The organism is Pseudomonas sp. LS-2, from assembly GCF_003605735.1.
Classification (GTDB): domain Bacteria; phylum Pseudomonadota; class Gammaproteobacteria; order Pseudomonadales; family Pseudomonadaceae; genus Aquipseudomonas.
Genome location: NZ_QXTJ01000046.1, coordinates 1 through 57671, shown reverse-complemented (window position 1 = coordinate 57671; position 57671 = coordinate 1). Strand labels below are relative to the sequence as shown.

The following is a 57671-nucleotide window of genomic DNA, read 5'->3' as shown; positions in this document are numbered from 1 at the left end:
CGATTGCTGAAGTATCGCAATCCGCACCCTGGCTATCGATTACTTTTGCTTTTTGGATCCCGACCGCCATTTCATATGCTTGGGTTTTGTCTTTTGCACAATGCATAGCACGGACGATTTCAGAACTTTCAGCACCCAACGCCGATAGCTCTACGATTTTGAACGTATAGCCGTTCACCTTCTTCATATCCGCAAGAAGTGAGGCACATGACGGGCATTGCGGGTCCGTAAATACAATGATCTGCTTGTCACCCTTTCCAAAGGTAAATGGGCTTAAATCATCGACTTTAAATTTGATTTTCTTGATATCGATGTACTTGAACGCGTGCTTAGCGTCCTCAAGAGATGAAATCTCTTTTTGGCTCCACGTGTCGTATAGAGACCCACGAAATACAAAACGGCCGTTGTCGCTGACAAATGCTAGTTTTTCATTTTTGACTGCTGCGACCATTCCGTTGATCGGAAGGGGCTCGAGATTATCGAGTGTTTGTGGCGCAGCGACACAGGTAACGCTAGCGGTCGCAGCCAGGAAAGCTGCGCAAAAGATTCTTCGAAGCATGAGGACACCTCTTTTACGATGCCATCAGGCTATCCAATCGCAGGGGTCTTCAGCTTTGAATCTGACCCTTTGAAAGGGTCAAAAGAAAAGGCGCCCTAGGGGCGCCCTTTCTTTACCAAACAACCGGTTCTGAGTCCTCACCTGAGTCGTCAGTCGCATAAAGCACGATGTGAGGCGGATCTGGATAGGTTCGTTTCGATATCGTAATCATTGATCCTCCTAGCCCCTGAAGCTTGTCGTTGACATACCAGTTATGCCTTGCCAGCCGACCGTCGGGATCAACACATTTCGCTGTCGCGGTCCAGGCGGATCCTCCTTCCTTCACCTGCAACTCGCACACTGGCTTCTGGTTCTTCTTGACATCAATCGCGACTGTCCCTTCAGCCTCCTTGCTCATCTGAGTTTGTACCTCCATCGCAACCTGGTACTGACCCTCATTCGGCAGAGTCGCTCGTGCATAACGTGAGCCCCCTGTATCTATCTCACTTCCATTCAAGGTGTACTTCATCGAAAGCACTCGGTCTTTCGGATGCCCCCCACTGATCTCAGGACGAACCATAATCCCGAGTGGAGCCCGTGAAGCGTTGTTGTCGCCAGTCCACTTCAACGTAATCGTCCAAGGCGGCGGCTCCTTAAACTCCATGTCTTTTTCTACTAGGGTGTAGTTGCCGCGAGCATCGTATATATGCACCTTGAAGGGAAACACCCCCGGCTTGTCGATCGAAAGGACTCGAAGAGCTTCATTGTCTGCCTTGACAACTGAGTAGCCAGGCATTGTTGGCAGCTCCCAATCGTAGTAGACGCCTTCCACAGCTTTGAACTCACCAATGTTTCGTACCCTTAGCGTCAGGTCCGCTGGCGCGTATTCTGCAGACATGGTGGGGGTTATAGCCCATGACGGCCAGTCATAAACCCAAAACGTAATTCGTTTCTGAGTGATGCCTTCCCCGCCTTTATCCCGGTACCCATTGATCCACGCTCGGTACCCCATGTAGGTGCGATCATCCGTTACATCAGAGTCTTGCGGTGTGTACTTCGCCTCTTGGCCAGGTACGATTGCTGAGCTGTTTGGCATGATGAATTCTCCGTCCATGGTCNCTTTCCCTACTTCAGGTCGAGTAGGGCCAACGATTTGTACCCTAGGTGGCCTCACCTTCCTGAAGGCGACACCAGAGCGGAGGGTTTTCCACGCGCGCAGGTCGTCTTTTGGAGAGTCTTTATAGCGCATGCGCATATAAACGTAGACTCGCGCTTCGGCACTACGTGTTAGCACCACCGAATCGGTGCCTGGCGTCCATGTTGCGCCTCGATCGTAGCTCCACTCGACATCAATGTTTGGTAGGTCGATTGGCTTGGCATCCGTTTGAAGAACCTTGAATGTCGCGTCTGCATCGAGGAACGTGTTTCCTGGTCCCTTTAAAACCCCCTTAGGAATGTTATAGGCCTGGATTTCAATCTCATCCGTCATCGACTTAGCGCCAGAGTTCTTGTTGGTAAGCTCTGCCCTGATTTTGTACTTGCCCTTTGCAAGGGTCATCGCAATCCTTTGTGGTGTACGGCTTGAATTTGGGAGCTCTGTCCATGGGCCTCCGGATGTAGAAAGCTCCCAGCGGACGTTTCCAAGATCCCTTGTCCATGCACGGTTGGTAACATCTGCGAATAGAGTCAACCGCAGGGGGGCCTCCCCTGTTAGCCGAAGAGCCCGGATCGAACCATCAAGTGCGGCGCCATTCAAGATGGCCACAGAAAGAGGTTGTGGAGAGGTCCTCGTAACGCTGTATTCGGGCACCGGAGAAATCACTCTTGCCTCAGCAAACACCCGAAGATTTTTACCTGCGAGCGATGCAATGTCGACAGCGAAAGCTGCCTTACCAGCCCCATCAGCTCTGACCCAAGGTGCGACCTCTTCCACGGTATTCCACGTAGGCTTTTGTACCAGTCTGATCTCCCATCCACCCATCGTGGATGCCGAGTACGCCTTACTCGTATCGTAGGCGTCACCCATTCCGACGTTCACTTCAAACGCCTCGGTTGAAAGAACCTTTCCGTTCTCGTTATCGATGATTGGAACAACGCTTTCGTCAGGAACGGAAAGGACATCAATGGTCGAATGTGTCAAAACGTCGGGCAACAGTGCGTAGCTTGCATCCATGTACAAGCCCCGTTTTTGCCATAGCCCAGAAAACGCTGCGGTGTAAATCCGGCGGCTAACAGACATAGTGTCGCCATATGCCGCTGCTACGACTTCCGTTTGATCTTTCCCAAGGTTCACGTTGTTCTTGAGTTGCAACCTAGCGCTGACAGACGATACGACTGCATCGCCAATGTAGGCGCCAGCGATCGGCGAGACCAATAGGTTGTCGTTCACTTTAGTCGATGACGTGTAAGAAACAGTTGGCAGAGATGGCTCGACTACGGAGAAGCTGAAAGCATCAGTGCCGAGGTCCAACTTTTTGCCTGAAGGCGTATACGCCGAAACTCTCCAACGAATGGCATTATCACCAAGCATCTGAGCGTTCCCCAATAGGTAGGGTTTCTCCCAGTTCGCGCGTGTGACCAAGCCTGGTGGAATCTCTTCCCACTCTACAAGGCACAACGGCCTCGATGTGTAGGATGACGCTGCAGTAATCGCGCGTCGTTCAACAATCGTGAGATCACACGCCACCCCGGATTTCTGCGTGAACTCGACATCTAAATCCTCGACCTTCAGGTAGGCTTTATCGAACGGGTATTTCGGACCTATTCTCACTGCTCCTACAGGTGATACGAACGTGACGTTTTTGACGTAAGTCCCCAGCAGGTATTTCTGACCATCAGCCCCTACGATGTACGAGGAAGCCTCAATCGGGTACGTACCGGCTTCGGATGCTGTACCGATAATGGCAAGTGTAGAGTCGCTGGATAGATCTTTGTATTCCGGGAACGGCTTACTGAACTCCAGCAAGCAAACAGGATTGTCATAAGGATTCGCTATTTGTGCTGATTGGGCTCTCACCGTGTTGATGCAAACGCTATTTCCGGCCTCGAATTGGGCTCGGATTGTCTGTAGCCCCAATGGAGCACTGTCTGCTGATGTTTTAACGCCGCCAATTAGCTTCCATACCTCAAATGGCAAGGCGTATGCAGATCCTGTGAGGTCAGCCCGCACCAGCAAAATGCGACCATTACCTGCTTCGCCTGCTTTGATGGCTGAGACCGCCGCACCGATTGAGGTATTCGTTACACGATCAATCGACATACGAACCGCCTGACCAGGCTCCAGCGCTTTCCGACCGACGTTCAACCCCACGTCAGAATTTTTCTCGACGAAAGCAATAACGTCGGTCCCGAGGGCGGCAACGGCTTGCTGCTCAGTCACCATGAGGCCTGGGCGCCCGTCAGTGTGGTTGAAATCTTTCGTAACTGCTGGCGTTGAAACTTTGTCTGTGAGCAGTTCGGTGACAGGCAGTTGGCCGATCGCCGAGTCAATATTCTTAGGCAATAGCTTCACAGTGACATTGACCGAAAGCCCGTCTTGGTCAATGACCTTGATCTGAACAGAGGTCGCAGTGCGCCCGTCTGTTTTGTAGTTCATTTCATCATTGCCGTTGAACCAGACATAGCCGTGTTCAGGCTGAGCGACAACCTCAAAGGTATGAGATCCCCAAAGATTTGGATCAATCGCGGTTAAGCGCTGCTTTCCACCAACACCCTCGTAAAAATAGACAGTAGAAGGCGTTAGGCCGGTGGGGGCTTCGTTGTTGCGCAAAACCGCAACCTGCGCTACAGACTCAATGTACTCGCCCCCAGCATCAACCACACGAAACTCAAATGTATCGTTACCCACGTAACCCTTTTCTGGTGTGTAGGAATACCCACCGGCACCAACCAACACGGACCCGTGTGAAGGTTGGGAAACAACCTCATACGTAAAGGTGTCCCAAGCATTTGGGTCACTTACAACCGGAGTTTTCGCAGGCGATTTCTGGTTTTCGCTAGTAGTGATCGAAAGCGAAGCAGTTTCGGGGCTTAGATTATTTTTAAGGACGTGGATGGATACTGATCCGTCAACTTTGAGCCCACCTAGGTCGGTTGCCTCAACAACAACCATGTCGTCTCCCACGAAATCTTTATTCGGAGTGAATACCAGGAGGTTGTTTACGACAAAGACTGATCCACCTGACGGTTGCGTGACAACTTTCAGAGCGTGCTTACCAATATCGTAGAGGTTCTTATCCTTGATAACCGGATAGTAGGGTGCCGCGGCAGTATTTTCCAGCGCGTTGATTTCCCCGGATAGCTCACTAGGCGCTACGTTGTTTGCAAGTACCGTAACAGTTACGGTGCCAGTTACTGTCAGGCCGCCGGCGTCCGTTGCGCTGATATTAAAGCTGTCAGTACCAATCCACCCATCACCAGGCAAATAGGTGATTTTTCCATTTGCAATAGTCGCAGTTCCGCCTATTGGCGTGGTCAACATCTGGTAGGTAAAACTGTCGGACGGGTTAGGATCCGTGACGATTGGTACACCGGTCACCGCAGTGGCCTCGGTTGTGTCCATCACCAAGCTGACAGATGTCGGTGCATAATTTTTCGCTGATACGGTGACGTTTGCCGTACCTACCACCTCAGCACCCGCAATATCTCGTGCAATGAACTTAAACGCCGTTTTGCCTTGAAACCCATAAGGAGCGTTATAGACAAGCTGATTGTTAACCACTTCAGCAACGCCAGTCATTGATTGAACCGGGACACTGAAGGTATGTCTTCCTGCGTCATACAGGTTTTTGTCAGTAACGGTTGGCGTTACGGGTGTGGACGCACCGCCTTCAAAAGTGAAAAGCTCTGCTGTAGCTGCGGTAGGTGCATAGTTTGTTTTTTCTGCAACGATTTGACCGTCTTTTACTGCAGACTCCAGTCCCCCCTCGTCTCGAACCTTGTATTTGAAGGATGCCGATCCAAAGTAGCCATCTACTGGCACAAATTTTACATTCATACCGGTGACGGTCAGAGTACCTACAGTTGTAGGAGGCTGCTGGACAATCACGATCGTATGGGTATCCGGCACGTCCGGGTCATACGCGATTACCTGGTCATCCTGGACGGTAAAGGTGATGGCTTGAGGGGCTGAAGTAGCACCAGAAGGGTCCGTTGCAGTCACCTTTGCAGTAGCAGTCCCTTTAAATCCGGCAACTGGCGTGAAGGTGAGTACATTCTTATCCAGCTGAAGTGAGCCCGACGATGCTGGTACCGTCTCAACTACTGAAAATGAAAGTGGAGAATCATGATTCGTATCAGTCGCTGTCAGCTCGACAGAGACAGGCGTTTCAATGGATGTAACAGCGGTTTGAGCATCAACAACCGGTGCAATATTGACCGGTAAAACTTTTACCGTGATGAAACCAGGCTCAGATCCCAACCCAAAGGAATCTGTTGCTGAGTATTGGATCACCCTGCTCCCGACGAAAGCCGGATCAAGGCTCACATTTAACGTGCTCCCGGAAAATGAAAACACACCAAACGATGCGTCTTGAGCAGTAGAGCTCGCCAACGTAAAGGTATCGTTTATGTCCGGGTCTGAGACAGCAATTGTTACTGCTGTGCTCGCACCCTGGTTCAGGGTAATTGTTCTGGATTCAACGACCGGCTTGTCAGGTACAGCATTTACGGTGATTGTTACCAGTGCATCGTTTGATGCCGCTCCCCCGTTGTCAATCACACTCACTCGGCAGGACGTTGTGCCGTTCCAATCTTTTGAAGGTGTGAATACCACGCTATCACCATCGATACCACAACCTCCGATGGTCGAGCTCGGCTGCCCATTGATCACATAACGATACGGCCCAGCCCCGTCAGGATCAGTAAAAAGAACTTTAGCCCTACCAGGAACATCCTCATCTGTGACGATAACAACCGGACTGACAACTGGCGGGTTGTTAACTGGCTGAATCAGCACAGGGATTTTGACAATTTCACTTTTTGCGCCAGCTGCATCAACCGCGGAAATCTGCAAAACGTCCGAGCCTGACCAATTATGCGACGCAGTTATGCTGAGTACGTGGCCGTCCTCGCTGACGGAAGCGAATACATTCTGGCCCTGCGCTTCGACCACCAAATGATAGAAGTCAACGCTGTCGATATCCTTCACTACTGGCTTGAAGGTGAAAGGTTCGTCTTCCACCCCAATCGCAGGATGGGCAATAATTTTTGGCGCATCGTTCATCAAACTAGTGACGATACGTACGCTAGCGACGTTTGAGTAATTGCCGTTTTGATCCTTACCACGGTAGGTGAAACCAGTGATTCCACTCCAACCAGGGAAGGGAGTAAAAGTTGCGATGGAGCCGTTCAGAGTGATCCTGCCGATATCGGAGGCTGGTAGATCATTGATCTCAAATGATTCGGCAACGACGCCGGCACCTGATAGAACCAGTGGGATCTCGAGCTTTTGATCCTCATCGTTTAGAACCTCCATGTCATTGGCTACAGGCTGAGCACGTTTAGGCTGCACTATTGCTTCTACCAAAGCGCCCCCTACAGCAACGACCAGTGGACCAGTGAAACCCGCGGGCAATGCTGCTGCTCCAGAGCAGGTAAAAGAATCTTTGGTTCGGACTCCTTCACATTTTCCTATTTGCACACCCTTAGAATTGCCGACGTTGATGGGTAGACTGTAGGAGCCAGTAGTGGAGCATTCACTACGCTGGACCGAGTAAGAGACCGATACGGAATCGCCTTCGTACGAAGCGATTGGGGTGATTGAAAGCGACTCTGCGCTCTCAACGCACTGTCCAGCGGCATAACCTTGCATCGACCACATCAAGGCCACTGCTGACAGAACGAGAACTCCCTTTAATTTCATCCCGATCACATTCAAACTCCGATCCCGTTAAAGAAGCCCAAAAGCCGGCAAGTAGCCGGCTTTGGTTGTAGCTGTGAAACTAGATTTGGTTGGCCAGTGGAACCGCGGTCGTGGCCAGGGAATGTGCTGCCGGCAGGGTGGCAGTCATGATCGATTCGATGATGGTCGGGGTGTTGTACAGGCCGACACCGCCACCCACGCCGGTCGCGAAGCTCATGATCGACTGACGAACAATCCCGGATACGATGCCCACGAGAACCATCGAGCCAGCTACAACGCGGCCGAGGGTCCCTTGCATCCAGTCAGTCAGCGTGACCCAGATCGAGTCGAAGCTGTCACCGCCTGTACCGGCCATGGCTTGAGAAGCGGCGAGTGTTACGATCAACGCAACGCCGAATTTCATTACGTCTTTAGTACGTCGTTTTTGGTCTGTGCTCATGCTGATCTGCATGGGTGTTTCTCCTGCATATTGCTGGTTGGGGGGGTGTTAGGTGCCAGGGTTAGCTGCTTTGCGCGACTCAAGTGGTCGAATAGTTGCGCTTGGCTTCGGTGCGGGAGTGCCGATCTCCCAGCGACGTGGTTCGGTCTCGGTGTACATGTAACCGGGGACGTTCAGGTCACCTTTATCGGATTCCCAAGGTGCAACCCAGATACGCATTACGGTTGCCTGCGAACGAATAGGAATCGGATCACGCGCGGGTTTGGGAACGACATATCGCTCACCTGCGGCGATGTGTGGAGTGACCTTTGGCATTACTTCCTCCATGGTCTTGCCCTCCTTAATTGCCTCTGCTTTAGCGTCCTGCCGCTCCTCTACCACCTGGCGGAAGTTTTCATTTTCGGTCAGTTGATAAACATCACGAGCAGACATGCAGGTGACGCCGTCAGGCATCCCTTTACACGAATAATCGGACTGACCGATTTGCAAGAATGAGCAACCGCTCAGTGCAGAAACGAAACCTGCACAGACCACGAGGCGAGCGAAGCTAAACCGTGATTTGATTTTCATGGTTTGAGTATCCGTATTTGAATTTGAGGTCAGGGGCTAATCCGCCCCTGAGTAGGGTCTGCGAAGTTAGCGTTTAGTCTGCAGCTTCAACTGCACGCCCTTCTTCACTACGAAATCGACTTCACGAGCAGCGTCAACCTCAATTACTGGATAGAGGTTCTCAGCCATCTCCAGATAGAAATCGGCAATGCGCTCCAGTGCTTTGCCGGTGCCACCGATAGTGGCCCCCTGCAACGCCTGTGAGTTGAAGGCCTGCTCGTAAACAGGGCTAACTACCCTATTTGAGCTGCTCCCGCTTCCGCTGCCAGTGCCGGTCACGTTGATACTTGGGACCTGACGGACGCTAAAGGCCTCACTGACGCCTTGCAGGAATCCAGCCATGAGCGATCGAGCGAGGATAGCGCCTTGCTTCGAAATTAAACGACCTCTCACGCCAGCCTTGCCATCCTCACCGGCCGCATAAGCGTCCAAGCCCGTCTCGATAACACCACCATCATCACGAACGCACGAGATCGTCTCAGCGCGCATGTAAGCCCGCTCCGAGGACATGTCACCGAATGCGCTGGCAATCAGGAAGCATTCACGTACGTCGGCTCGAAAACGGTTAGGCAGAACTGCTTCTTTTTTCACGCGAAGTAGTACTGGAAAAGGATCTTTTCTAGCAGTGCTACCTGTCGGTGCATCAATACCGGTGATGATCGCCCCTGAAAGGATTGAGCCCGCCGGAAGGTACACGTCCTCTTCTTTGGATTTGTCCTTGTTGGCCTCAGGCGCAGCTGCACCGATGGATGTGATTTTGAGGCGATCCTCTTTCTTCGCGTTCTGACCAGGCTTTACCGGATCGACAGCCGGCGCAGGCGCATTGGCAAAGAAGGCTCCAATATTCTTGTTCGGGTCGACGCCTGCCTGCTGGTAGCGTTGTTGTGCAGCCTGATCCCGTACACGCTGGGCTTCCTTTTGCTGACTTTCAGCTTCCTTTTCAGGTGGTGGTGCCTTGGCCTGATTCTCTTTGATTTCATCTCGCAACTGCTGATTTTCAGCTTTCAGCTGCTCAGCAGTTTGCTTGGTGCTGTCCAATTGACCCGCAACGTCATTAACCTGGGCTTTGAGGTCCTTCAGCCCTTCTTTTAGGTCTTGTTGCTGGGTCTGGCTGTCCATCAACGTTTTCAGATTACGAGTAATATCAGTCAGAGACTTTTGCTGCTGCCGCTGTGTGGCGTTGATAGCATCAAGCCCGACAGCTCGAGGATCACTGTCAGTAAGAACGTTACCGATCGTTTGCTTACCGCCCGATTTGCGCTTCTCGTTGCCACCAATCGTGCTCAGGGCTGTGACGAGAGCTAAAACGCCTCCTATCACTACTGCGATTACAACCATTCGCTTCCTGGTCGGGCTCATGCGAGCCCAGTATGACTTCAGCATGGCTCTTCCTTAGTTCAACAAACTTGGGCGTGTAGATTCATCGGATGGCGCTTCACTTACGCGCGTGACGACATAGATCTCCGTTTTGTCCCCAGGCTCAAGCATGTTACGCGGCCAAGCTGCGGAGGCCGCCAGTAGCGGATGGGTGCAGGAAGTTTCGTCGAACATTACTGGCACTTTAAGCGTGTTACGCGCGACACCAACAAGCACTTTGAAATTGTGCCCCATCATCAGTTGTGATTTGGAAAAGTCGAACTGGATGCCCTCTTGATAGCAAGCGGGGAGCGTATCAGTACTGGACAATTTTCCCATCGAGTAACCCTTGGGGATGCCGCCGAGTGCCAATGCGCGCATGATTCCCTTGATTGACTCCATGTATGGTTGGCCCTCTTCCCATTTTTTGGCCTGCCCCGAATACCGATATCCACCAGCACCAGGAGTTGCGGAGCCTTTGCCGCTAAAGCCTGGCGCTTGACCGAGAATCAAATTTGCTTGAATCGGGGGTACTTTCTTTGGAGCGAGCGTCAAGCTGATGGCAATTGACTCGTCGTCCTTGGGCGTGATGTACATAGTGATCGGACTAGGATCATTCGCCGTAACGTAGACAACATTGTCTTTTACGGTGATGTCCTCCTTTGCAGCTGTCGTTTGGACGATTGGATTTTCAAACGGCGTTACGATCCGATTTAGATGGCCCAAGGCAGCTGGAATGATGGTGTTTACGCCTGGCTGCACGACCACTTCCTCAAGGGAGGAAACCATTTCAACCGGCTCAGCCTGAGATCCACCAGTTTGAGCTACCGATGCTGGAACTGACTGCAGATCGGCCGAACGTCCCCCACCAGTCACTTGAATCTGATCGTTCGCACCCTTTTGAGATGCGATTGTTTGCTTGATTGCCGCGGCCGAGGATGGCTTAGCATTGGCGCTTGGTGCAGGAGAAGTGCTTGGCTGTTTTGCCTGTGCTTCCTGCAATGCAGTCCTTGCCGCGCTTTCGTCAGCCTGTTCCATACCATATTCTGCAGGATCGACCTGCTTAGGTACTGACTGCACAACTTGCTCCTGGCCGACGGCAGTAGGGAGCTGTGGTTGCTGTGGTATTTTAAGCTCGCGGGCGCCTGCAAGCTGAGCAGCGGCTAGAGCGGCGATGACGACGGCGAGTTTCAGTTGTTTAATTTTCATTGCTATTCCGCTCCATACGCTTACGGGCTTCAGCTGTCTTTTCTTCGCGACGAATAACATCGTCGGTACGAGGTGAACCTTCATAAACGTCAATGAAGTGAAGAACTGGTTGATAGTTCTTGACGAGAATTTCAAGCTCGATCGTTTTGTTTTCTCGAACAGGTTGCCCTGCCGGACCCTGCATCATGGATCGTCCAACGACGTAGAACTTGTTAGGATTATTCTTATCTGCCTGAACATCTTTTGGCTCAAACGAAAGCGCAACCCGATCCTGCCTAATTTGCTGGACTTGAGTTTCGATTTTGTTAATTACATCCTGATAGATCTCAGGAGCAAGAAGAGGCTCCAGAGTTGAACGGATCATCGAAGCAGTCTTCGGATTGACGTTTCCGATTCGGTCTGCGATATACAGCGCCCACCCTTTGACGTATTCAGCTGACGCACGATTTTCATCAACCCATGCGCGCTCAGCTAGGCCAGGTGGCTGCATATCAACAACCGTGCTTTTGTTTAGCCAGCCTATGACAGAGACGAGATTTGTCACCAGCAAGGCGACGATAATCGCCCTGTGAAACTTACTTTCATCTATAAGCTTGCGATAAGTCTTCTTGAGATTTTCGGTATTCATGTTCGCCTCAGTGAAACTCTCGAATAAACGAGTTAGGTACAGTCCTGGCTTTAGCGCCGGTTAGCCCTGTAAACCAATAAATCATGTGAACCATGAAACCATCAGGGTGATCATCACGATATTTTCTGTACCACCGGGTCAACAAAAAACCGCCGATGGTGCAAACAGCGGCATAACCCGTAAACATCCCGAAAACCAGTCCAATACCAATCGGCGCCACTTCATCAGCTTGCCAAAAAAGCAGGTGGGGTGGGTCGTCAACATACTGGGGAATATTAATCGGTTGCATTTATTGGGATGCTCCACTGCTTTTTACAAGATTACCCATGGCCTTAAGAATATCTTCAGGCGTCTTGGCGCCATTCAAAACAACTTGCTTATTCGTCGGGTTATACCTAACGACCGTAGTCGGTGTTTCCTTAACCCCTAGATCAATTGCCTCCTTAAAATCGGCTTTGATCTTGTTATAGAACCGCTCTTCATCCATACACTTGGTCAATTCTGTACCATCAAGCCCAATATTGTTGGCCACCACATTCAATGGCTGATTGGTACCGGTCCCATTACCTTGGGTTGAACTGAAGATAGCGCCGGCCATGCGGAAAAATGCATCATTCCCACCCTGTGCCGCAGCGCATTCAGCCGCGTAGGCCTCTTTTCTGGAGGCTTCGCCATGGATAGGCACGTGTTTGAAGACAACCGAGATGTTCCCACGAGACCCATCTGCTAGCGCCTTAGGAACGGGGAAGAATTGGCTGCAGAAAGGGCACTCGAAGTCAGAGTATTCGATCAAGGTGAACTGTGATTTTGGATCACCGTAACGACGATCAATCTCCGCTGGGTAACTGCGCGGCGCTGGCGACGGCTTGGAAGAAGATTCTTTTCCATCAATAACAGTCTGCAACCGATGCTCATCTAGCACGTCATCTAGCGCGTCTCTCTGAAGCGCCCAGGGCTTTACTTTCGCAAGCGCTCTGTTTGCTTGATCAGAGACTGCGATGGCAGTTTCCACTTTCTTGCCCATTAGATACAGGGCACCACCGCCGACGACAGTGACGGTCGCTAGGCAAATCGATAAAACAGCTATTGGATTGAGTTTCATAGTTACCTCACCTGATGACCAGATGGTGAGGCTAGAGGGGCCATAATTGGGGGTAATCTGACCCAGTCACAGGGTCAAAACGCAGGTCCCGAATGGACCTGCGCAGCTACGAGATAGGACCTAGAGCCGTTTTGGAAGATTGCCTATCAGCAAGCTGCAGGCTATGGGCATCAGGACAATGATCACCACTGGTATCACCATGGGAGGAATGGGGATCGGTGCAATGAAACTCACCAGCAGCGAAGCGAAAATGAATGAAATGATCTTGGAGCTGTAGGTGTTCAAAAAAGGTGAGGAATGCTGGAAGGTGTACCTCTTTATGTTCCAGGTCATATAGCCGCCAAGCACTGAAGGCGCTAGGATCACGAGCATATACGGCAACCAGATCACCAGTAACAGAAATCGATAGTAAACGTGATAAAGAACCTTCGTAAGTGCTTCTCCGCGATTCTCTATAAAATTGAACCAGAGCCGCCCCAAGCCTTCCCAGCCTTTTGACTTAGCCCGTTCCTCATCGGTTGGAACAAATAATTTGCCAACCCACTGATTGAATCCACTGTCAAGATGGATAGCCGTATAGAGATCATCCGTTCGTTTAATTAGTAGATCATGTTCATTTTTCCCCATCAGAACTTCGCCCCAATCCTGCTCCTTCAGAATCGCATCATCGATAAAATTATTAGGAACGATAATTACGATCAGCAGTATCTCGATGCATACAAACACCAGGATTGCCCAGAAGCTTTTGGGCATTTTCTCTTCGATATCAGCCATATTAAATGGCCTTTATGTCGCGCCATATTTGGCCTATTGACGAGTCTTCCGGCAGCAGCAAACATTCAATCTCGTTTCTGGCCACCACATTAGCATCACTTTTGACTGCACCGTCAAGTAATGATTTTATATCCTGCACCGCCGCGGTAACAGTCGGTTCAGATAGAAGCAGCTCAGTGAGCCCGGCGAGAAAGGGCTCTAGAAACGCTTCCAATCGATCCCTATCTTGCATCCCCAAAGAGCGCTGGTATGACCCAAGTGACGCCTTTAACAAAGACACACATTCAGGAGACGCCGACTCACGACTGACCATCTTTATTGCTGCTGGAATAATTTGAACCGCAGTTGGCCAATCTGCATCCAAGATATTCAAGATGAGGCGAGCCTTGTCGTCTTTTTCCAATAGCCGGGTGACACTTTCATTACGGGTTCGCACAGTTATGCCGCCTCTTTTACAAGCAGCCGTGCTTTAGCGACTGCCTTATCAAAATCCTTAGGTTTGGTTAGAACAGGAATTCTACCTTTTTCAATCTGTCCGCCAGCTAAAATCGCCACAAACTCCAGATTAGGAAGCTGACCAAAGAGTTGAGCCGGGAACAACTCACCCTCCTCGTCCATTAAGCGCTCACCCACGTTTAAGGAGTGCATGTGCGGATCGTCTTTTGTAGAGTTACCCTGCGTTCGCATAACATACTTGTAGTATGTCTTTGGTATTTTATCCGCGATATAGGTTTGGGTATCCTGATCAGTGATCCTAAGTGCAATGGTATGGTTAGTGTTACCAAGGACTTGCCGAGCTTTCGCAGGCGACCCCATTCGAGCCTCAAAGTCAGCGATAGTTTGAGTAGCAACATATAGACGCATACCCGCACCACGGCCTTTGTTTAACAGCTGAACCAATTGATCGTTTACCGTTTCAGCCGCTTCATNCTTCCGATGTACCAAAGTTGTACCTCTGACCCGCCACGGCTGCCAGATCAGCAAGGAAAATCGAACCGATCGCCGAGCCCACCATTGAGTCAGACAACGAGTCCAGGCCCATATATAGAACCTCACCTCCTTGAATAACCTTACTGGAGTCGGTGATCTCCCGCTCATCTTCTGGATCGTCCATATTCGGCGACAGTATTGAGCCCATGTGACCCGACGTAAGCATGTTCAAAATCGGCAAAAGCGAAGCAATCATTTTGCCAAAATGCGCCTTGNCTGAACTCGGTTGCATTGGGACGATCTCGTCTCGATAAAGCTTGAGAAGATTCTTGGCCTTCATCTCGTCCGTTACTGCCTTGGCCAGCGCTGCCCTGGCCAAAGCCTCATAATGCGGATGAACCTTAGACCCATAGGCATTAATTGAGCGGATTACAAGTGGCGCCAATCCGTTTTCAAGCGAGCGACGTAGCTCAACCAACGTCGGTAACACACCACAAAGCAGTAGCGCTTGAGTAACGTTGTTCAACGCCATCTGAGCGAACGCTTGGAACGGATCTCCCCCCTCGGATTTCATAAGTGCTGCAATCCGCGATGCCACCTCTGTTGCCCGACCGAAGTTTTTCGTGGGGGATATGCGGACGCTGACTTCTGGGAATGCAGGGTGAAAGTATTTAAATCGCTCTGGCCGGCCGGCCAATTCGCAAGCGCGCTTTGCATTCTCGGCCATTTCTTTATCCCCTTTCGGGTCTAAAATAATTACAGCTTCATTTCTGAGAACTGCCTGGCTTATAAGCAAATCGAATAAACGTGTCTTACCTGAGCCTGTGGTGCCGACAATTAGAGTATGAAGAGATGATAAGTCCTCCATGTAGCCAATCGGTCGATCCGGCTGCAGCGAGATGCCGTGAATCCATGGTGACCCCATAAATCCATCAGGAATTTTCGGCATTAATTTGGTGATGTCGCGCTTGAGCAACTCGAAGACTTGCTGGCCTTCCCTTTGAGTCCACTTGAAACCAGTACCGAGGAAAAGCTTCCCTCGATTTTCGAGCATCTGGTCTATGAGGTCGTCTTGCCCCATCAATACGGCATCGTGTGCGCGTAAACCCTGGCGGACTTTATAGAGGTGCAATGCAGCAGGCAGCCGGCGCAGCGCAAATCCACCCATCACAATCAGAGACAGATAAAAAGGCTGCGACGGAAGGTTGGTGCATAAATGCACAGCGCTTGTCGCCGTCATCCCTAGCACCCACCCCGCCGCCTCAAAGGCCTCAAAATTTGGCCTCCAAGGCATTTCATACGCCCACTCACTCATCACAATCAGTCCATCAATTCGATGACATGATTGTTCCTGACTATGAGGTATTGGTGAGTCGCTATTAGTGCCCTTTTGAGGGTCGTTTCATCAACCTGGAGAGCATTCGAAATCTCGCTCAGTTTGCGTGGTTGCAGGGTCACAACGCGGCGACCATTCATCTCGTGCTCTTTGCACATTGCGATCGCTGACCTGGCCACGTTCAGTAGAAACTGTGCTTCTTCTTGGCTTCGCGCGACCGCCATTGAGTGCTTGTATTTGCCGCGGGTCAGATACTCGAATACCGCCCCTAGATAGCTCGTTAAGAGAACGCCCTTTTGATTTTTCCTGGTCATCGTGCCCGTGAAGTCATCCCACAACCACCCTGCCCGTGCCAAAGCCGGGATGTCGTCAGCGACGAACCCTTTACCTTCGAACGAGAAAAATGGTTTGAAGCTGTTCATCGACACTGTCTTATCCAGATTCTCAGCGTACCAGCGTAGTGCACTCGAGAGATCAGGAGTGATAGACAGATAAGCTTCATACTCCGCCGCCTGTTCAGGGGAATAAGGCATCTCAACGCCGTCCACTGATGAGTCCGGAGCCGCTTGACTCCCCTGATTTTGAACTGGACTTATTGGAAGTGGTGCTTTCGGTTTACGGGGTTGCCCCACGCGAATTGCTGTATCAATCGAACCTTCCTGAACTGAGATGGCTGCTCGTAATCGATGTGGGTCAGTGGAGGCGAACGCAGAGTTAACAGAACTCTGATTCTCAACTGGACGCTGCTCACCATCAATTGGGGCGGTTTTTTCTTCCGAATGCCCTAGCTCCTCAGTGCTGGTAATTCTTCGCTTACTGTCTTGGAAAGACGACTCGTAGCTAGAATCAAAATCGGCCATGGGAGGGGGATCATCTTCATGCCATGAGGCATCTAAGCTGACATCAGCAGCTGTCCATAACGCCTCAGGTGCATCATCGTACAGAACGCCCTCACTCAGCAGGGGGAGATCAAATTCGTCTACTTGAGCTTCCTCAAAAGAATCTTTTGAGGATTTGGATTGTTGATTAACGTCGGCCAAGTCCGGTTGTTCACGTGCAAGCGACGGCAAGTCGTATGAATCGACACCAATTGACTTTTCAAAGCTCTCCGATTCTGTGAACCGTGCCATTTCTTTCGGCAATTTTACGGTAAGTGGGGATTCCGCAGGGATTTCTCCAATGTACTTACTTGCCAATTCTGCATCGAAATTGTCAAACCCAAATTCCTCAACCATTGCCAAATCTGGTGACACAACAATCGGCTGTGTCTTGCCTCGGCTTCTTTCATGGTGGACGTTTAACTCCGGCTCATCGAATTCCAGTTCAAGAATCTGAGGCGACAGCACGGGCTGGGAAATTTCCGCCAACTGGTTGGAATTCGTCTCTGCTGCCAAGTCAGGTTCTACCCGGTTTTTTGTCATCAGAGTTCGATCGGGAATCTCCATGCCGGCGAGTTTTAGAACCTCATCATCAATGTCACCAAAATGATCCGAGTACTCAACGTCATCAAGGCTTTCTGCCTCTAAAGACTCCGTTGAAAAGTCTTCCTTGGGGCTGACAGATTCCGAAGAGTCTGGTATCCGGATACTGCCTGCTTGCTCCTCCGACGCAGCCAATAAATGCTGATCTGTCTCGGGAGCAACCTCTAACGCTTGAGCATCGCTAGAAGGCTCACCTGGACCTCGCTTCTTCTTTTTCCCTTTCTTGTGTTGCGCTGCTGGCTGCCCTATTACCGCCTGTGCGCCGCCCACACGAATTCCGCCATTTACATCAGGGTTACCTACAGTGACCACTATCGACCCCGGCCTTACTGCAGGAACATCAGCGTTCGCACCAATCACTTTAATTTTTGGCGCTTCGGTCCCATCAACCGTGACTAACTGCACCGATCCTACATTCGACGTTTTGGGCCGATTAGGCTTGGTATCCAATGGCACCGAGCTAGGAGAAGCCTTGATCGGAGTGGGGATCACTGGTGCATTGACAGGTGAAGGATTGGTTACTGGCTTTTCGGACAGGGATGTTGCAGCCCGGCCGGGTACAGGCAAAGTGTTAAATGGGTCCTGCATACCCGTTGGGACGGAGAAATCAGGCACTGATACTGGCGCTGAAATAATCTCTGCCGGCACCGCGGCTCCGAAAGGATCATCTCCTGGTAGGGAAAACATTGGCGTGATGACTGAACCATTCCCATCTGTGGGAGGAGCCGAAGCCAAATCGCCGCCTACCTCTTCTAGCGCAGACCGTGGTTGTCCATCTGATGAACCACCTATTACGAACCGCAACTGGTGCTCATCTTCCCCTACCGTCCCAGTTGCGGTTGGGGGTAGCGGTTCGAACGGGAAAAGCAGTGTATGACTAGCAAGCTTGACACACTTCAGCTTGATAGCCTTGGATCGACCAGCGTTTAGGAGGTCAGGGCTGACACTCCAGTAGATCGAACCATCAGGCGATCGCTCAATAATATTATGGTCCAGAAGCATCTCGCCAAGGGCGTCAGCGCTGCGTGGTACCGCCTTGATACCTTTCTCTTGAAGTGATTCAGTTATGTCGCGGACGCCTTGAGCCCAGACTACATAAACGCCATCACCGAAAACCCAAACCCGTTGACCAGTTTCGTTGACCTTCCATGTCCCGACACTTCGTAGCAAACGCATCGCATCCACAACAATTGAGGCCACGGGGACACCAATCCCCATAGCTGACTGACCGGACGCATCGCCGCCGTACTTACGAAGATCTGTCTCCACCGAACTTGAGTCGGCCTTAATAACAAGCCCCGTCAGCAGCCGTTTTTCATCCTCACAGGCAATCGCGCTGATCATCTCGAAATAGAGATCTTGTCCAGCCTCCATGATCCAAAGGCGCAGGTCTTTGTGCAGCAAGCGCTCGACCATCGTTGTGGATAGGTGCTTGTGAATCTCGTGACGATTTGGATTCCAGTGGATGAAATAGCGCTCAACGCGCTGCTCCGCCGCCCACTCAGGAATCGTGTTGGCCACGGGCTGCCATACCTTTTCGGCAGAATCATCTGTAACACGCAGATCGTATAGCGGCTTGCCTACGTCATGCAGTAGTGCTGCCAATACTGCAGCGACGTTCCACCGGTCTCTGCGCTTGATCCGCTCTGCTGGATACCGATCATGGTCAAAGCTAGTGACCTGGCAGGCGTTCAATGCGTATACAGCCACTTCCAGTGAATGGGCCAACAGGCCACCCGGCCCCCTATGGTGGTGAGCCTGCGACGCCGGCAGCATGTGCGCGAAATCAGCGAATGCGTCGAGCACCGGCAGAATCAATCGATTGAACTCAGTCGGTGGCAAGCCAATCCCACTCGCGATTTGGCGCACCTTGGATGCTTGGGCATCAAGCAGCACCCTACCAGGAACAGTTGCGAGCCAACCCTTCTGGAACGGAGGGTATCGAAGCGAGGCCTCGTCGCCAGTTTTCAGGTACTTCTGAATTTCAGGAGAATGTAGATCCAGTACCTGGATCTGGTTATCGGTAAGGCTACCTTGCCTTTCACGAGGCTGCGCTGGCGTCGTGGCAAAGCCAAATAGCTTTTTTAGAAAATGCATGGAGGTCTCCTATTGCCCTCCATTCTCGCGAGCGCTAAGAAACTCTGAAGACCAATCCGAACCCCGAAGGGGTTCGGACTCGAATCTTGATACCCCCTGATCGAAATATGATCTTGTTAAATCAATCGGGGGCAACCATGCTCAAAACTAAGCTGATGATCCTTACCGCGGCAGTTCTACTTGCTGCGTGCTCGACAAAAGAAAACCCCTACCAAGAAGAGACTGCCTCATCTACGACTTATGTTCCCGTACGTCTGGCACATGAGTTCTACAGCAGTTGGGGGCACGATGGCCGCGGTGGCGCAGCTTTACGTAAGCCTTCCTACCAGCACGTTATGGGCAGTGAAGAGTCGATCATGACCACTCACGGCAGCTACGCAGATTTGCGTGCTGGCAACGATACCGCTGCCGGGGAAAGCGTTGTTGTGACAGCTCTTAATAATGGTGTCGGTACCGCCATCGATAAGGCGTTGACCGTAGCCCCAGAAAAACCGGTGATTTACGCTCAGGCGACTCCACAGCCACTGCAGGCTGACGAAAATGATTACCTAGTCGCATATCGCAAGTTTTGCAAAGGTGCAGGCTCGACAATGTCGGAAAAGGAATGGGAGCTCGTCGCTCGGGGAGGGCCTAAGGGAATCCCTCCCTCTCTGCGCGGTAAATGCATGCAGATGAAGTAGTGCCTGTCCGCTATAAAAAACCCCGCCGAGGCGGGGTTTTTCACAGACCTAACAAATTCAGCGTGGCCAAGTAGATTCCGCCTCCGTAGGTCAAATACCCTACGATGGGGCCAATAGCAAGACCAATGGTGGCCGACGCTAACAGGCATACCTTCAAATTTGGTTGCCACGTCCAATGATCAACGTCCTGATCAATATCGTTCTCAATTGGCAGTAGGCTGTATTTCTCTTCCTCGACTGATCGACTAGGCCCGTTTAAAGCCTTCGCTTCCAGCAGTCGGGCTACCTCTGCAAGAATCGCTGATAGGCTGTCAATCGCCCTCACTGCGCTTCGAATGCTCCGTACGGGCTGTTGCTTACGCCCAAAGATCAAAAATCTTCTTCTCGCCTGCACACTGCTCATCGTGGGTCCTCACCAGGTGGGTATGCATAGACGTTAAACACAATCAATACCTAGAAGCCGTCAATTGGCCACCATTGCTGGGTTCGATGGGCGGCTTGCATCTTCACAGAAGTGGGTAAGGTACTGGCGATAGAAAACGCTTAGCCCCAATGCCGTGATGAGCAAATCAGTGTCACAAAAAGCTTGGAAAGCGGACTGCCTGCGCCGGTACGTTGCACCTTCTGCCGCCGGCTCACCACCACCTGCGAAGAACACGACGATGACTGACTACGACCATTTCCCAGACGGCGAACTCATGGAGAACGACTCTCCCCAGATTAACGATCTCCAAAGCTTTGCTGAGCTTGCCGCTGCTGAAGATAAAAGCTTGGTAGGTGAGTCACAAATGACCTGGCTTTCGCCTCAGCTAATTGAGGAGGAAGACGGCTTCAATGAACGCGACTACGATGAGCCTAAAACTGCTGCCCACATCGAGAAGCTGGCACAGGCTTGGGCTAAAAATGCTCAGATCAAACCTATCGAAGTGAAAGTCGTTAACGGGCATTGCTATGTCCGGGACGGCCACTGCCGACTGAGAGGGGCAAGGCTTGCAATCTCTCGGGGCGCCATGATTAAACGAATTCCCGTCATCGAGCTTAAGGGGAACAATCAGCTTGATACCGTAAGGATTCTGACGTCGAACGACCAGCTTAGCCTGACAATTATGCAGCGAGCGCGGCTGTACCAACGCCTTCGCAGCTGGAACTGGGATGATAATCACGTCGCCGACCATATCGGCAAAACCGCTACGCACGTTCGCGAAACAGTCCGTTTGTTGACACTCCCTGATGAAATTCAAGATCTACTTGTTAAAGAGGTCATCAAGCCCCACCTGGCGCTGGATCTTTTCCGAAAATACGGGAAGGAGAGCGTGCAGATCATCATGAGCTCCTATGAAAAGCGTAAAGCAGAGCAAGAGCTTTTTTACCCCGAGCTAGGGTCCGGTCTCACCGAACCACAGAACGTAGCGTCACCTGATAGCGAAGCGAAAGCGAGCAACGCGACGTCTGGACCTGAGCAAAACTCTTCTGAGAAAGAAGCTCCAACTGGCCCACCACCGATCCGTCTGACGAGCCGGAACATCGCTGTACCAACCAGACGGATCGGTAAGAAGCTGGTCACCACGATGGCTACATCAATGACCGGGATTTCGCAGGTGATGCGTAGCTCAGCAGTAATCGATGCAAAAACCGGAACCGTCGCAATCTCCATTCCGGTTGATATCTATGAAAAGTTTCTTGCCATCTCCGATGAGGCCGGACGCCATCGGGATGATGACGCGAAGAATCAACAGGAAAGTAAGGAAGCTTAGGAGAATCTTAATCTGGTCGACTGACGCAACCTTGCGCACATAGCAAAGAAAAAAGCCCCGGATTTCCGGGGCTTGTTCGTTGTGGTAGATGCCGTTCCTAGCAGCTACGTCCTGTGCTTCGCTTCTACTCACTAACGTAAGACGTTACTCATCATCGTCAAAGTTGTAGCTACCCGGCGCCAGGTTCTCAAAACGGGTGTATTTGCCGATGAACGCCAACCGCACGAATCCGATCGGGCCGTTACGCTGTTTACCGATAATGATTTCCGCCACACCCTTGTGCTCGGTTTCCGGGTGGTAGACCTCATCGCGGTACACGAACATGATTACGTCGGCGTCCTGCTCGATCGCTCCGGACTCACGCAAGTCGGAGTTCACCGGGCGTTTGTTCGGTCGCTGCTCCAGAGAGCGGTTTAGCTGGGACAGGGCCACCACAGGACAGTTGAATTCCTTGGCCAGCGCCTTGAGGGACCGAGAAATTTCGGAAATTTCGTTGGTCCGGTTGTCACCGCTGGAGCCCGGAATCTGCATCAGCTGCAGGTAGTCGATCATGATCAGGCCAATGTCGCCATGCTCACGTACCAATCGTCGTGTGCGTGCGCGCATTTCCGAAGGGCTTATACCGGCGGTGTCGTCGATGAACAACTTACGGTTGTTAAGAAGGTTGACCGCCGAGGTCAGGCGTGGCCAATCGTCGTCTTCCAGCTGGCCTGAACGGACCTTGGTCTGGTCAATGCGGCCCAACGAGGACAGCATACGCATGATCAGCGATTCACCCGGCATCTCGAGGGAGAATACCAACACCGCCTTTTCACTGCGAAGCACTGCGTTTTCAACCAGGTTCATCGCAAAGGTGGTTTTACCCATCGACGGACGGCCAGCGACAATGATCAGGTCCGCGGGCTGCAAGCCGCTGGTTTTCTCGTCCAGATCGGTGTAGCCGGTGGACAGACCGGTGATGCCCTCACCCATGTTGAACAGGGTGTCGATTCGGTCGATAGCCTTGGTCAGCAGGTCGTTCACGCCCACCGGGCCACCAGACTTGGGCCGCGCTTCGGCGATTTGGAAGATCTGCCGTTCGGCTTCGTCGAGAATCTCTTCAGCGGTACGGCCTTCAGGGTTGAACGCACTGTCGGCGATTTCGGTACTGATACCGATCAGCTGGCGCAGCGTGGCGCGCTGACGAACGATCTGGGCGTACGCCTTGATGTTCGCGACCGAGGGGATGTTCTTGGCCAGCTCCGACAGGTAACCCAGGCCGCCGACCTGCGAAGTCTGACCTTCCTTGTCCAGTTGCTCGGCCAGGGTGACGACGTCGATGGGCAGGTTCTGGTCGGCCAGCTTGGCAATGGCCCGAAAGATCAGGCGGTGGTCATGACGATAGAAATCGCCGTCCGAGACCTGATCCAACACACGCTCCCAGGCGTTGTTGTCTAGCATCAGACCACCAAGCACTGCTTGCTCAGCCTCGATTGAGTGAGGCGGCACCTTCAATGCAGATGTCTGAAGGTCATACTGTTGTTCTGATATCTCATTCATCGAAAGACCATATTCTCACTTCGACTGGGTCTAAAATTGGAGGGGGTGTTCGCCTCCACTCAAGATGGGCGCCGGCGACCTGCATTTTTTCTACCCGCTCGCCTCTCTTTCTGTTCTTTAACTGCATTTGCAACAGCATGAGCAGATACTCGGCCTACCCGTGGATTGCGTACGACCTTTGGTACTCCCATCTCATCGTTGGTGAAGTCGTGCGAGCCATCGGCCATGGTCAGAAATCGTGTGTGTGGGCCATCGAAACGAAGACGGACAAAACCAGTAGGCCCTTCTCGCTGCTTGCCGATAATGATTTCAGCGGTTCCCTTGAATCTGCTTTCAGGGTTGTACACTTCGTCCTTGTAGACGAATAGGATCACATCAGCATCCTGCTCAATTGCCCCTGACTCGCGCAGATCAGAGTTCACAGGACGTTTGTCCTTCCGCTGCTCAACGCTGCGGTTAAGCTGAGACAAGGCGACAACCGGACAATTGAACTCTTTGGCCATCGCTTTAAGCGAACGAGAAATCTCTGATATCTCGTTGGTCCGATTCATACCACCAGCGCCAGGAACCTTCATCAACTGCAAATAATCGACCATGATCAAGCCAATTTCACCGTACATTTTGCGAAGGCGTCTAGTCCTGGATCTCATCTCAAAAGGACTGAGCGATTGAGTGTCATCGATAAACACGCGGTTCGGCTGATCGATGATTTCGGCAGCGGTGACCAGTTTCGGCCAGTCCAGACTTTCAAGTTGTCCAGATCGTATTCTTGAAAGGTCAATTCCTCCCACTGAAGCCAGCATACGGCTTACAAGAGATTCGCCTGGCATTTCCAGGGAGTAGACCACGACCACCTTCTCAGAACGCTGAATAGCGCTCTCGACGATGTTCATCCCGAAACTTGTTTTCCCCATTGAAGGCCTTCCGGCGACGATCACAAGGTCAGCCGGCCGGAGGTAGTTCAAGCGGCTATCTAGGTCTTCAAAGCCTGTGGACAGCCCCACCGCCTCCGCACCAGACTCATTCAAGGTCTTGATCGTATCAACGGCTTTAGACAGCAATTGATCCAAACCAACAGGTCCCCCTTCCTTTGGCCGCGTACCGGCAATCGCCAGCATTTGTTGTTCTGCTTGATCTATAAGCTCATCTGCAGATCTGCCAGCAGGGTGGCGGGCGCTGTCCTCTATGTCCGCACAGACCTCAACAATTGTGCGCAGCCTCGCTCGCTCACTTATCACCCGAGCATAGGAAACGATATTCGCTGTCGACGATGTGTTGTCGTAGAGGTCAGACAAATATCCCCCACCACCAGCTGCCTCTAAGCTTCCGCCAGATGCCAAAGCGGCTTGCACCGTTACAACGTCGAATGCGGAGCTATCTTCAGCTAGGTCTGCAATTGCACGGAAGATTAAGCGATGGTCACCACGATAAAAATCTTCAGCACAGACAAACCCCGAAACCCGATGCCAAGACTGGTTTTCACGCATCAAGCCACCAAGCACCGCCTGTTCCGCTTCAAGAGAGTGTGGAGGCTCCCGAGTGGTTGATCCCGAAATGTTGGGATTTGGTGAGAGGAGATCGTTCAAGCGGTTTGCCTTGGATATGGTCAGGGGTCAGTTGAAGGTCAAGGATTCAGGTAGGGCAGAAGGTTATCATGACAGCACTGAAGACCGTCCCTCCATGCAGCTCTCGGAGGGACAATGCACGTCAGCGCAGCTAGCGAATTCTGCGTCCTATTGGACAGTTGCCTCGCTTGGGGCATCCAGCACAAACCATTTCAGTAGGATGTGTTGGCCGAGCTCTCAGCCCCTCTGCACGGAGATACCAGTACCTATTCCATAGGCTGATCACTTGGCTGCTATTGAGCAACTGGACAGGCCGATATTCGGTTCCATGAGGCGTCACCAATCGAATGAACCCCTTAGATGCGACAGGGTAGTTGCTCCCAAAAAGCGCAGTCGTCTGTCGAGCCAAGATGAATGCATAGACACTCAGCTGAATGACATCCTTTGCGTAGACTTTCCCCGCTTTGCGTCGTTTGGTGTCTACAACCACAAGCCATTTTTGTGCGAGGAATACCTGGTCTGCCCTTCCATGCAGCGGTACCGGGATTTCAGTGTACAAATCTCGTTCCGACAGGACTACCTGAGCGCCGCGAAGCACGTCGGGCAATTGCTCCCTCCAGGTCCCGATTCCACCGCTCATCCCGATTACTCGATAGTTGATAACGAGACCACCGTATCAAGCTTTTCGCATATGCAACCCCATAGTCTCCGCTGGAAGCGTCTCACTAGCACCTAGCTTCGTATGGGGCGTTTCTGAACGGCGATTTGCATACTTGCAATCTCATGAGAGCCTTCAGATGAAAATCAGAGAGGTGGGGTGTTGAATGACTAGACAAAATGGCCGGCGGCATCCGCGATCGGTGTCGGCGACCGACCTGGCAAAAATGGGACAATGCGAGCTAATGATCGCTTTGAATATTCAGGATGATCGAAATTCTGCTATGCAAGATTCCTCCCGCCATGGGCAGGCTGAACACGATCGTTACCACCTCCGTGCTGTTTTGAATGCGGGCACAGAGGAAGAAGCCGCCCGGCTCGGCCGGTAACGCTTTTAGGGCCGAACTGGCGCCTAACTGCCCATCTCCTTTGACATGGTGACCTCAAACAATTTGAGGACCTCCACTGTGTTTGATCTGGTAGTAGTCGAATCGCCCAAGAAAGCGAAAACAATCGCGAAATTTCTTGGGGAAAATTTCAAAGTCATTGCCTCAGCTGGTCATATCCGTGACCTTCCCGCAAATGAAATGGGAGTTCATGCACCTAATTTTCGACCCGAATATCAAGTTTACGAGGAGAAAAAAAAGCTGGCCTCAACACTCCGAAGCCTCAGCAAAGAAGCGCGAATGGTTTACCTCGCAACCGACTTGGATCGCGAGGGTGAGGCGATAGCGTGGCACCTTCTTGAGGTGATGAAACCTAAGACCCACAAGCGGATGGTTTTTAACGAAATCACCCAAAAGGCACTTCTAAAAGCGGTAGAGAACGCTGGTCAAATAGACATGGCCATGGTTGCGGCTCAGGAGGCACGACGAGTCAACGATCGTATCGTGGGTTACACGGTTTCACCGCTGCTTACAGAGATCACAAAGGCGCCTTCCCATCTATCAGCTGGCCGTGTCCAGAGCACCGCGCTCCTGATTGTTGTTGATCGAGAGCTTGCAATCAGGGCATTCAAATCCACTGACCATTACAAGCTAATCGCCAGCTTTCCGTTTCCTGGCAAAAACGAACATTGGAGCGCGGAATGGCTGCACAAACCATTTCAGCAGTCGACCCAACGGCCGTTGTCCGACATTTTTACTGACCTATCGGTGATTACTGAGCTGGATAAGGCTATCCGTCAACAGCCAGCGTTCATGGTCTACAAGATTGAATCTAAAGTGGCGCTCAGAAACGCCCCGCCGCCGTTCACCACATCAACTCTACAGCAGGCGGCAAGCAACAGCTTAGGTATGGAGGTAGATGACACCATGAAGAGGGCCCAGACGCTGTTTGAGGCCGGTCTGATCAGCTACCACCGCACGGACAGTCTCAACCTTTCAGCGGAAGCGACTGACTCCATTCGTTCCTGGTTGGCTTCGAACAATCACCCGATCCCTGACTCGCCAAATACCTGGTCGTCCAAAGCGGACGCACAGGAGGCTCACGAGGCGATTCGACCATCCGACACGTCGATCACTCAGCCTTCAGATTTTCCGCCGGACAGTCCCGAGGGCAAACTGTACGAGCTCATTTGGAAGAGAACTGTCGCTAGCCAGATGCTTCCAGCCAGATACAACGCTAAAAAGATTCTTTTGCTCTCAGCCGTGAAGGTGGCTGATCAACACCTTCAATTCCAAGCGTCGGGACGAACGCTCTTCTTTCCTGGGTGGTTGGCGCTCACACCTGAGGATGCGGTAGCGGATGCTGACGAGGTCGACGAGGGTGGCGTGACTGCCGGGCTGCTGCCGGATCTGGTGGAAAGCTCTAGAATTCAATGCAAAACCTTGGAGCTAAAAACCTCTGTCACAAAACCTCCACCGCGCTATACATCCGCCTCCTTAGTGAAAGCACTTGAATCGCATGGCATTGGCCGACCCTCTACGTACGCATCAATCATGGCAACGCTATTCAAGCGATCCTATGTGCTCAAAGACGGCCGCAAGCTGTCGGCTTCGGAGTTAGGCATTGGCATCATCACTCTGATGAGGGGACGGTTCAGTTTTGTGGCCCTCGACTTCACACGCATGATGGAAGCGGCCCTAGACCTAATTGCTCAAGGTCAGGCCTCCTACATCGGCGTCGTCACTTACCAGTACAACCTGTTACTCAAGGAAGTAGCCGAAATCAGGAGTGATCCGACCGCCATCGAAATGGCCAACGACAGGCGTATTTTGATGTTTGGAGAACAGGTTTTGTGCCCCATCTGTAAGACAGGTGAACTCCGCCGCAGAGGTTCGGCAGGCAGTGGGTTCTGGGGTTGTTCTAGATACCCGGAGTGCTCCGTAACCTGCAGTGATAAGAAGGTACGCGGAGGGGCACCAGTCCCTGATTTAGAAACCATACGGCTAAAGAGTTCGAACACTGACGGAGCACCAAAGGCTGAGATCGTTAAATCGTAACCGTCCGGCGAAGTCACCTACCCGATCCCTGCGATAAGGGCGATGTTCTCCACTTAAAAATACGTGGACACCATCGCCCTTATTGTCAGGATTGCCATGCGCCAACGAACCTCTTATCCCAAACCCTTTAAAGCTCAAGTCGTCCAGGAATGCCTGCAACCTGGCGTGTCGATGGCCAGCGTAGCGTTGCGCCACGGTATCAACGCTAACCTGGTTAGAAAGTGGATACCTGCTTATCGTGATCGTCAGGCGCCAGCGTTGCCGGCTTTCGTTCCGGTGAAACTGGAGCCCCGAACTCAGTCTGATCAGCAAACGTCTGTCAGCATTGAGGTGCCTTTCGGACAGCAAATAATTACCGTGAAGTGGCCATCCTCAGATCCTGATGGGTGCGCCCGGTTTATCCGTGAGTTGGCCCAGTGATCCGCATCGATGCAATCTGGCTCGCCACCGAGCCCATGGATATGCGCGCCGGTACCGAGACTGCGTTGGCCAGAGTGATCGCGGTATTCGGTGCGGCGAAGCCGCACTGTGCTTATCTCTTCGCCAACCGCCGCGCCAACCGAATGAAAGTTCTCGTGCATGACGGTGTAGGTATCTGGCTTGCAGCCCGACGATTAAACCAAGGTAAATTTCACTGGCCCGGCATCCATCGAGGATCGGAAATCGAACTCGATAGCGAGCAACTTCAGGCCTTGGTACTGGGACTGCCTTGGCAGCGGGTCGGCGCAGGCGGCTCGATCACAGTGCTCTAACACCTGCCATTAGCCCATCGGTTTATCGCCGCTGGCCGCCTGCTCTGGCACAATCGGCGGCATGACTTCCTCGCCCAACCTCGATCAAATGACACCGGAACAGCTACGCGCCTTGGCCGAACAGGCCTTGCAGTTGCTGTCCCAGGTCGACTCGATGGGCCAGAAAATCCACCGCCTTGAAACGGTCAACGAGCAACTCGCTCATGAGATCGCCATCCTCAAGCGGCACAAGTTCGCCAAACGTAGCGAGCAGCTAAGTCCTGACCAAGGCAGCTTGCTCGATGACCTGCTCGACACTGATATCGCAGCTATCGAAGCCGAGTTGAAGGCGGTCAATCCGCCAACTGCACCGACCGAGCCACGCCAGAAGCCCAAGCGTGCGCCGCTGCCATCGCAGTTTCCACGCACCGTTATCCATCACGAGCCGGAAAATACCCAGTGCGCCTGCGGCTGCCAACTTCAGCGCATCGGCGAAGACGTCAGCGAGAAGCTCGATTACACCCCCGGAGTGTTCACCGTCGAGCAGCATGTACGTGGGAAATGGGCCTGCCGTCAGTGCGAAACACTGATCCAGGCACCGGTACCGGCCCAAGTGATCGACAAAGGCATCCCGACCGCAGGCCTGCTGGCTCATGTGATGGTGGCGAAGTTCGCTGACCACTTGCCGCTGTATCGGCAGGAGAAAATTTTTGGCCGCGCCGGCATGATGATCGCCCGCTCGACACTGGCGCAATGGGTTGGACAAACCGGTGTGCAGCTCCAGCCTCTGGTCGATGCGCTGCGCGAAGCGGTGTTGGCCGAGGGGGTGATCCACGCGGATGAGACCCCGGTTCAAATGCTTGCGCCAGGCGAAAAGAAAACCCACCGGGCGTATGTCTGGGCCTACAGCACCACGCCGTTTTCGGCACTCAAGGCTGTGGTTTACGACTTCAGCCCAAGCCGAGCGGGCGAGCATGCGCGTAACTTCCTCGGTTCCTGGAACGGCAAGCTGGTGTGCGACGATTTTGCTGGCTACAAGGCTGGCTTCGAGAAAGGTATGACCGAAATTGGTTGCATGGCTCATGCCCGCCGCAAGTTTTTCGATCTGCACGTGGCGAATAAAAGCCAGTTGGCCGAACAGGCACTGCACTCGATTGGTGGCTTGTACGAAGTTGAGCGGCAAGCGCGAGACATGAGCGATGAGGATCGCTGGAGAATACGACAGGAAAAAGCTGCTCCGATAATCGTAACGCTACATGACTGGATGTTGGCCCAGCGAGATCTAGTGCCCAACGGATCGGCAACGGCCAAGGCCCTGGATTACAGCCTAAAACGCTGGGTAGCGCTGACGCGCTACCTAGACGATGGGGCTGTGCCCATCGACAACAACCAAGTCGAAAACCAGATCCGACCGTGGGCACTTGGACGCTCGAATTGGTTGTTTGCCGGATCGCTGCGCAGTGGTAAACGGGCGGCAGCGATCATGAGTTTGATCCAGTCGGCACGCATGAATGGGCATGATCCGTATGCCTATCTGAAGGACGTTCTGACTCGTCTGCCGACGCAGCGGGCAAGTGAGATTACGGAGTTGCTGCCGCATAAGTGGGCGCCCGTTTAACCACGCAAGGTGTGTTCGGCGGACGCTTACGTTAAATCAGAAGCAAAATGCCCCAAATGCAAAAAAAATCATTTGGCTTTAAGAACCGGGAGCAATGGAGCATTTTGGAGTTGCATGGGGTATCCAAAATGCAAATTTTCGGCAAACGACGACGCCGGAAAGCCGTCCTTGAAAGCTAACGAATGAGGCAATCGGCCCCAAAGTCAGGGGCCGATGCAGCACGCTCCAATGTATCCGAAGGTCGATAATTCCGCCGTGAATGGAGCCTCGGAACACCCGATATGTGCATAGACGCTGCTGTAGCAATAGCCAGTTACTCCTCCGCGAACGGACAACTGCCTTTAGAGATTGGAATCGCGACAGGCAATAACGCGTTGAACATCGTCATGGGACGCGTGCCTGGCCACATCGAGATTTATCAGGAACATGAACCGTCAATCGGGTTGAGCGCCATCGAAATGGAGGCTATCGGCCTGCCGATGGAGAAGGCTTGCGACCTGATCAATGAATTTCTCGTGGGCGGTGTTGTGGGCTGCAGGGATTCACGCCAACGAGAGGCATTGGAATGCCTCTTCAAACTGGCAAACCAAGAAATGGAGTTTCAACTCCACGAGATTGGGAATTTCAACCTTTCAGCACCGCCCTGCCCTGACAACTCATGTATCGAGATGGAAGCTCGCATGCTTGTCTTTTCGGCAAAGCAACAGCGACAGGTAGGTCTGCAATGCAGCCCATCGACCGTTTGACTCCCGATGACTTAGTAAAGCTACAGCGGCTAATCGACTTGACGGCTTTCCTGGAACGAGTCCAGACCAAGATCATGTACGGCCACCAGCCCACGCCGGATGACTATCGCTTGCTTGGCGAGGGCCGAAGCGAATTCGGAGACCTACTCTCGCATTTTAATTTGCGCCCCCCGAGCACAAATCGATAGTTGCATGTCCTGCACCTCGCGGTATTACTAAATCAACGAACGACAATATTAGCCGCCCAGGCGGATCACCACAGCGCAAGGATTTGAACATGTTGATACTCACTCGACGAGTCGGCGAAGCAATCATCATCGGAGACGATATCAAGGTTGTCGTACTCGGTGTCGACGGAGGCCAAGTGCGTTTGGGCATTGAGGCAGACCGTAATACCTCGGTGCATCGCGAAGAGATCTACCAACGCATTCAAGACAACAAGTCTGGACGGGAAAAGCTCTCTGCCTAGCGACGACCAGAAAACTGCAAAAAAGAAGCCGGCCATCAGGCCGGCTTTTGATCAGCCTCCACCCGCCACGCCCCTACGTTTTTCAGCACCGCAGGAATGTCAGACCTGAACATCCTGACCAGGCCTATCGAATCCAGGCCAAGCCCCTCATTACCACTCTCCAGATCTACACCGATCACAGAACCTGGAGCAAGCCAGCTTTTCAATGGACCATCCACCGACTCGACGTAGAACGTAGTCCCGACGGGAGTGCAGGTCGCCCGAACGTAGCAGTCCAAATGCCATCGACCACGAACACCGCTGACCATGGCCATGGAAATTACTGGACCTTGAAAATGTATAAATCCAAGACTTTCGTAGCCGGGATAGCCGTCACAATCGATATCGAAGCTCCAGCACGTTTGGTCAAGGCTAGCCGGGAGTGGACGCAGTCTCATCGCACGGATGAATGGGTGTTTGCTTGTGTCGAATGGCACGATCTCCTGCGACCATAATTTCATCAATGCTCGCTTGAAAAGTTCACGCTTCACGGAAGTATCACCAAGCATGAGGCCCCACTTGAGTGAGCCTCCCAGGATGGCAATTGCAAACAGAGCAATTCCAAACGCTGCTCCTCTGACACCAATAGCCGCAGAGCTGCTAAACACCATTGCCAAGATAGCTGTAGCAACGATGATAAGAACTGCAGGGCAGAAGTATTCAACCAGCTGCGCAAGGGTTCTGTTCTTCATTTAGTCCTCCCGCCGTTCGGAACAATTGAATCCACCGGGCACCTGCCTGGAAACCTGCCGTAAGATCAGTTTGGCCAGCAGCGAGACGTAGAAGCGCTGCGGCGGATTGTGCAGAGACCTCGCCGTCAATGAATTGTGAAACCTTGACCCACTTCGCTGCTTCCTCGAGGTCGCCTTGAGCTGCTGATGAAGAGATTATGCTGATAGCTAAGTCGGATGCAGCCCGTGGTACCCCACCGTTGGCACCGGCTGACAGGAAGGGCCGGGCTTTACCAATGTCTCTTGAAAGCAGCCCATTACCGAAAAGATACATCCGACCAATACTTGCAGATGCGACAGGGTCACCTGCACAAGCGCGTGACCGGAGTTCGGCGAGTGAAACGCCGGCAGCCCGCTCATCGTGTTGAGAAATCGCCGATGCGAGATCAGCCTCGATGCTGGATATATCACTTGCTTGCGCGACGTTTCCCAGTGAAACGTGCATCGCCATGACAAATGCAAGGTACGTTCTTTTCAAGCACTGCCTCCTCTTCAGTGCTTCCACTTTAGAGACCAGGTCAGCCATATAGTGAAGAGTTCGCCCCGCGCCCCTGGGCCAATCGACTACTCAACAACCTCACCGGAGACGCCGTCTATGGTCACGGGCTCAACCCGATGGGTGCGAGGATGACTTGAACCTGGTTGGGGGTGGTCATGAAACTGGAGATGATCAGGATTGCGAATTGGTTTTTTCCTAACCAGTTTGAGTGCGATTGCCGGAATCACTTGCAGCAGTACTGTCGCACCTGCAGCCACACAGCAAATCATGGCCACCGCTGAAGTTGTCCAGTCAAGGGCTACATGCCCCCAATACACAAGATTCGACTGCACCGAGGACAGAACCCCTTGCACCGGCTGCGTAACCGGAATCTGGATCTGAGCGATTAAACAGGCGCCAGCCACGGCCGCGGCCAATACGAGTGCCCCCCTTAGCGCGAGTCGAAGATCTGCAGAGGATGGGATCGCATGTAAGCCGATAACGATAGCCAAAGCACCTGATCCAACGCCAAGCCATGTCCCAGAGAACACCTGCCCCACTGTTGAAATCCAAGCTGTGTTGATGCCTGCTGTGATAGGCCCCGTCACTTGTTCAAACGGCAACCATCCCACATCGATCGTTGGATGAAGGAAATAGACAATCGTGCAGTATCCGATGATTGCGGGCGCTATCCCTTGCACCAGCAAACCGATAGCGTGCCAAGTAGATCGCGGGTTGTAAGCAAACCTGACGAACCCTAGCATTCCGGTTGCCGCGTCCGGTGCGAAAAATCTGACCTGCAGAATTCTCATGCCGAACAGAACACAGGCTATACAGTGACCCAGCTCGTGGAGTGGCGCTCCGATCATCCCGGTGAGGGCATGAAATCTAAATGAGCATCGCATAACAGCGTGCGTTGCCAGTCTCTGCAGTACGATCACTGCGCCAGGAGCACCAAGTATGAACACGCTCTGCGCGAGGAACGCTCCCCAACCTTCCTGTCCAACCACGTACTTGCCCTCCCCTGATACGGATAAAGGTGAATCGTAGCCACGTGCACAGTACACGAAGGACCTTTCCGGCCCACTACGGGGAGCAGTCTTATGATCTGAGTAGGAGTCCTGTTGCTAGATTGGCAAGATCAATCAGAGGACCGAATACGTGGCTACTTCCTTCACCTGGACCGACGAGCAAGAAGCTATTTTCGTCTGCAAAGATAAGCGGGTGCGAGTACGAGCATTCGCCGGCGCCTCAAAAACGACTTCACTCGTCGAATATACCAAGCGTAATACTGGTCGCAAATTTCTCTATCTGTCGTACAACCGCAGCATTGCAGACGAGGCATCAGAAAAATTCCCTAAAGGTAACGTAGACTGTTATTCAACCCACCAGGTTGCTTTTAAAGCAGTTGGGTCACTATACGCGCACAAGATGGGAGACAATCTTCGCCCTTCTGAAGTTAAGCAAACTTTAGAGCTTGACGATTGGAATTTGGTGAGGGCAATCATCGGAACGCTTAACAATTTCTTGTGCAGTACTATCGAAGTATTCCATGAAAGCCATCTCCCAGTTATCAACCGTCGGCCAGTGGCCGAGATGCCATCGTCATTTGTAGAGGCCGTATTTAAGTACTCTGAGCAATTATGGGCAAGGATGATTGACCTAAATGACACTTCTGTCCCGATGCTTCATGATGGGTATTTGAAGCTTTATTATTTGACCAAACCAGATTTCAGCCTGAAGTATGATGGGGTGCTCGCAGATGAAGCGCAGGATCTTAATGGCATTACGCTTGGGTTAGCTAAAGCCCAAACTTGCCAAGTGATCTTGGTCGGGGACGAGCATCAGCAATTATACTCATTCCGCGGAAGTGATAACGCACTATCAGACCCGGAGCTCGATTCAGCCACAGATCTGTACCTAACAAAATCTTTTAGGTTCGGCCCCGCCATTGCGACAATAGCAAATATTATACTTCACTATAAGGGAGAAACAAAGAAAGTAATCGGCGCAGGCTTTCCTACTAAGGTAAAACTACAGTTAAGCGAGGATGCCAAGAGCCCAGCCATACTACACCGAACAGTGACGGGCGTAATCATGAGCGCTTTGGAATGTGCTTCTAAAAATCAAAAGATATTTTGGGTAGGTGAAATTAAATCCTACAAAATCCCGGAACTCGAGGATCTATTTTGGCTCAGTGAAGGTTGCCACTCCAAGGTAAAATCGAGGAAACTCTTAAAAGATTACAAGGACTGGGACGATTATATTTCCATTGCTGAAGCCAGCAAGGACCGAGACATGGCTAGAGCCATTCGCATTATTAATGGCCACAGCAACTTGGATCAAGCCATAGCGCAAATTCGAAAACTTACTGTAAAAAATGCAAAATCAGCCGACGTCATTCTCAGCACCGCACACCGATCCAAGGGGCTTGAGTTCGATTACGTCAAACTATTTGAGGATTTTCCGGACCCACTCGATCCCGACATGTCAGCAGACGCAAGAGATGACGAATTGAATCTACTGTATGTTGCTTCAACCAGGGCCAAGCGAGAGCTCGAACTTAACTCGGTCGTAATTGGGATCATGCGAGACTATGAAAGACGCCGAAAACTCGAGAGTCTACTTCATTGACTTCGAGCAACAAAAAGCCTGCAATCTTGCAGGCTTACAAACAATCATCATTTCATGTCGGATCTAGGCTTTTCGGTATTGGCCCTAGCCTTAAGGTAAGACTTTTGGTGTCACAGCCTCGTCCAAGGCTTTTAAGTGTGCACAGCACTTCAATCTGAGCGTCTATATTCGCCAAGCATACTCCCCGGCCGTGTGCGACTAATCGATAGCCTTGAAACCCAAGTAACTGAATCAGATCCTCCCAATTAACCGCGCACTCGACTAATCCGAGAACCTCAACCTTGTCGGTTTCTGTGAGCTCACCTGCAAGCGCAGGGATCGTAGCGAGGTCTTCCCGCGGATCAATACGGCTGACCCATCCAGGTAGGATTCTGACGGTGTTGTTCACGAACAGGGAGCGAACAATTCTCGTTGCACGTGAAAGGGCGTACAAGGTAAATGCGCAAAAAAGCACGTAGCCAAGGGATCTGAGTATCGTGCCTTCGATAAGGAGAAAATGCCTAGGTGCATGCTCCACCAAACCGAAGTAAGCAGCAGCAGCAACCCCTATGGGCCAGCAGACCCCGCCGATGACGCTCGGAGTAGATCTGGAAGGTGATCCCGCCAATTCCACGCTCCTGGTAATGTGCCAAGCCTCAGCGTACTGAGGCTAAGCGACGGGACTACTTATCGACCTTGCCGGTTGAGCCTTCTTGCTCGACTGCGCTGTTGGGACCTTGTGCAGCCGCTTCTCCGGTTTGCTTGATGCCTACCGATCCATCGCCACCTTGCGAGCCATAGCCCAACATCTTCTGAGACACGACATCGCCGCCATCAACAGATTCTCCTTTCTCTTTCTTCTCCTCAGCCTGGGCGTCCGCCTTTTCGCTGTAGGCCATTTTTTTCATAATTGTCACAAAAGCGCTGATTGGCTGAGCGCCTGAAACGATTTCCTTTTCACCGGTCAGGTTGTCGATGACTACGGTCATAGGAGTGCCAGTAGCCCCGATCTTTTCACCCATTCGCATATGCTCGGCAATTCGATCTTTGTATTTGTTGGCCGACATGCATTCGGAAAACTTCGTCTTGTCGCCACCCAACCACTTGACCACATCGCTCAAATCCTTGATCCCGCCGCCGTTACCTGCTGACTTTTCGAAGACTTGGTCCAGGAACACCCAGAAGCCGCGGTTGCCTTTTTGGTCAGCAAAACATTCAGCTGCAGAGGCTTCGTCGGTTGCTGCTGGATTGTGGAATGAGAGCGGGAGATGGCGCCATTGCCAGTTAACTGCACCGTTTGAGCGGTCGACGATCTGTTTCAGGTTTGGATGCAGCCGCTTACAGAACGGGCATTCCATATCGGAGAATTCTGCGAGGGTGAAGCGTGCTTTGAGGTCACCGTAGACACGTGCGTCATTCGGAACCTCGTCGGCCGCTTTTGAATATTTCTCAAACTGAGCTTTGGCAAATGCCTCAATCTCAGCCTTTTCACGTAATTCGGCTGCTTTTTGAGCAACTCCTGACAGATAGCTATCACCCCAGAAATGCAGGGCGGCAAAGCTGACAGCCTGGCTCAGAGCAACCGAGACCAGAACTGTTGGGATAAAGGTTTTGAGGCGAAATGTCATGGGATATCCTGAGGTGGTAGCACATCAGGAACAGTACGAGCGATGCTGTTTCAGGGGGAGCCAATCAGCCCCCCGATCAGGGTGCAATCAACGAGAAGATACAAGCCGTAGGGACATCAAGGGCACAGCGCTAGGCGACCGAAACTGAATTGTCTGACCCTGCTCGATTGGAGCTGGGATCAAAGACCCCTCAAGAGCCATGAGACACGCGAGAATTGGTGGCCGGCCACTCGATAGAGAAGCTGTTTCTGCTTTGAACCTCGTTACCAATTGGCTGAGCGTTGCGTTACTCCAACTGCTACCGGGCAATTCCTGGCATCGTCCCCCAAGCAGATCGAGACGCTCGGTGACTGAGGAGAACATGTCCATTTGCTCCATCAGCTCGATAAAGCTTGAGCCGTAGCTTGCAAGAGTGGACGCCAGATTCGTCATTCGGACCTGGTAGTAAGCGGATTGATCCTGAAATGAACGGTAGAGGTAGATGTCGTTCCGGCTTAGCCCTCGTCCAGCTCCCTTAGCATCCAGGATACTCATGTTGCGCTGACAGTTAAGGAAACGGCATTCCTCCCGCGAGTAGCGCGCGAGTACGGAGCGGGCCTCCATGCGCTTAAGATAGAAATCTTTGCGCAGGCGCTTGAAAGTTGTCATTGCGTACATCTCTATTTCCTTCGTTCCGATAAACCTAACAGCGCATTGCACCAATGGCTGACCAGTCGGCCCCTCGCAATTGGTGCAATCAACTGGTGCCTAAGCCGATCGCAGGTGTCGACCTCTAGTCTCAAGGCGCTCTTGCTCGTCAACACAAAGCAGGGCTTCAGGAAGAACGAGCAACCGGGCAAGGCCGATCGGAGCGCCAGATTGCTCGCAGAATCCGTAGGAATCCTGCGCATTCATCCGTCCCAAGGCCCCTGACAGTGCGTTAATCCGCTGAGAGTCACGCTGGATCTCGCCGGCAATTCGTTGGCGAAGCTCCTCTCCGGACGCAGTATCGGCAGGATCAGGGTGAGACTCGAGTCTGAGCAACTCCGGGCGCTTCTCAACAATGTTCGAACGAAGGCCTTCAACCAATTTCAGGATCAGCTCGCTGAAAAAATCGAAGTTGGACGGGGCCCATGTAATCGTCAGCCGGCATCGCCAGCAGTTCGTCTTTGGTCATGCATACCTCCAGTGGTCGGGATTGAGATTCATCATCCACTGGAAACTAAAACTGCAAGCCCAGATTGACGCCGGTCTGCACACCGCTAACCCAAAAAGGATGTGAAAGGTTCTTTCCTGAAGCTATCTCCATAGGTGGCAACCAGAGGCCCATTCACCGAAACCGAACTATGCTTGCATCTCCCCGCGTAGGGCAGCCTTCAAACCGCTTGCCAGCACCACTGGAGCCTTCATGAGCAATCGTCCTATCACCGTAACGTTGAGCACGAACTTGCTCGATAGCCTAGAAGCCTTTGTCCGAACTCAGTCAGCCTACTTGAAGTTGGATCTGGTCTCTCTTCAGGGTTCGGAGGGAAAAGCTCTTGCTGGGAAAGGAGCCCAAGCTGCAATCGCCGTCACGAAGAGCTTAATCAATGAACTGCCCCTGCCCGAGCTTGGTTCACTTGGCGAGGCAATAGCCGAGCTTAGAGCTCCTAATTCATAGCCTCCGGAAACCACGGGGAACATTTTTCCCTCATAAAAAAACCGGCGATTGCGCCGGTTCAAATGAGGCCGCACCAACCAGCCCTGAGTCCAAATGGGGTCAATAAACGCCAATGGGGCCATTGATTCGGTCTGGTAGATAAAATGCTGAGCTGTCCGGCAGATGCTTGGCCAGTGCTCCAGCTACCTCTGCTGGTGTGACGTTCCCATTATCCAAAAATAGGATTTTGTCCATGGTCGAGGTAGTTTCAGAATTGATTGGAATTGCCACGATTCGCGAAGCATACCCACCTCTGTCAGAGGGCGCGAAACCGTCTGCTGCGAGTACTCCGCGACGCCCGATGAACACTTTTGCTGTTTTTTCACCTGCATTTGTCAGAACGGACCCTGTCCTGAACTGGCCATTTTCAAGGCTGATGACTTTCGTGACGTTTGTCACGGTGGCATCAAACATGAGGTTCATCTTCTTGGCGCAATTCGAAACCGCGGCTGAGGTATCAGCCGTATGATCAGCTCGCTCGAAGCAGACGAAATACCCCAGGTTTACTCGCGGGTCGTATTTGGGAGAGCCGGCAAGCAGGGATAGGGCCATGCCGGTGGCGCCAGCAGTGCCACCGACGACGTTCAATCCAAATGCTTCAAAATCTTTGCCATTTGGACCTGCGGGGGCTGCAACAGCCGAAATGTACTTCCTGGTCTGTTCGGCAGTAGCTGTACGCAACTGATTGGAGGTGAAGGATCCCGCCGGCGCAACTTTGAATGAAGGCATGCCCATAACGCTTAGCACTTTTTCAGCAGGAGTCGCATCCGCGGAGAACGTTAATGGGTGGGCATTCGCGTATTTCAACGTCACAACATCCGAAGCCCGATATTCGTACTCAACACCAGCGTCCGAAGCTTTATCTACACCTTGTCGCTGGGAGGTATTGCTTTTTTCAACGCTCGCGCACCCTGCGGCACTTGCGATTGCTAATGCAATCAGGGTCACACCAAAAATCTTCATTCTTCCGCTTCCAGTCGATGGTTTTGCTTACAAAAGAATGATTCCACAGAGGCACAAAAAAGCAACATTTCCAACCAGTTAGCACCTGCGGGCGTACGCTTGATGTGAGAGGGGCGAAGATTCCCAAAAAACCGAGGTCGTTTTAAGGTCGCTATCGCCCAGCGAATTGAGGCGATGCAGCCGATGGTTGCTATTTGATTTCGATGACCGTAATCATCATCGACGCAACCTTCTTCCCCAGCGCCAGCAGCGCGTCGTTGTACTCTTCCTTAGCCTGGCTGACATACTGCAGCAACTCCTGCAGATCCCCCACGTCGAACTCGGCAAGCTGGCGCTCAAGGCGCCACAGATCCCCCAGCGCCATCGCCACACGATGCAGCTCACATTCGAACGAATCAGTGTTGATCATGGCCATCGCCCGCATCCTTTCGCTTGACTGGCAAAGCGTCGTGATATCCCCGGAAAAAGCCCTAGAAGACGCCAGAAAGTCGTGATCACTAAATAGGTATCCCTAAGCCAAATCGGGATACCCGAACATGCAATTCCTTAAAAAACTCGCCACAGACGTGGCCACTGGTTTCATCCTTGCCGTCCTCGTCCAGGGCCTGCTCACCCCGCCGCAACCGCTCACCGTCACGGTGTCGATCGTCATCGTCCAGCTGTCGCGCTGATCATCGGGTTACAACGTTTCTTCCTCGCACACGTGCCCGCAAATCCTTCAACGGCTTTTTACCAAGTGGGGCTGGTCATCGTTCATACGATCGATCAGCTCCGACCGCGACAGGTCGTCATCGTCAATGCTCGTGTCCTGGGCCCGTGTCCGGATCGTCTCGACGGAAACAAACCGGTAGTCGTGATCGCAATCGTCCATGTCCATGTATAGCTATTCCTTCTTGGCTGCTTTCAATCTAGCCCAAGCTCCTGGGCAAGGTGCTCGCGCAATTCTTCGCGATTCGCAATATGCCGCGCCATAGCCTGATCTCGGCCCTCAATCGCATCACGCAAGGACTGCGGCGCAGCCGGGTCGTGCTTGGCGGCGCTCAGGATTTTGGCGAACAACCTGGCGCGAGCGAGCGAGACCTGCTGGCGGGCATACTCCTCGATCGGATCGCCGTTGGTGATGGCCGTGTACATGGCAGCATCAACGCGCGCCAGTTCTTCCAGCATGTGCGCCAGCTCGTCGAGGTCAAAGGACAAAGTGTTGGTCATGGTGCAGATCCTTTGTCAGGTGTCGGGATGGTTGGCCTTGTAGGCCGCCCACATTTCCGTCACGTCGTCAGAGTCGGCGACGAGTTGCCAGTGGCGCTGCTGCTGGTGATCAAGGCTGTGCCACCACATGGCGATTTCCATGCCCTGCTCTGCCAAGCTCTTATTCGCGCTGCGCTTGTTCTGCTTAGTGGTGAAGGTGTACGAGCCCCGACCGTCCGGCAGCGTACCGTTACCGGCCGACACGCCCTGATTTAGCATGTCGCAGACATCCTTGAACATTTCGGCAATGTCGGCTTCGTCGGGGGCCTCGAAGTCCATCGTTACGTTGACTTTGAACGGTTCGGTCATTACTGGCAGTCCTGCGTTTGTAGTTGGGTATCAGTTTTCGTCGGTGCGAAAGGCACGCCAGCGGGCCAGCAGCGGCTCGGGCCAATCCTTGGTTTCGTCGTGGGTCGCCCACTTCACCTGCAACTGATCAAAAATCGCCTGCCCGTTGGGCACCAGCGAATGCACCTCGCCGACTGCGCGTGAATCCATCCGGAGCGCTTCTAGACAGTCGTCAGCCAAGTCGTCGTCCAATCCGCGGAGAGTAGTGAGGTCGAAGGGGAAGTCGCCGCCGTTGAAAAGTCCAAGCAGGAACCGGCCACAAATCCGCGATTGGCCGCTGTACTCCAGCCCGATATCGATCACCCGCAGCAGCGCGGGCAGGCCTTCCTCCAGGAAGTCGTCGCGCATCTCGCTGGCGCCAGCCAGCAGCTTGGCTATCTGTTCGATTGGCAGCGGCAGTGCTTTAGCCTTGGCCTCTAGGGCGCGGCATTCGGCACAGACTAGAGCCCCGTCACGCATGGCGTCGTTACCGCAGGCGAGGCAGGGGCCGTAGGTCTGTGAATCGTTGATCGGGACTACTCTCACCCCGCCGATGAACATCGGTTTGTCGTCACTCATCACAGCCACCTTATCCGTTTGGTTACTGGCCACGGCGATTACCGTGGGTCTGGTTATGAGCTGTTGCCTTCCTAAGTGGGTTTTCATCTGCCAAACTACTGGTTATCCATACAGATGACAAACCAAAAATGGCAAAAGAACTCCCACCCTTTGCGCCGACCATGCTACCCGATCTGCGCCGGATCTACCGCGCATATCCGGCGCAGGAAATTCGCAACCTGACGATCGAGATTGAGCACTATCGACGCTTGGTCAAAGAGTTGGACGGCTGTTACGAGGTTGTCCAGCAGGCCTGGAACGACCTGCATGGCGGACACTTAATCGGCTTGTATTTCATGCAGCAGGCGATTTACCGAGAGCGCGAGCGGCTGCGCTCAGCGGGTCCCTAACACCTTCTGATTCATAGCGATCGCTGCCGTCAGCAGCGCGTACTGCTGGCGCTGCACCTGAACCCACTGCACCAATGCGTCGAGCATCCACTGGTTCATTGTAGTAGCGTCCATTGTGACATTTGCCACTCCATCTCGAATCGTCTCACGGACGTGAGGGGGGAATCGAAGCACGCAGTTACTGCGCGTCTTGCATAGTTCCAGATCGAAATCAGGCAGTTCAGCCAGCACGCGGGCGCTGACTTCCTCCCCCAGATTTGCCTTTAAAATGTTCAGCATGGCGACTGAGCGCACACGCCCCCCCAAGGCGTCGAGAATACCGGCTACGGCTTCGGAGTTCATGCTTCGCCCTTGATGTCGGCCGATTCCGGCCAGTTCGTCAAAGAGCTCCTGATAACCACGGATATTAAATTTGTCAGCGGTTCTGCTGTCGTACTTCGGGCGGGGTGCTGGCCCATTTCGAACGGCATTGAGCGCGCGATTTAGTGCGGCCAGGGCGATCGGGTTTTGTACAGATGGCATGCGTTTGTCCTGTGATCTTGCAGGTGTCCCTATGCGTAAGCCGCGGATAGTAGCTAAGTAGCTGCTGGATGTCCTCGCACCTTGGTATCAGAATCCAAAATCTAAGCAAAAGAAGCCCAACGTGGACGCCAAGAACCGATAACAGCAGTCGGGGCTTGCTACCAACTAGGTCAGGGTGCAAATGGTTTCGAGTAAATTCTGGCCAAAAAAAACCCGCACAAGGCGGGTTTCTTTCCTGACGAATTACAGCGCTATACCGTCGACTTTTGTCACTACGTGGACCGCTTCAGATGCCTTTGATTCGTGCCGGGGCGCTAACTCAATCCAAGTGCACTGGAACGTAGTGCTGAATCGCTGGCATACGGGAACGATACGCGAAGAGCCGGTATACAGCCGCGGATCATGATCTGGGATGGAGGGAGCGCTTTTGGCACACCCAACAAGCATCACGAACAGCAGCGGTACGAGCATTTTTTTCATGGAGGAGCTCCGATAATACGCGAACCCCTCCCCCTGCGGGATAGAAGCCCGCGAGGGTGGTTATATGCTGCATAACAGCTGGTTGGCCAGAGGCCCATGACAGGCAGCTCAAGCTGCCTCATCAATTCAGAAATCATAGCGAGTGAGCATGACGGGCTGCAACAACCCTAGCCAAAGCACAATGGCTGATCATTAAACTGGCATGCAATGTCCACCCTTGAGCGTTACCGGAGGCCTTGATTTCGAGTGAGCCGTCTTGAAACTCGACTCTGAGAGAAGTGCCGGAATCTCGTGGTACTCGACTGCAAAGGATTTGCTCAACCTTGTCCTGCAGCTCCTGGCGTAGCGATCCAACAACAACCGGTGTACCTACGCTTCCATACACCCCATACCCAACGAATAACCTAACGTCCATGCGACGAGTGTCCAAACGATCTGTTTGCGCGCTCATTGAGGTACGGCGCACATCGAGTGACACTAGCCGCTTTGTTTTTCCATTCTCAAGAGCGAAAGACTCTCCGCGGCTGCCAGCATGTATGGCATTGGCGTCCTTGAAGAATTGGCCGATCGGAGCCAAGAGATCCATCGCGCAGTCAGCGAACTCTGGCCAGAGAATTGACGAGTGGTGCGATTTTTTAGCCATTAGTCTTTATCCAGGACGTCGCAGTTTTATCGAGGTTTGTAGCTGACACCGGCTTGGATTGATCCGAGGATCCAGTACAACTCCGAATTGGCAGCTTGCGGGCGTCCAATGCTGAGAAGCCCCGTATCTCCACGCCCCGCGTGGGAGCCAATAATGGAACGGTCGTCACCTTGCTTCGAAAAAAATCTTGAGTCGTGCTCAAAGGCACCTCCATATCAATAATTCAATTGAACAGGAGTTTCCGAATATGCAAGAAAAAATGGCCCGCTCTTGCTGGGCCATAAAGGGGGGTAACACAACTGGACCCCGATCATCGCAGACGCTGCACCGGCTAGAATTGCCAATTGGCCCCTGTTTCGAGTCTTGCCCCCTTCGCTGACCGAAGCGAAGCCTTTAACATAAGCGGCCTACGACCCCGCTGATGCACCAATGGAGAATTGCATGTCCCTCATCAATGAATACCGCAGCACGGAAGAATCGATCAAGGAGTTGCAGCGCCGCCTCGAGGAACTGTCCAAAGACGATCGGTTGGCAAAGGAGTTGGAGTTCGAAGGTAAGCTTCGGTCCCTAATGGGCGAATATCAAAAATCTCTGCGCGACATCATCGCGCTTCTTGATCCCCAGGCTGGGCGCAACTCCTCGTCCAAAGCGAATCCTCAGGTCAAAGCGCAGCGTCGTGAACGCGTAATGAAGGTCTATAAAAACCCTCACAACGGCGAAATCGTTGAGACCAAAGGTGGCAACCACAAAACTCTTAAGAATTGGAAGCAAGAGTACGGTGGCGACACTGTAGAGTCGTGGGTCCAAGCCTAACGAGGGCCAACAAAGCTCCTCATTCGAGGGGCTTTTTTTATGGCCTCAGTGTCAGATTAGAGATGTTTTGAGGGGCAGATATTGCGCCCGTCCCAAACCACTGGCATTATGCAGCCTCTTCCACCGGTGCATGATCATCGGTCTGGCGTATAGCCAAGCTGCTTGCAGCATTCTCTGAAACACCTTCCATACCCTATTTCTGTTCACCCTCCACCCTTGGTGGGAGGTTGCACGTTGCTTGATTTTAGACGTCCAGAAGGCTGCCACTGTCCATAAAGCTGGGATACACATTTTTGTGTATCCTGTTCAGAAGATTCTTCTTCTGGACGGCGAGGTCAGCAGTCGGTGCCTCGGATGATCCTATCCAAAAAACAACTGCAGTCGCAGATGGTAAGAGAATGAGCTACATCAAGTACGCGCAAGCCGAACGAAAGGGCCCATTCGCCTCCACCCTGCACTGCAGGGTTTTTTCCAGGAAACTGGCTTACCAGGCTTAGGCAAAACACCACTCCGGTGGGAAAGATACCCGACTTCGGTCGGGTTTTTTTTTGCCTTTGCAATAACCAACCTTTGACCAATACACGATCAACGCTGAATATAATTTCGCGAACAAATACACGACTTTTCGTAAAACGCTACAGCAGATGCATCATCCATATTCGTTGGGCAAATTTGGATTACCTTTGATGTGTTAATGCATGCGCAACCATCCTCGAAATAAGCGCGATTGAGCCGCATCACGTCAGTAGCCAAAGAACGCTTCGCATGCAAATCTGTTCCCTCGCCCATTTCACGTACCATTTCAAAATCACCTACTAATATAGTAGCTCATATTTTAGGTCTACCGATTTTGCCTTTGCTGTCAGTCGGCTCCAAACACAAGCTTTTATTATCATTCCGTCGGACGCTCAACTGACACATCCGATGCGGCCACCGACTCCTCTCGTGACATCTTATCTAGAAAACGAAAATATCTAGATTGAATGTCAACAGCTTTACCTTCAGCGATTAAATCTCGGTGCAATCTGAGACATGATAAAATTGTCGAGCCGGCGACGTCTTTTGCCAGGTCCAGCGTATCATCTCTCAAGTCGAACTTTCCCGAATGAACCAGATCAGATCGCTGACGGTATAGGTCCTTCACGACATCGCTGTATTTTTCGTGCAAATGAGATGGGTAACTTAGCCGAGAAACGAAGCCAGCCAACGTCTCTTTGATTTTCTGTTTCTCCGAACGAGCAAAGAGCGACTCAATAGCAATCATGTATGACAAGAAATTCATAACATGGTCGCGCCCATTATAGGCCTTTGAGAAGAAATACAGTGCGCTTCGAATACGCGAAAACACCCTATCATCAGAATAAAAAATTAAATTGACGAAATACTCAAAGTCATTTTCTTTCGCAAACTCCATGAAACGCTCATTATAATTCCCACCAATGTTGGATCGCACATTAAGGGGATTTAACTCAACACCACCAGAATCCTTGTTTATTAAAAAACAATGATGAATATCGCGCTGTCCTTGCGACCAAATGGCACCTGGCGAACCAGACATCGCTGTAAACAGCTCGAACACCCTTCGAAAATGATTGAATTTTGTTATAGCAGAAAATTTGACAGCATCTTCAGACCCATGCATTTCAAATGAAAGAAGGGCATTTTTCTTGAAAGCAGAATTACTCACATTATCGCGCGAATAATGCACATAATCTTCATAAACCAGCTGCGAATATCCATATTTTCTGTTCAAAAAATCATTCAAATCAGAATGGGATTTTTTTGGCTCAGTTAGCACAAACCTTCCTATCTGGAACTCGCCGCTTAATGGCTTACGCTCCATGAAGGTATTGAACCCGACTGGGAAGATAGCTACCCAGTCCCGGAATCCGTTGGTTTCCTTGATGTAACTTATCATCCTATTGCAAATCTCAACTGGATCACGCACCTCATAATCGACCACTAGGCAGTTAATGATCGTCATGAGAAACTCATAATCGAGGTGTTTACAAGCATACTCTGTGACGAACAAGGCTCTACAGAGGGGCTCATCCTGCTCAAAAATGTGAAACGAACCTTGGTAATCTTCCTCATTCTCCCTTTCACGGTCTTTTACATATTGACCAAGGAGATAACGCAGCCTGCTAACCACAGGTTTAACTTTGAAAATCTCAACATTGTCAAGATCAGCCATTTCGCGAACTCATTCTTTAGGTAGCTCAGCCAATACATCTTTTGCTGCAACTGTAATTAGACAGCAATAAAACAACCACCCACAGATGCTGGCTAGCAAGAGCCCAACACCGACCCAGCTTGAGGTCGCGTCAAGAACTCGCGCAGAAGCCTGTAAGCATACGCCACCAAGAACTAGGAGACGCATCGGTCCCAAGCAAAGTTTCTCTCTTTTACTCAGACTCGCCTGTATTTTGAATGCCTGTTCCCAGTTAATTCTGCGAGCGATTACACCAGCCACCAATAATGGCTCCAACCTTCCACCCATAACGATGAACAATGGCATCAAGCTCAGTTGCTGCTCAACTGCTGTAGTGTAGAGAATCACTAAAAGCGTACGCTTTTCTGGATTGAGCAATTCTAATGGAAATGTAGTCCGAGGCAGATCACCCTGGCTCCACGCAGATAAATCTGCTCCGAACATGGCCGCCAATGTAATTAGGTTTAGAACGCCTCCTATCACCAGCGCCAAAGGCGCTGCAATCTTGAAGAATCTCCGCCAAGGGGATCCCTCGCCAATGCTTTGGCTAATCACCAGAGAGCCAGGCAGCATTCCCGACTTCCACGCACTCATCGCAATAATGATGAATACCAATGGGCTAGCCAGGCTGAATAAGTGGAAGGCCGTTTTCCCTACCGTTAAGAGCAGCAAGATCGCCGTCATCGCGGCGAAAAATGTCAGCGCCAAGAAGAACGGGAGCACTCGGAGTGCCACCGGAACAGCCTCTGCGATCCAAACCGGCCATCGGCCGAAAGAAAGGCTCGTGTTGGCCAAGCGAGTATTATCAATCGTCGACAAAAAAATATCCTTTTCAAGCCCAGCTTCTGCCGGCGCGTTACTCAAACCCTAGGGCTTACCCAGGCATGGCATAACATTCGAAGGCTACTACGGGCTTTTACACTTGCAACCCTGCAGGCTGATCGCAGGCAGGCTTGCACTTCTAAGATCTGCTGCATCCTCAAGGCTTCTGACCACAAGGAACCTCGTAATGCTGCCAGACACAAACACCCTACCGTATTCAACGCTGCCGCTCACTCCAGAGAAGATGTTCGAAATCTATGGCCCCTACTGTGTCGCCTTCGAACAGGCTGTCTTTAACGCAATGAAGCATTTACTCCAAGATCAGTATCAGGGAGGGGCGTATGAGTTGCGTCAATATCCCAACGGTGCTGTAGCGCTGGTGCTACCTGAAAGTGGCAAGGTCACCGCCCGCTACGGGATGGCCGAGGAATCTCTAACCTTTGAAGGCGCTTCCTTTGCGGCGAACATCATTGCCTTGGGCCAACTGCTCGAGGTCGCACACCAGCGAAGCGACCACACAAATCAACAGCGCCAGCATTACCAGTACTACGGCATCCTTGATGCGCTCAGAGGGAGCATTGACGTCATGGTCGATCCGACACACCCAGAAGGACACCGGGCCCCGACCGATGAGGAACGGCACCAGCTGAGCCCGATCGCCAAAGGTCATGCTGACCAACAGGCAATTATGCGTCTCATTGACTAATCAACTTAGGATCCCCGAAGTGGCGCCGATTGAAGGCTAACAACATCGGCGCCGGCGTAGCCTCAAGCCTGTCTAAACGCTTGAGGTTTTCATTGTGCTGACAAGACAAACGCTTGCTGCGGGTCTAGGCATTGGTACGCTACTGCTGATTGGATTTAGTGCTGCAGTGAGCAATGGGCTCTTGGCAGCTGGGCTACCCACTGAGTTCCTCAGCTTCGATACGCCCAAGGAGGGATGCGAAACGGATCTCACTGCTCCAGGACCATCTATGTCCTTTGCTGATGTGCATCCGCCTATACACGATCTGATCATCCCCCCGAACGCCGGCGAATACTGCAGCGAAGCACCATCGATTGGCCATACGCTCTAAAACAAAAAGCCCGACTCGCAGTCAAGCAAGCCGGGCTTTTTGTCGTCTACATAAACAGAATTAGCATTCCGTCAGCAGCAAACCTGTCTCATCCAATAACTCTTGGGCATGAACAAGTCTGGCGCTTCTTACATCCACATTCATGTACGGCCACGAGGCTCCGATCGCATCGCACAAAGCTCCAATAGCGTCGATCAAATTCCAATACGTCGCCTTTCGTTGCATACCAGCAAAATCGCTTGCGTACCCTCTCAGATGAAGCATAAAGCCTTCAGCATTCGCCAGATCGAGATAGCGTGACAGTTTTAGGCACGCCCCTATCTGCAGCGAGGTGCCGTAGACCTGAACGAAACGCCTGCCAGCAGTAATACTAGCTTTCAAAAGCCCGTCTACCTCATCCTGGTGATACTGGACAAAACGCGCGGCTTCATCGTTTTGGTTTAGCATTCTGGACATGGCAATCTCCGTAATAGTCGAGATCCCATCCCCGCTCGGGGATCGAGATCCCCAAGGGTTTCTTAAATGTGCTGCAGTGAGCAGCTGTCAGTCGAACATGCACATGTTCGAGTGAAGTAGTCATTAGACCATCAGTTGGGCTGCGGCGTAACTCCCTCCCTAAGACCAGAGGCCTCCTCCTTTCGACACAGTGGCTTTTTATCATCGCCGTAGACCATTGCCATCCGAGGAGCCTTATCGCCTTCCATAACGCTCCAAAGGCAGCCATTGCGGTCTTGCAGAATTGCCCCCTTCCCGATAGGCATCGAGACGCTCTCTAGACGAGCAATTAACTGCCGAGAATTGTCTTCCTGCGGATCTGCGCTGCAAACGACTGGCACCAGAATAAATGCACCAAGAAGAACCTTTTGGGTTGCCTTACGCAATGCTGCACCAGTGCCAATCATTTTGCGTCTCTCCCTTCATCTTCAACTGAACGAGCATGGTTTTAGTAGGTGTTACCCAGGCTAAGGCGTCCTCTCGCAGGCGCAGTTTCGTAGCACTAGGTTTCCAAAAAATCTCGTCGATTCCCAGAACGACTTTTGTCGCCACCGAGGCCACGAAATCTTGAGGAAAATGAGTTGGACTCTGACTGGCCGCCACTAGGGAGATTCCAAATTTCCTAGCTTCCTTGGCGATTGTGTTGATGATGTTGTCTTCACTCTCATCTGCGAAGACGTGGGCTTCATCGAGAATAATTACGTCTCGGATGCTGTCCTGCGGTCCCCGCTCCAGAGCAGCCAAAAAGATTTCCTCCAGGCGAAAGAGCACAAATAGCTTGCGCTCCGTCATAGACAACGCTTGAAGGTTGTAACGCCATACCGGATTGGTCTCGCTGAAAGGTGGCTGCGCCGGCTTGAATATTCCGATCGCATCGAGATTGTGAAGACGGTCGACGACAGATTTGAGCACATCGGTGCTGTCGTACTTCATCAACGAGGTGAGTTCTCTACCGGTGGTTATCGACTCAACATAGGTTGTGTACGAATCAATCGCTTTTGCCTTGGCTTTATCTAGGTCAACCTTGGCGGCTTCGTCCTCGAAATTTGCCTCACCCTTACGAAGCGCCTGCATAACCTTTTTGCGGTAGGAGGATGATGCCCTGTTGGCCACCTCCAGATATCCCACAGCTTCAGCACTCGTCCCCAGGAACGACTGCTGATGGATGTTCTGGGCCATTCTCAGAACATCTTTGATGCTTGGATGAGTACGAGCCATGAGTTTAGGTGGCCAGCGAGTAACTGGGCCTATGTATTGATCTTGGGGAACAAACCACGAGTAAAGTGGACCACCACTCCAACGGGCACCAAGAGCCTTAGCCTCGTCTTTCTCAGCTTTCGGAACGTCGATGAATAAGCGATCGTCGTGACCGTCAGTCATCATCACAGCAGTTTCATCTTCGACCAACCAGGTTGATGGGTCGTCGGCTTTGAAACCGTACTGAGCGTACACGTCCATTAGCAGATTACGAAGGCAGGCCTCCTGCTTGGTGCCCATCGCACGCATGCTCCGGTCCATCGTCGAAATGAAGGCTTGGACCCGCTTACGAATACCCCCGAAGTGGGGATCAGGGTTCACTCGAAGTGGGTTAAGGCCCCAGTTTGACCGCTCGCTGAAGCGCACTTCAGAGGCGCCGCGAATTTCAAGGTCGCCATGGATATCGAACACGTGAATTCTTGGAATGTCCTGCCCAGAGGTCTGAAGCATGTGGGAGATCATTTTTCGTAGGAGGTATGTCTTACCGGCGCCGCTCATCCCCACCAGCAGGGTATGGCCGTTCACCAGTTTCTCCGAATCCCAAATGATTTGAACTTGCTTATCTTTCCTGAGCTGGACTGCGTCGAGGCCGAACCGTATTTGCATCTGTTGAGCGCCCTAGTAACCGTCTGGCCCGATGAAGCGGACCTTATGGTGGGAACTCTATTTTGATGGGTTGAACGCAGGGGCTGTGTCTGCCCCGCATCCGGGCGCCGATCCACTAGGCAGCTTTGACCAAGCGTAATCCATGCTTCTGGCGCTCAATGCGAATCTGGGATTGGGTCAAGGGTTCTCCGCTTGTGCTCGAAAGCGAAATTGCTTCGGCCAAGGTCGGCTGAAGAGAAATGTGATCTACAACTCCTTCGATCATCACAGCTGCGGCCGCGGCACGAACTAAGTCTGCAAAGGAATCAGCCGTCAGCTCGAAGCCTTCCCCACTCAAAACCTGCTCCCCAGCATCACAATCGATGCAGAGCATGTAGGCCAGACGGTGCTGCCAGTCGTCTTGAACGGACAAAATGGCCAATGGATGTACAAGCAAATTCTCGCCCGCCTGCCTCCACAGGCCCTTAGAAACCGCAGAGTCCATCGCATTGATCAAGGCTTTCTGGACATCCGCGTAAGAAATGGTCATCACTTCCATGGACAGGGAACTGGCGATTACCGCGATGTAGGGGCTGACATTTAGCAGTGGCATAGAATTCTCCTTTTGAGCGTTAAAGATAACCGGGGAGGCATAAGTGCAACGTCCGGTGCTAGCTCGTTTGTTCTGAAGGATCAGAATTCGCAGCGTTAACTAACGCCAGACCTATCTTTTCAGCATCTCCAGCGTCAAGCGCAACTTCGATGTGATGCGCTCCCAGCGGCACCACGAGCTTCACGGCACCATCTACAAGTCGCACTGACATCCTAGTTACGCCTGCAGCAAGCTTAACCGCGGAGAAGTCGGGATCTGAGAAACTGATACCGCTAGTAGGCCCTAGAAGGTAATTTTTGGTTTCGACAGGTAGGGACTCAAATGCAAGCTCAACGACGCCAAAGCGCTCTCGCATTTTCCAACCAAGGTTCTCACCATGCATGATGTTGAGAGTCACGTCCGAGCCCATACCAGGTAACCCCGTAAGGTCTCTAATGGGCAACCAAAGCCCCTCAGTCAGATCAAGTTGGTATTCGGCTCGGCGATCACCCTGCCGGCGATTGAACTGCCGCCGATCTGCTTTGCGACGAGTCTGGATCGGTTCGCCACGTTCATCATATCGCTCGGGCCAAAGCGCCTGCGGCGCCACTCCCAAGCAGGTGGCCACAAGGGCTTGCATTGGGGCAGATCGCGCACTTCCAAGATTATCCAGCGCTGACCTCGGAACACCGATATGCGAGGCCAAAGTTCCAAGCACAAAGCCTCGTTCACGCAGGGCCGACTTTATCCAGGACAATCGGGCAGGATCTTGGGCTGGCATATCACTAACCTCTACGGAGATCAGAGCGTGTTCCTCGACCATAGCAATGAAAAGCGGTTTTGGCTCCTCAATTGTTGGCAAAGCAAACAAGCCAGGCATGAGTCCCTCAGCTTTTCTCTGAAGGTCACCCGTCCACGGCCCATCATAGCGCTCTGGGAAAAGAACCTTTTCCTCTACGCCAAGCGCTCTGGCAATTACGGTTTGAGCGGCCGGGTAGTTTTTCTTTCCTGCTGAGGCAATTCCAGTGACCCCGGAAGCCTTTGACAACGACTTGAGGGAATGTCCTTTTTTACTTAGCGCGACTTTGATCGCGTGCCACCGAAAGGCCGGCGGAATATCCGGATACTGTTCTGTCGTCATACCAAACGCCTCTAGGGTTTGGGAAGACGCTCTCATGGGATTTCGAACATGCAAGGCAGCCACCGAAGATCAGTTCCCGAGTCAACCTCCATCTGATTCGGTATTTTTTCCATCTGGCTAAACGATACATGAGCTTGATGGACGAGCATAGATGACCGTTATTGAGTCTCACATTTGTCGGTTGATCGCTTGGATTTCCAAGCTACAAGCCCTGCCGCAACGATGCATCCTGTTGCACAAACTAACGCAATCGCGCCATAGATAAGCTGGCTCGACAGGTAGGCTCTCGCCGAATCAGCAGCGCAAATTGCTGCACAGATAAACAAGACACGTGCACTGGGTCCCTTCTTGCGGCTGATTAGGGCTGTTCCTTTTGACCACACCACCGCATCCTCCAGCTCCTTCTTGGCTCGCTGGATCTGCTTTCGAAACTCTCGGAGCGAGTCATCGTTCCTTTCGTAGTGCATCACAGGAAGGTCGAACAAATAATTTGCCAGGTGACTCACCATTTTTTGCCGGCCAGCAGGAATCGTCCGAATGAACCCCAAGCCTTCATGGACCACCTGCAGAGCTTCATATATCTGGAAATCCCATTCTTGGTTTTCTGGAATGGAGTTTCGGACGATGCATTCAGTCAAATCCACTGACTGGCCCAGCCCATGCAGTTCCAACACTCGAATGAGCTCGGATTCCTCACTCCAATCCTTTCGCACGAAATACCCGTTTTCACGGCCTGGGCTACATATCGCTTCCAGAAGCTCAACAGTTGCAGCATCAGGGTCGTGATGAAAATCGAGTTGAAATACCGCAGTCATTCCAACGTTACGCAAGTCAGTAAAAAGAGAGTGGGTATCCAATGAGTAAGCTCCGTCGTCAGCTATCAGAATCCCAATAAAACCTTGCGCCATGACGTAGATCGAGCCCTGTAGAAGGTGCCGATGCTGGACTCTTGCAAATTTGAAAGCTGCTGGAAAATTGCGGCTATCACAACACGAGTCCTACAGATGAACGAACAAATACACCCGTGGAAGACGGCCTATCACTCGGGAATGACTGCCAAGTCAGATTTCAGGGCCATCGCTGACCTTGGGATGCCGATCGGCGTGGTTGCGAACGCACTTACGCTTCCTCAGCTAATGCTTGCTTTACCCAATTTCCTCAATCAAGGGGGGCATGCTTTCGTAGACAGTGGTGCATTCACTGCTTTTCAGAAAGGCACTAAGATGGACTGGGATGAGGTGGTATGGCGTTATGACGCGCTGCTTCTGAACACTCAGCGGCCGGACTGCCTCAGCATCGTTGCGCCCGATGTTGTGGGTGATCAAGTAGCTACGATTGCTCTTTGGAGAAAGTACGCAAGCAAGGTCAACAAGTGGATTAGTTTAGGAGCCCGTGTCATCGTGCCCTTGCAGGTGGGATTCATGACCGGCGGCGATCTTCTCGAGTTGGCCTGTGAAATCTTTGGCAACCGCAAATTTGCCTGCGGTATTCCATCTAATGCTGCAGCGATGAGCGCACAAGATGCGAGCACAATACGGCACAACGATTTTCATGTACTCGGGAGGGTAGTTCTTACCACCGAGCTACGTGCAAAGGTGGACGCGATTCTGCGCCACAATCCAGATGCTCTGCTGACAGCAGATGCAAACTGGCTGAGGTCCCGAATCTCAAAAATTTCAAAGATCCGAGAATCTCTGACTCCGTTCTCAGGAGATTTTGAAACTCGCCGAATGCGCGCCGTTCAGACAGTTCTTCTCCGCGAAGCCTACCCACAGCAGAATGACGCCACCTTACCTCATAATCAGGCAATTCGAATTCCCAGCATGGGAAATTTTCAAAGGAGCTGCTCATAATTCAAAGAGTTGAACATGCTCCCCCTCCACGCCCTTGTAGGCCAAGGCCCGATCAATGCCTGCGATGGTTGGATAGCGCATCCAGAATACTGCGCCGCCAGCCTGAATCCTGTGAGTCATTCCGCGGGCCTTGTAAACGTCATCCCAGCCTCGACCACCAAAACCTAAATCGTGTCTAGCTTGGCCACTCTCATTGCCTTTAGGCAGCAGACATGCCCTGGCCCCCTGCTCAACCGCTACGTCAAGGGACGCGACAGGCCATATGACCCGAAAGAAATTGCCTAGTGTCGCCATGATTTCCATTTCAAGCATCCTGCTGATGAATACCGTCAACGTACAGAGCCCCTGGCGTATGAGTGCCTAGATCTGTCCCGCAAGTTGGGCTGGTTCGACATCTCGATTAGCGAGGGGCGGAGAAACGGATTGAGAGCCTTCGGCCTTTTTGAATGCAGCAACCAACCACTCATACAAGCCAACAACACAGAGGGTCAGCCCCCCACCAAGCAGTATTGTGAGGATGGTGGCGCAAGCAAAAAGATGGGGGGAAACAACTGTTTTCAAAGACGCTGCAGCGACGAGTGCGAGCATCCATAGAACGCACATAAATTTGAGTAGCAATTTCAAACGTACGTGGGAGACATGAAAAACGAAGACACACAAAGCTGAAGTCAAACTCGAAGCGATGATGTCGATCGACACATGGGCGTGAGGGCCCGTCAAGCATGAGATCAGAATGGCGGTTAGCACCCCCGCCCAGGCTATATGTGAAATTCGCATGGAAATCTCGAAACAGAACGTGGACACACATGATCTCTGGCTTGCGATGAAAGTAGGTTGCCAATCTGAGCCTTTTGAGATGCCGCATATCTGTCCGCGTTGGGCACTGATTTTGAGGTAATCAATCCAGGTAAAGGCGTCGGCCGGATGGGCTGTCCTGAGAGGGAACCGATCCACTCCCAGTTCCCGAGTCCTGGTGCTGTGGGATGGGAATGAGCTCGTGGACTGAAATTGGCTCTGGGGTACTCAGCGAAATAATTCGCCCGGCCTCCGGTGGAGTAGCTAAGGAAACTCTGAAGAAGACTTCCAGATTTTGGCAAAATACCCGGATTCCACCCGCTGAGTTTCCCCATGAAGCAGATGACCTTCGCTGACGCCGAGTACGCCGGTAAGCGCAAACAAACCCGCAAAGAGTTGTTCCTGATCGAGATGGATCGGGTGGTGCCGTGGAAGGGTTTGATTGCCTTGATCGAGCCGCATTATCCCAAGGGTGAAGGCGGTCGTCCGGCCTATCCGCTGATGACGATGCTGCGCGTGCACCTGATGCAAAACTGGTTCGGTTACAGCGATCCAGCGATGGAAGAGGCGCTGTACGAGACCACCATCCTGCGCCAGTTCGCGGGGCTGAGCTTGGAGCGTATCCCCGATGAAACCACCATCCTCAACTTCCGTCGTTTGCTGGAGAAGCACGAACTAGCCGCCGGCATCTTGGCTGTCATCAATGGCTATCTGGGCGACCGAGGGCTGTCGCTGCGCCAAGGCACGATCGTCGATGCCACGCTGATCAATGCGCCGAGTTCGACCAAGAACAAGGACGGTAAGCGCGACCCGGAAATGCATCAGACCAAGAAGGGTAACCAGTACTACTTCGGCATGAAGGCGCACATCGGTGTCGATGATGAGTCGGGCTTGGTGCACAGCGTGGTGGGCACGGCGGCCAACGTGGCCGATGTCACCCAGGTCGATAAGCTGCTGCACGGCGATGAGAACATGGTCGGTGCCGACGCGGGTTACACCGGCGTCGAGAAACGCCCTGAACATGAAGGCCGGGAGGTCATCTGGCAGATCGCCGCCCGCCGTAGTACTTACAAGAAGCTTGATAAGCGCAGTGCTTTGTACAAAGCCGCGCGCAAGATTGAGAAGGCCAAGGCTCAGGTACGAGCCAAGGTCGAGCATCCGTTCCGGGTGATCAAGCGCCAGTTCGGTTATGTGAAGGTGCGCTTCCGTGGTCTGGCGAAGAACACGGCGCAACTGGTGACGCTGTTCGCGCTGTCGAACCTGTGGATGGCGCGCCGACATTTACTGGCGAATGCAGGAGAGGTGCGCCTGTAATGTGGGAAATGGCTGCCGCGAGGTGCTCGCGGCGGCTAAAAACACAGAAATAAGCGGGTGATCTGAGCGTTTTTGATCGATTTGCCGCTTTTAAAATCGGCAGGGGCTGAAGTCAGCCAGAAATACACAACTACTTCAGACCATCCCTAAGTACAATGGTGGGCTTTCATAGCTGCCAGCTCCTTCGTTCCTCAGCAGCCACGCCATCCACAGAAATAGGATCACAACTGCAGTTGCTCCTCCCATTAACAACTTTTGGAGGAAGCTGATGGCCTCATCGTCAGCTTTAGTTGGGGTCGCTACCGCGATGCTTTCAAAGTCATTTGTCGCGATCGTTCTATCCAGGTTGGTTGGGATCGAATAGACGATATTTAGAACTCCACCTCGCTGCATCGTTGCACTTAACACCTTCGCGCCGTTGCCTTTCATACGAACAATGGCTTCGCTTAGCGAATATGCCTCGCCCGTCACTGTTCCTCCCATGACGGCATTGATGCCTCGAGTATCCGGAACTCGACAATGATCGGCTTTGTACCGGCCTGGACATACCTCGATATGAATCGCATCGTCTCCGCCTGCAATCTTCCTCCACTGATCTTTATTTATCCACATCTGGTAGGAGAAGGAACGGGTCTGGTCTGAATTAAGTGAGTGCCATTCCGCATCTGCACGCGAGGCAGTCGCATCCATCTGATTGGCGGCTGATGCCATCAGGGTCTGACCGGTAAGCAGAAGTAGAAAGAAAAGATATAAAGTTGGCGGCGGCAAAAACTGAGTGCAACACCTGACCTTTCCGGTACGGTGCTGCCCCTATGTCTTATACCGAACTCAGCG

At 52.3% G+C, this 57671-nt stretch carries 57 protein-coding genes and 2 pseudogenes (1 of these 59 running past the window's edge); 18 read left to right on the top strand and 41 right to left on the bottom strand.

The genetic code is table 11. From position 1 onward, the window contains the following. The 15 genes and pseudogenes from D3M70_RS30990 to mobH form a co-directional block, all read right to left on the bottom strand. A protein-coding gene (locus tag D3M70_RS30990) for a DsbC family protein (RefSeq protein ID WP_120130009.1) crosses the window boundary here: on the bottom strand, positions 1 to 559 show its 5' portion. 131 nt of this gene lie to the left of the window's left edge; 559 of the gene's 690 nt are visible here — the first part of the coding sequence; it begins with the start codon at positions 557 to 559; its stop codon lies off the left edge, out of view. Between the two features lie 1098 nt (positions 560 to 1657). Next, positions 1658 to 6761, bottom strand: a 5104-nt coding sequence (locus D3M70_RS30985; RefSeq protein WP_309137589.1) for an Ig-like domain-containing protein, incomplete at its 3' end; no start/stop codon positions are given. 718 nt (positions 6762 to 7479) lie between these two features. Then, on the bottom strand, positions 7480 to 7851 hold the full coding sequence (traA, locus tag D3M70_RS30980; RefSeq protein ID WP_165869939.1) for a TraA family conjugative transfer protein: 372 nt from the start codon (positions 7849 to 7851) through the stop codon (positions 7480 to 7482). Positions 7852 to 7887: 36 nt separating this feature from the next. After that, positions 7888 to 8409 (bottom strand): type IV conjugative transfer system lipoprotein TraV, encoded by a 522-nt coding sequence (gene traV, locus D3M70_RS30975; RefSeq protein ID WP_120130006.1) that lies wholly within the window; start codon positions 8407 to 8409, stop codon positions 7888 to 7890. Between the two features lie 66 nt (positions 8410 to 8475). Continuing rightward, positions 8476 to 9786, bottom strand: a complete 1311-nt coding sequence (locus D3M70_RS30970; protein ID WP_256660048.1) for a TrbI/VirB10 family protein — start codon at positions 9784 to 9786, stop codon at positions 8476 to 8478. A gap of 54 nt (positions 9787 to 9840) precedes the next feature. Next, positions 9841 to 11013 (bottom strand): type-F conjugative transfer system secretin TraK, encoded by a 1173-nt coding sequence (locus D3M70_RS30965; RefSeq protein ID WP_120130004.1) that lies wholly within the window; start codon positions 11011 to 11013, stop codon positions 9841 to 9843. Continuing rightward, the gene (locus tag D3M70_RS30960; protein WP_120130002.1) at positions 11003 to 11641 is read right to left on the bottom strand and encodes a TraE/TraK family type IV conjugative transfer system protein; all 639 of its coding nucleotides are present in this window, start codon (positions 11639 to 11641) and stop codon (positions 11003 to 11005) included. The genes D3M70_RS30965 and D3M70_RS30960 overlap by 11 nt, the downstream gene beginning before the upstream one ends. Positions 11642 to 11648: 7 nt before the next feature. Beyond that, positions 11649 to 11930, bottom strand: a complete 282-nt coding sequence (gene traL / locus D3M70_RS30955) for a type IV conjugative transfer system protein TraL (protein ID WP_120130001.1) — start codon at positions 11928 to 11930, stop codon at positions 11649 to 11651. Continuing rightward, positions 11931 to 12743 (bottom strand): thioredoxin domain-containing protein, encoded by an 813-nt coding sequence (locus D3M70_RS30950; protein ID WP_120129999.1) that lies wholly within the window; start codon positions 12741 to 12743, stop codon positions 11931 to 11933. 120 nt (positions 12744 to 12863) lie between these two features. Then, on the bottom strand, positions 12864 to 13517 hold the full coding sequence (locus D3M70_RS30945; protein ID WP_120129997.1) for a DUF4400 domain-containing protein: 654 nt from the start codon (positions 13515 to 13517) through the stop codon (positions 12864 to 12866). Position 13518: 1 nt separating this feature from the next. After that, positions 13519 to 13920 (bottom strand): hypothetical protein, encoded by a 402-nt coding sequence (locus D3M70_RS30940; protein WP_133306552.1) that lies wholly within the window; start codon positions 13918 to 13920, stop codon positions 13519 to 13521. Between the two features lie 35 nt (positions 13921 to 13955). Continuing rightward, positions 13956 to 14446 (bottom strand): annotated as a pseudogene (locus D3M70_RS33885) (TraM recognition domain-containing protein); the annotation flags it as partial. 1 nt (position 14447) lies between these two features. Further along, positions 14448 to 14722: pseudogene (locus D3M70_RS33880) on the bottom strand (conjugal transfer protein); the annotation flags it as partial. Position 14723: 1 nt separating this feature from the next. After that, a partial coding sequence (locus tag D3M70_RS33875; protein ID WP_256660047.1) for a helicase HerA domain-containing protein occupies positions 14724 to 15762 on the bottom strand: 1039 nt, incomplete at its 3' end. A 5-nt stretch (positions 15763 to 15767) separates the two neighbouring features. Beyond that, a complete protein-coding gene (gene mobH / locus D3M70_RS30930; RefSeq protein WP_120129994.1) occupies positions 15768 to 19361 on the bottom strand; it encodes a MobH family relaxase in 3594 nt (1197 codons plus the stop codon). A gap of 107 nt (positions 19362 to 19468) precedes the next feature. Here mobH and D3M70_RS30925 point away from each other — a divergent pair, with 107 nt between their 5' ends. Next, positions 19469 to 20041, top strand: coding sequence for a hypothetical protein (locus D3M70_RS30925; RefSeq protein WP_120129993.1), 573 nt, complete (start codon positions 19469 to 19471; stop codon positions 20039 to 20041). Between the two features lie 40 nt (positions 20042 to 20081). Here the strand turns inward: D3M70_RS30925 and D3M70_RS30920 are convergent, their stop codons facing one another. Beyond that, complete coding sequence (locus D3M70_RS30920; RefSeq protein WP_120129991.1) at positions 20082 to 20444, bottom strand: hypothetical protein; 363 nt, start codon at positions 20442 to 20444, stop codon at positions 20082 to 20084. A gap of 259 nt (positions 20445 to 20703) precedes the next feature. Here D3M70_RS30920 and D3M70_RS30915 point away from each other — a divergent pair, with 259 nt between their 5' ends. Next, positions 20704 to 21795: a hypothetical protein gene (locus D3M70_RS30915; RefSeq protein ID WP_120129990.1), complete on the top strand. Its 1092-nt coding sequence runs from the start codon at positions 20704 to 20706 to the stop codon at positions 21793 to 21795. A gap of 144 nt (positions 21796 to 21939) precedes the next feature. On the opposite strand, the gene dnaB (D3M70_RS30910) is transcribed toward D3M70_RS30915, so the two are convergent. From dnaB (D3M70_RS30910) to D3M70_RS34375, 3 genes are all read right to left on the bottom strand, one after another. Further along, positions 21940 to 23334: a replicative DNA helicase gene (gene dnaB, locus D3M70_RS30910; RefSeq protein ID WP_120129988.1), complete on the bottom strand. Its 1395-nt coding sequence runs from the start codon at positions 23332 to 23334 to the stop codon at positions 21940 to 21942. 59 nt (positions 23335 to 23393) lie between these two features. Then, a complete protein-coding gene (dnaB, locus tag D3M70_RS30905) occupies positions 23394 to 24920 on the bottom strand; it encodes a replicative DNA helicase (RefSeq protein ID WP_120129986.1) in 1527 nt (508 codons plus the stop codon). A gap of 130 nt (positions 24921 to 25050) precedes the next feature. Next, complete coding sequence (locus D3M70_RS34375; RefSeq protein WP_120129985.1) at positions 25051 to 25539, bottom strand: PD-(D/E)XK nuclease family protein; 489 nt, start codon at positions 25537 to 25539, stop codon at positions 25051 to 25053. 184 nt (positions 25540 to 25723) lie between these two features. Between D3M70_RS34375 and D3M70_RS31825 the strand changes: the two genes are divergently transcribed. The 8 genes from D3M70_RS31825 (at position 25724) to csrA (ending at position 31564) form a co-directional block, all read left to right on the top strand. After that, positions 25724 to 25945: a hypothetical protein gene (locus D3M70_RS31825; protein ID WP_133306551.1), complete on the top strand. Its 222-nt coding sequence runs from the start codon at positions 25724 to 25726 to the stop codon at positions 25943 to 25945. 78 nt (positions 25946 to 26023) lie between these two features. Further along, the gene (topA, locus tag D3M70_RS30895) at positions 26024 to 28000 is read left to right on the top strand and encodes a type I DNA topoisomerase (protein WP_120129983.1); all 1977 of its coding nucleotides are present in this window, start codon (positions 26024 to 26026) and stop codon (positions 27998 to 28000) included. Positions 28001 to 28096: 96 nt separating this feature from the next. After that, positions 28097 to 28420 carry a transposase gene (locus D3M70_RS30890; protein WP_120129982.1) on the top strand — a complete coding sequence of 108 codons (324 nt, stop codon included), beginning with the start codon at positions 28097 to 28099 and terminating at the stop codon, positions 28418 to 28420. Then, positions 28417 to 28752 (top strand): IS66 family insertion sequence element accessory protein TnpB, encoded by a 336-nt coding sequence (gene tnpB, locus D3M70_RS33870; protein WP_133306550.1) that lies wholly within the window; start codon positions 28417 to 28419, stop codon positions 28750 to 28752. The genes D3M70_RS30890 and tnpB overlap by 4 nt, the downstream gene beginning before the upstream one ends. 61 nt (positions 28753 to 28813) lie before the next feature. Continuing rightward, on the top strand, positions 28814 to 30349 hold the full coding sequence (locus tag D3M70_RS30880; protein WP_120129980.1) for an IS66 family transposase: 1536 nt from the start codon (positions 28814 to 28816) through the stop codon (positions 30347 to 30349). A gap of 9 nt (positions 30350 to 30358) precedes the next feature. Beyond that, positions 30359 to 30535 carry a topoisomerase DNA-binding C4 zinc finger domain-containing protein gene (locus tag D3M70_RS34370; RefSeq protein ID WP_120129979.1) on the top strand — a complete coding sequence of 59 codons (177 nt, stop codon included), beginning with the start codon at positions 30359 to 30361 and terminating at the stop codon, positions 30533 to 30535. A gap of 188 nt (positions 30536 to 30723) precedes the next feature. Beyond that, complete coding sequence (locus D3M70_RS30870; protein WP_177418499.1) at positions 30724 to 31095, top strand: hypothetical protein; 372 nt, start codon at positions 30724 to 30726, stop codon at positions 31093 to 31095. A gap of 277 nt (positions 31096 to 31372) precedes the next feature. Then, on the top strand, positions 31373 to 31564 hold the full coding sequence (csrA, locus tag D3M70_RS30860; RefSeq protein WP_120129974.1) for a carbon storage regulator CsrA: 192 nt from the start codon (positions 31373 to 31375) through the stop codon (positions 31562 to 31564). A 35-nt stretch (positions 31565 to 31599) separates the two neighbouring features. On the opposite strand, the gene D3M70_RS30855 is transcribed toward csrA, so the two are convergent. From D3M70_RS30855 to D3M70_RS30850, 3 genes are all read right to left on the bottom strand, one after another. After that, on the bottom strand, positions 31600 to 32295 hold the full coding sequence (locus tag D3M70_RS30855; protein ID WP_120129973.1) for a hypothetical protein: 696 nt from the start codon (positions 32293 to 32295) through the stop codon (positions 31600 to 31602). Further along, the gene (locus D3M70_RS31820) at positions 32264 to 32812 is read right to left on the bottom strand and encodes a hypothetical protein (protein ID WP_133306549.1); all 549 of its coding nucleotides are present in this window, start codon (positions 32810 to 32812) and stop codon (positions 32264 to 32266) included. Before D3M70_RS31820 ends, D3M70_RS30855 begins: the two co-directional genes overlap by 32 nt. An 86-nt stretch (positions 32813 to 32898) precedes the next feature. Continuing rightward, complete coding sequence (locus D3M70_RS30850) at positions 32899 to 33624, bottom strand: hypothetical protein (protein WP_133306548.1); 726 nt, start codon at positions 33622 to 33624, stop codon at positions 32899 to 32901. Positions 33625 to 33973: 349 nt separating this feature from the next. On the opposite strand from D3M70_RS30850, the gene D3M70_RS30845 reads away from it, so the two are divergent. Next, positions 33974 to 35446 (top strand): 3'-5' exonuclease, encoded by a 1473-nt coding sequence (locus tag D3M70_RS30845; protein WP_120129970.1) that lies wholly within the window; start codon positions 33974 to 33976, stop codon positions 35444 to 35446. Between the two features lie 662 nt (positions 35447 to 36108). On the opposite strand, the gene D3M70_RS30840 is transcribed toward D3M70_RS30845, so the two are convergent. Further along, the gene (locus D3M70_RS30840) at positions 36109 to 37053 is read right to left on the bottom strand and encodes a DsbA family protein (protein ID WP_120129968.1); all 945 of its coding nucleotides are present in this window, start codon (positions 37051 to 37053) and stop codon (positions 36109 to 36111) included. Between the two features lie 747 nt (positions 37054 to 37800). Further along, complete coding sequence (locus D3M70_RS34365; RefSeq protein WP_133306547.1) at positions 37801 to 37947, bottom strand: TraR/DksA C4-type zinc finger protein; 147 nt, start codon at positions 37945 to 37947, stop codon at positions 37801 to 37803. Positions 37948 to 38440: 493 nt separating this feature from the next. On the opposite strand from D3M70_RS34365, the gene D3M70_RS30825 reads away from it, so the two are divergent. Beyond that, positions 38441 to 38692 (top strand): hypothetical protein, encoded by a 252-nt coding sequence (locus tag D3M70_RS30825; protein ID WP_120129963.1) that lies wholly within the window; start codon positions 38441 to 38443, stop codon positions 38690 to 38692. A gap of 99 nt (positions 38693 to 38791) precedes the next feature. Here the strand turns inward: D3M70_RS30825 and D3M70_RS30820 are convergent, their stop codons facing one another. Together D3M70_RS30820 and D3M70_RS30815 are read right to left on the bottom strand one after the other, a co-directional pair. Then, positions 38792 to 39694, bottom strand: coding sequence for a hypothetical protein (locus D3M70_RS30820; RefSeq protein WP_120129962.1), 903 nt, complete (start codon positions 39692 to 39694; stop codon positions 38792 to 38794). Positions 39695 to 39884: 190 nt separating this feature from the next. Further along, positions 39885 to 40109 (bottom strand): hypothetical protein, encoded by a 225-nt coding sequence (locus tag D3M70_RS30815; RefSeq protein ID WP_120129960.1) that lies wholly within the window; start codon positions 40107 to 40109, stop codon positions 39885 to 39887. Between the two features lie 121 nt (positions 40110 to 40230). Between D3M70_RS30815 and D3M70_RS33865 the strand changes: the two genes are divergently transcribed. Continuing rightward, positions 40231 to 40365: a hypothetical protein gene (locus D3M70_RS33865; protein ID WP_256660046.1), complete on the top strand. Its 135-nt coding sequence runs from the start codon at positions 40231 to 40233 to the stop codon at positions 40363 to 40365. A 47-nt stretch (positions 40366 to 40412) separates the two neighbouring features. Here D3M70_RS33865 and D3M70_RS32160 read toward each other — a convergent pair whose 3' ends face one another. From D3M70_RS32160 to D3M70_RS30800, 4 genes are read right to left on the bottom strand one after another with little or no spacing between them, the layout of a single operon-like run. Continuing rightward, complete coding sequence (locus tag D3M70_RS32160; RefSeq protein WP_165869936.1) at positions 40413 to 40571, bottom strand: hypothetical protein; 159 nt, start codon at positions 40569 to 40571, stop codon at positions 40413 to 40415. A gap of 26 nt (positions 40572 to 40597) precedes the next feature. Then, positions 40598 to 40903, bottom strand: coding sequence for a hypothetical protein (locus D3M70_RS30810; RefSeq protein WP_120129959.1), 306 nt, complete (start codon positions 40901 to 40903; stop codon positions 40598 to 40600). 15 nt (positions 40904 to 40918) lie between these two features. Then, a complete protein-coding gene (locus tag D3M70_RS30805; protein ID WP_120129957.1) occupies positions 40919 to 41251 on the bottom strand; it encodes a hypothetical protein in 333 nt (110 codons plus the stop codon). A gap of 30 nt (positions 41252 to 41281) precedes the next feature. Then, positions 41282 to 41848, bottom strand: coding sequence for a hypothetical protein (locus tag D3M70_RS30800; protein WP_120129956.1), 567 nt, complete (start codon positions 41846 to 41848; stop codon positions 41282 to 41284). 128 nt (positions 41849 to 41976) lie between these two features. Here D3M70_RS30800 and D3M70_RS30795 point away from each other — a divergent pair, with 128 nt between their 5' ends. Next, a complete protein-coding gene (locus D3M70_RS30795) occupies positions 41977 to 42237 on the top strand; it encodes a hypothetical protein (RefSeq protein ID WP_133306546.1) in 261 nt (86 codons plus the stop codon). Here D3M70_RS30795 and D3M70_RS30790 read toward each other — a convergent pair. After that, positions 42223 to 42759, bottom strand: coding sequence for an Arc family DNA-binding protein (locus D3M70_RS30790; protein ID WP_120129953.1), 537 nt, complete (start codon positions 42757 to 42759; stop codon positions 42223 to 42225). The two genes, D3M70_RS30795 and D3M70_RS30790, sit on opposite strands and share 15 nt — an antisense overlap. A 1564-nt stretch (positions 42760 to 44323) precedes the next feature. On the opposite strand from D3M70_RS30790, the gene mvaT reads away from it, so the two are divergent. Then, on the top strand, positions 44324 to 44695 hold the full coding sequence (gene mvaT, locus D3M70_RS30780) for a histone-like nucleoid-structuring protein MvaT (protein ID WP_120129950.1): 372 nt from the start codon (positions 44324 to 44326) through the stop codon (positions 44693 to 44695). A gap of 892 nt (positions 44696 to 45587) precedes the next feature. Here the strand turns inward: mvaT and D3M70_RS30775 are convergent. Together D3M70_RS30775 and D3M70_RS30770 are read right to left on the bottom strand one after the other, a co-directional pair. Beyond that, the gene (locus D3M70_RS30775; RefSeq protein WP_120129948.1) at positions 45588 to 46889 is read right to left on the bottom strand and encodes a HEPN domain-containing protein; all 1302 of its coding nucleotides are present in this window, start codon (positions 46887 to 46889) and stop codon (positions 45588 to 45590) included. 9 nt (positions 46890 to 46898) lie between these two features. Next, on the bottom strand, positions 46899 to 47726 hold the full coding sequence (locus D3M70_RS30770) for a hypothetical protein (protein ID WP_120129947.1): 828 nt from the start codon (positions 47724 to 47726) through the stop codon (positions 46899 to 46901). Between the two features lie 190 nt (positions 47727 to 47916). On the opposite strand from D3M70_RS30770, the gene D3M70_RS30765 reads away from it, so the two are divergent. Then, positions 47917 to 48435 carry a hypothetical protein gene (locus D3M70_RS30765; protein ID WP_120129945.1) on the top strand — a complete coding sequence of 173 codons (519 nt, stop codon included), beginning with the start codon at positions 47917 to 47919 and terminating at the stop codon, positions 48433 to 48435. A 430-nt stretch (positions 48436 to 48865) separates the two neighbouring features. Here the strand turns inward: D3M70_RS30765 and D3M70_RS30760 are convergent, their stop codons facing one another. From D3M70_RS30760 to D3M70_RS30735, 5 genes are all read right to left on the bottom strand, one after another. Next, the gene (locus D3M70_RS30760) at positions 48866 to 49261 is read right to left on the bottom strand and encodes a hypothetical protein (RefSeq protein WP_120129944.1); all 396 of its coding nucleotides are present in this window, start codon (positions 49259 to 49261) and stop codon (positions 48866 to 48868) included. 417 nt (positions 49262 to 49678) lie between these two features. After that, the gene (locus D3M70_RS30750) at positions 49679 to 51163 is read right to left on the bottom strand and encodes a DUF5710 domain-containing protein (RefSeq protein ID WP_120129941.1); all 1485 of its coding nucleotides are present in this window, start codon (positions 51161 to 51163) and stop codon (positions 49679 to 49681) included. A 115-nt stretch (positions 51164 to 51278) separates the two neighbouring features. Further along, entirely contained in the window at positions 51279 to 51755 is a 477-nt protein-coding gene (locus D3M70_RS30745) for a hypothetical protein (protein WP_120129939.1), read from the bottom strand. Positions 51756 to 51813: 58 nt separating this feature from the next. Next, positions 51814 to 52875, bottom strand: coding sequence for a helix-turn-helix domain-containing protein (locus D3M70_RS30740; protein WP_165869935.1), 1062 nt, complete (start codon positions 52873 to 52875; stop codon positions 51814 to 51816). Positions 52876 to 53033: 158 nt separating this feature from the next. Next, entirely contained in the window at positions 53034 to 53783 is a 750-nt protein-coding gene (locus D3M70_RS30735; protein ID WP_120129936.1) for a hypothetical protein, read from the bottom strand. Between the two features lie 96 nt (positions 53784 to 53879). On the opposite strand from D3M70_RS30735, the gene D3M70_RS30730 reads away from it, so the two are divergent. Next, positions 53880 to 54728, top strand: coding sequence for a hypothetical protein (locus D3M70_RS30730; protein ID WP_177418497.1), 849 nt, complete (start codon positions 53880 to 53882; stop codon positions 54726 to 54728). Here the strand turns inward: D3M70_RS30730 and D3M70_RS30725 are convergent. Both D3M70_RS30725 and D3M70_RS30720 read right to left on the bottom strand, forming a co-directional pair. Next, positions 54723 to 55031 carry a hypothetical protein gene (locus D3M70_RS30725; protein WP_120129935.1) on the bottom strand — a complete coding sequence of 103 codons (309 nt, stop codon included), beginning with the start codon at positions 55029 to 55031 and terminating at the stop codon, positions 54723 to 54725. The two genes, D3M70_RS30730 and D3M70_RS30725, sit on opposite strands and share 6 nt — an antisense overlap. A 57-nt stretch (positions 55032 to 55088) precedes the next feature. Then, entirely contained in the window at positions 55089 to 55682 is a 594-nt protein-coding gene (locus D3M70_RS30720; protein WP_120129933.1) for a hypothetical protein, read from the bottom strand. 174 nt (positions 55683 to 55856) lie between these two features. Between D3M70_RS30720 and D3M70_RS30715 the strand changes: the two genes are divergently transcribed. Then, positions 55857 to 56837 (top strand): IS5-like element ISPre1 family transposase, encoded by a 981-nt coding sequence (locus D3M70_RS30715; RefSeq protein ID WP_120129932.1) that lies wholly within the window; start codon positions 55857 to 55859, stop codon positions 56835 to 56837. 135 nt (positions 56838 to 56972) lie between these two features. On the opposite strand, the gene D3M70_RS30710 is transcribed toward D3M70_RS30715, so the two are convergent. Continuing rightward, complete coding sequence (locus D3M70_RS30710) at positions 56973 to 57548, bottom strand: hypothetical protein (RefSeq protein ID WP_133306545.1); 576 nt, start codon at positions 57546 to 57548, stop codon at positions 56973 to 56975. Between the last annotated feature and the right edge of the window lie 123 nt (positions 57549 to 57671).

Excerpts from the sequence above, each read along its gene's own strand:
- mobH (WP_120129994.1), bottom strand. The coding sequence starts at position 19,361 with ATGCATTTTCTAAAAAAGCTATTTGGCTTTGCCACGACGCCAGCGCAG.
- D3M70_RS30815 (WP_120129960.1), bottom strand. The coding sequence starts at position 40,109 with ATGGCCATGATCAACACTGATTCGTTCGAATGTGAGCTGCATCGTGTG.
- D3M70_RS30915 (WP_120129990.1), top strand. The coding sequence starts at position 20,704 with ATGACTGACTACGACCATTTCCCAGACGGCGAACTCATGGAGAACGAC.
- D3M70_RS30730 (WP_177418497.1), top strand. The coding sequence starts at position 53,880 with ATGAACGAACAAATACACCCGTGGAAGACGGCCTATCACTCGGGAATG.
- dnaB (WP_120129988.1), bottom strand. The coding sequence starts at position 23,334 with ATGAATGAGATATCAGAACAACAGTATGACCTTCAGACATCTGCATTG.
- D3M70_RS30740 (WP_165869935.1), bottom strand. The coding sequence starts at position 52,875 with ATGACGACAGAACAGTATCCGGATATTCCGCCGGCCTTTCGGTGGCAC.
- D3M70_RS30735 (WP_120129936.1), bottom strand. The coding sequence starts at position 53,783 with ATGGCGCAAGGTTTTATTGGGATTCTGATAGCTGACGACGGAGCTTAC.
- D3M70_RS30790 (WP_120129953.1), bottom strand. The coding sequence starts at position 42,759 with ATGCCATCTGTACAAAACCCGATCGCCCTGGCCGCACTAAATCGCGCG.
- D3M70_RS30960 (WP_120130002.1), bottom strand. The coding sequence starts at position 11,641 with ATGAATACCGAAAATCTCAAGAAGACTTATCGCAAGCTTATAGATGAA.
- D3M70_RS30800 (WP_120129956.1), bottom strand. The coding sequence starts at position 41,848 with ATGAGTGACGACAAACCGATGTTCATCGGCGGGGTGAGAGTAGTCCCG.
- D3M70_RS30710 (WP_133306545.1), bottom strand. The coding sequence starts at position 57,548 with ATGGCATCAGCCGCCAATCAGATGGATGCGACTGCCTCGCGTGCAGAT.
- D3M70_RS30805 (WP_120129957.1), bottom strand. The coding sequence starts at position 41,251 with ATGACCGAACCGTTCAAAGTCAACGTAACGATGGACTTCGAGGCCCCC.
- D3M70_RS30890 (WP_120129982.1), top strand. The coding sequence starts at position 28,097 with ATGCGCCAACGAACCTCTTATCCCAAACCCTTTAAAGCTCAAGTCGTC.
- D3M70_RS30945 (WP_120129997.1), bottom strand. The coding sequence starts at position 13,517 with ATGGCTGATATCGAAGAGAAAATGCCCAAAAGCTTCTGGGCAATCCTG.
- D3M70_RS31825 (WP_133306551.1), top strand. The coding sequence starts at position 25,724 with ATGACTAGACAAAATGGCCGGCGGCATCCGCGATCGGTGTCGGCGACC.
- traL (WP_120130001.1), bottom strand. The coding sequence starts at position 11,930 with ATGCAACCGATTAATATTCCCCAGTATGTTGACGACCCACCCCACCTG.
- D3M70_RS30840 (WP_120129968.1), bottom strand. The coding sequence starts at position 37,053 with ATGACATTTCGCCTCAAAACCTTTATCCCAACAGTTCTGGTCTCGGTT.
- D3M70_RS34375 (WP_120129985.1), bottom strand. The coding sequence starts at position 25,539 with ATGAGCGGTGGAATCGGGACCTGGAGGGAGCAATTGCCCGACGTGCTT.
- D3M70_RS30745 (WP_120129939.1), bottom strand. The coding sequence starts at position 51,755 with ATGCCACTGCTAAATGTCAGCCCCTACATCGCGGTAATCGCCAGTTCC.
- D3M70_RS30970 (WP_256660048.1), bottom strand. The coding sequence starts at position 9,786 with ATGGTTGTAATCGCAGTAGTGATAGGAGGCGTTTTAGCTCTCGTCACA.
- D3M70_RS30765 (WP_120129945.1), top strand. The coding sequence starts at position 47,917 with ATGCTGCCAGACACAAACACCCTACCGTATTCAACGCTGCCGCTCACT.
- D3M70_RS30725 (WP_120129935.1), bottom strand. The coding sequence starts at position 55,031 with ATGGAAATCATGGCGACACTAGGCAATTTCTTTCGGGTCATATGGCCT.
- D3M70_RS30850 (WP_133306548.1), bottom strand. The coding sequence starts at position 33,624 with ATGAGAATTCTGCAGGTCAGATTTTTCGCACCGGACGCGGCAACCGGA.
- traA (WP_165869939.1), bottom strand. The coding sequence starts at position 7,851 with ATGCAGATCAGCATGAGCACAGACCAAAAACGACGTACTAAAGACGTA.
- D3M70_RS34365 (WP_133306547.1), bottom strand. The coding sequence starts at position 37,947 with ATGAATGCGCAGGATTCCTACGGATTCTGCGAGCAATCTGGCGCTCCG.
- D3M70_RS30820 (WP_120129962.1), bottom strand. The coding sequence starts at position 39,694 with ATGAAGATTTTTGGTGTGACCCTGATTGCATTAGCAATCGCAAGTGCC.
- D3M70_RS33865 (WP_256660046.1), top strand. The coding sequence starts at position 40,231 with ATGCAATTCCTTAAAAAACTCGCCACAGACGTGGCCACTGGTTTCATC.
- D3M70_RS30795 (WP_133306546.1), top strand. The coding sequence starts at position 41,977 with ATGGCAAAAGAACTCCCACCCTTTGCGCCGACCATGCTACCCGATCTG.
- D3M70_RS30950 (WP_120129999.1), bottom strand. The coding sequence starts at position 12,743 with ATGAAACTCAATCCAATAGCTGTTTTATCGATTTGCCTAGCGACCGTC.
- D3M70_RS30880 (WP_120129980.1), top strand. The coding sequence starts at position 28,814 with ATGACTTCCTCGCCCAACCTCGATCAAATGACACCGGAACAGCTACGC.
- D3M70_RS30825 (WP_120129963.1), top strand. The coding sequence starts at position 38,441 with ATGAGCAATCGTCCTATCACCGTAACGTTGAGCACGAACTTGCTCGAT.
- D3M70_RS30775 (WP_120129948.1), bottom strand. The coding sequence starts at position 46,889 with ATGGCTGATCTTGACAATGTTGAGATTTTCAAAGTTAAACCTGTGGTT.
- D3M70_RS32160 (WP_165869936.1), bottom strand. The coding sequence starts at position 40,571 with ATGGACATGGACGATTGCGATCACGACTACCGGTTTGTTTCCGTCGAG.
- traV (WP_120130006.1), bottom strand. The coding sequence starts at position 8,409 with ATGAAAATCAAATCACGGTTTAGCTTCGCTCGCCTCGTGGTCTGTGCA.
- D3M70_RS30750 (WP_120129941.1), bottom strand. The coding sequence starts at position 51,163 with ATGCAAATACGGTTCGGCCTCGACGCAGTCCAGCTCAGGAAAGATAAG.
- D3M70_RS30965 (WP_120130004.1), bottom strand. The coding sequence starts at position 11,013 with ATGAAAATTAAACAACTGAAACTCGCCGTCGTCATCGCCGCTCTAGCC.
- D3M70_RS30920 (WP_120129991.1), bottom strand. The coding sequence starts at position 20,444 with ATGAGCAGTGTGCAGGCGAGAAGAAGATTTTTGATCTTTGGGCGTAAG.
- D3M70_RS30925 (WP_120129993.1), top strand. The coding sequence starts at position 19,469 with ATGATCTTGTTAAATCAATCGGGGGCAACCATGCTCAAAACTAAGCTG.
- D3M70_RS30760 (WP_120129944.1), bottom strand. The coding sequence starts at position 49,261 with ATGTCCAGAATGCTAAACCAAAACGATGAAGCCGCGCGTTTTGTCCAG.
- D3M70_RS30855 (WP_120129973.1), bottom strand. The coding sequence starts at position 32,295 with ATGAAGAACAGAACCCTTGCGCAGCTGGTTGAATACTTCTGCCCTGCA.
- csrA (WP_120129974.1), top strand. The coding sequence starts at position 31,373 with ATGTTGATACTCACTCGACGAGTCGGCGAAGCAATCATCATCGGAGAC.
- mvaT (WP_120129950.1), top strand. The coding sequence starts at position 44,324 with ATGTCCCTCATCAATGAATACCGCAGCACGGAAGAATCGATCAAGGAG.
- D3M70_RS30715 (WP_120129932.1), top strand. The coding sequence starts at position 55,857 with ATGAAGCAGATGACCTTCGCTGACGCCGAGTACGCCGGTAAGCGCAAA.
- D3M70_RS30810 (WP_120129959.1), bottom strand. The coding sequence starts at position 40,903 with ATGACCAACACTTTGTCCTTTGACCTCGACGAGCTGGCGCACATGCTG.